Here is a 56,020-nt window from a genome sequence, read left to right as displayed (position 1 = left end):
CAATGGCGCAGGCGCGGGCCAAGGCGGATGTCGCCTTCGAGCTGTTCCGCCTGCTCGATGTGCCCTACTTCACCTTCCACGACGTCGACGCGGCGCCGGAAGGAGCGTCGCTCGCCGAGTCCGTCGCCAATCTCAACGCCATCGCTGATCTGTTCGAAGCGAAGATGGCATCAGCCAAGGTCCGCCTGCTGTGGGGCACCGCGAACCTGTTCACGCATCGCCGCTACATGGCGGGCGCTGCGACCAACCCGGACCCAGAGATCTTCACCTATGCCGCCGGCCAGGTCCGCGCCGCGCTGGAGGTGACGCACCGGCTCGGCGGCCAGAACTATGTGCTGTGGGGTGGGCGCGAGGGCTACGAGACGCTGCTCAACACCGATCTCAAGCGCGAGCTCGACCAGCTCGGCCGCTTCGTCGCGCTCGTCGTCGAGCACAAGCACAGAATCGGTTTCAAGGGCCCGATCCTGATCGAGCCGAAGCCGAAGGAGCCGACCAAGCATCAGTACGACTTCGACGTCGCCACCTGCTACGGCTTCCTCGAACGCTACGACCTGCTCAAGGACGTCAAGCTCAACATCGAGCAGAACCACGCCATCCTCGCCGGCCATTCCTTCCATCACGAGGTCGCGCTCGCCGAGGCGCTCGGCGTGTTCGGCTCGCTCGATATCAACCGTGGCGACGACCTGCTCGGCTGGGATACCGATCAGTTCGCGATGAACGTGCCGGAGCTGGCGCTGGTGTTTCACGAGATCCTGAACCGCGGCGGCTTTACTTCGGGCGGGCTGAATTTCGACGCAAAAATCCGGCGGCAGTCGATCGATCCCGATGACCTCATCCACGCCCATGTCGGCTCGATGGATGCGTGCGCGCGGGCCTTCCTCGCCGCCGCCGACATGCTCGATGCCGGCGCTCTCACCGCGCCGCTCGCGAAGCGCTACGAAGGCTGGTCCGGTCCCGAGGGCCGGGCGATTCTCGGCGGCCAGCGCTCGCTCGCCGACCTCGCTGACCGCGCGCTCCAGCCCGGCTTCGATCCGCAGCCGCGCTCGGGTCGGCAGGAATATCTGGAATCCCTGGTCAATCGTCATGTCTGAGGGAGCGCTGATGGCACAGGTTGATGCGACACCGGTCCTCGAGCTCACCGGCATCGGCAAGGAATTCGGCGCCATCCGTGCGCTGCACGGTGTCGATCTGCAGGTCCAGCCCGGCGAGGTCGTCGGCCTGATGGGCGACAACGGTGCGGGCAAGTCGACGCTGGTCAAGATCATCGCCGGCAATTTCCGTCCCAGCCATGGCGAGATCCGTTTCGCCGGCAGCGCGGTCCATTTCAGCCGGCCCGTCGACGCCCGCGCCGTCGGCATCGAGGTCGTCTATCAGGACCTCGCGCTCGCCGACAATCTGACGGCTGCCGCCAACGTGTTCCTCGGCCGCGAGCTGAAGCGCAAGTTCGGACCCATCGCTCTGCTCGACCACAAGGCGATGGCGGCGAGAGCGCTGGAGCTGTTCGGTGAGTTGCGCTCGGAGACGCGCCCCGACGATCTCGTCAAGCAGATGTCCGGCGGCCAGCGCCAGGCGGTCGCGATCGCGCGTGCCAGGCTCTCCAATGCGCGGCTCGTCATGATGGACGAGCCGACCGCAGCGATCTCGGTGCGTCAGGTCGAGCAGGTGCTCGGGCTGATCCACCGGCTAAAGGAGCAGGGGGTTGCCGTGATGCTGATCTCGCACCGCATGCCCGATGTGTTCGCGGTGTGCGATCGCGTCATCGTCATGCGCCGCGGCGAGAAGCGCGCCGACAAGCCGATCCACGAGACCTCGCCGGAGGAAGTCACCGCTCTCATCACCGGCGCGAAGGAGGCGGCGTGATGGCCATGCCCATGGAATCTCCCATCAGCTTCACCAATGTGGGCCGGATCAAATGGTGGCAGCGCGGCATCTTCGCCTCCCAGACCGGCTATGTGCTGCTCGCACTCGCGGTGCTGCTGGTGATCATGCATTTCGCCAGCCCGTACTTCTTCACCCAGGGCAACATGCAGAACGTGGCGAAGAACTTTTCGTTCATCGCCGTCGCGACGCTCGGCGTCACCTTCGTGATCATCACCGGCGGCATCGACCTCTCGGTGGGATCGATGATGTGCTTCTCCGCCATGATCACCTCGATGGTGATGACCGAGCTGTCGGCGCCCGGCTCGCCGCTGGTGCACATGGCGGCTGACGGCAAGACGGTGCTGGCCAACGTGCCCGGGCTGATCCTGCTTGTCTCGGTCCTTGCCGGGCTCGGCGTCGCGCTGATCGCCGGACTCGTCAACGGCTTCTGCATCGCCGTGCTCTGCCTGTCGCCCTTCGTCACCACGCTCGGCATGCTCTCGATCGTGCGCGGCCTCGGCTATGTCGTCTCCAACGGCCGCGGTAGTTTTCCGGGCGGGCCGGATGCCGATTACTTCTACGCCGCGACCTCGGGCGACGTGTTCGGCGTCCCCGTGCCTTTCATCTATCTCGTCATCCTTGCGCTGACGATGGCGGTGGTGCTGCATCATAGCGCGTTCGGCCGCCACGTCTTCGCGCTTGGCGGCAACGAGAAGGCGGCGGAGCTGACCGGCATCCCGGTCGTGCGGGTGAAGATCGAGGTCTATGTGATCTGCGCGCTCGCAGCTGGCCTGCAGGGAATCATCGTCTCCGGCTGGCTCGGGTCGGCGCCGGCCAACATGGCGACCTCCTACGAGCTCAACGTGATCGCGGCGGCCGTCATCGGCGGCGCAAACCTTGCGGGCGGCATCGGTGGCCCGCTCGGGGCGATCGTCGGCTGCGTGCTGCTGGAAGTGATCCGCAACGGCCTCGTGCTGGCGCAGGTCTCCTCCTATTGGCAGCAGACGCTGGTCGGCGTGATCATCATTCTGGCCGTGCTGGTCGACCGTATCCGTTCGCGGATGAGCTGAAATGACGTCATCTCGGGAAGGCAAACAAAACGCCGCCTGTCCGCTTCCCGGACGATCTTCGAAAAGGACGGGCACCAAACAAGGGTGGAGGAGACAATGAGGAAACTGCTTCTGGCCGGCATCGCCGTTGCGATGATGGCGACGCCGGCATTCGCCGCGAACTACCGCTTCGTCATCGTGCCCAAGGCGATGAACAATCCGTTCTTCGATTTCGCGCGCGACGGCTGCCTGAAGCGCGCCAAGGAGCTCGGCAATATCGAGTGCATCTACAAGGGACCGGTCGAGCACGAGCCGGCGACGCAGGCGCAGATCATCCAGGACTTCGTCACCCAGAAGGTCGACGGCCTCGCCATCTCGGTCGCCGACGTCGCGGCCATGACCAAGTCGATCGAGGCGGCGACCGCCGCCGGCATCCCCGTCATCACCTTCGATGCCGATGCGCCCGGCTCCAAGCGCATCGCCTATATCGGCACCAACAACAAGGAGTTCGGCGTCGCGCTCGGCAAGGAGCTCGTGAAGATGCGACCGGACGGCGGCAAGTACGCCATGGTCTCGGGCGGCCCCGGCGCGAAAAACCTCGCCGAGCGTGTCGACGGCGTTCGCGAGGCGCTGAAAGGCTCGAAATGGACCGAGGTCGCGGGTTCCCCGACCTTCTGCAACGACGATCCCGCGCTGGCGGTGCAGCAGATGACGGACATGCGCACCGCAACGCCCGATCTCGCCGCCATCGTTCCCATCGGCGGCTGGCCGATGTTCGCTCCCGAGGGCTTCAAGGCGTTCGCGAGCCGGAACAAGAAGGACATCGATTCCGGCAAGTTCACGCTGGTCGTCGCCGATACGCTGAAGATGCAGCTCGAACTGCTGCGCGACGGCTATGCCAATGCGCTGGTCGGCCAGCGTCCGTTCGAGATGGGCGAGAAGGCGATGGACACGCTGCTCGCCATCAAGAAGGGCGAGAAGGTTCCGGAGATCGTCTACACCGGCCTCGATCTCGTGACCAAGGACAACGTCGCGCAAATGTTGAAGTAGGAGCGTCCGCCAGCCCCGCGCTCCTGTGTGCCTCCCCCGCTTGCGATTTCCGCAAGCGGGGGAGATGATCTGGATTGTTGGAATGAAGACTGGCGGAAGACAATGGGAATGAAACATTCGCGGCTGGGCCCGCTCGACGTCACCTCACTCGGGCTCGGTTCCGCGCCGCTCGGCGGATTGTTTAGCCCCGTCAGCGACGCCGATGCGGAAGCGACGATTGCGCGCGCCTGGTCGGCCGGGGTGCGCTTCTTCGATACCGCTCCGCTCTATGGCTTTGGCCTCGCCGAGCGGCGGCTAGGGGCCTTCCTGCGGCAGCAGCAACGCGACTCCTACGTCATCTCGACCAAGGTCGGTCGCCTGCTGCGCGCGCCGGATGGCCGCACCGCCGAGGACGAGCACTACAAGGGTACGTCGCGCGAGCGGCCGGTATTCGATTTCAGTTATGACGGCGTGATGCGGTCGGTGGAGGAAAGCCTTGGCCGCCTCGGGCTCGACCGCGTCGACGTCCTCCTGGTGCACGATCCCGACGATCACTATGACGAGGCCGTTAGCGGAGCTTTCCGCGCGCTGCAGCGGCTGCGCGCTGACGGCACGGTGAAGGCGATCGGTGCGGGCATGAACCAGTCGGAGATGTTGACGCGTTTCGCCGAGGCCGTGCCGGTCGACTGCTTCCTGGTCGCCGGGCGCTACACGCTGCTCGACCAGGGCGCGCTGGATGCGCTGTTTCCAGTCTGCACCGCGAAGCGCATCGGCATCCTGCTCGGCGGTATCTACAACAGCGGCATTTTGGCCAATCCGCATACCGGCGCGAAGTTCAATTATCAGGACGCCGATGCCTCGCTGGTGGCGCGGGCGCTGGAGCTCGATGCGCTCTGCCGCAAGCACGGCACCGAGCTGAAGGCGGCCGCACTGCAGTTCTGCATGGCGCATCCGGCGGTCACCGTCGCCGTGATGGGCGCGCGCAATGCCGCCGAAGTCGCCGACAACATCGCGATGTCCGAGAAAACGGTGCCGCCGGCCCTCTGGCGGGAGCTGCGCGCGCGAAACCTCGTCGATGCCCGCGCGCCGCTGCCGGGCGCTGCGTAAGCCATGATCATCGACGCACATCAGCATTTCTGGAATCCGGCACGTGCCGACTATCCCTGGATGGCGGCGGACGAGCTTACGCCGATCCGCCGCGCGTTCGGTCCCGCTGATCTCGCGCCGCTGTTGAAGGCGAATGGCATCGATGCCAGCATCGTGGTGCAATGCCGCTCAGCGCTGGAGGAGACCGAGGAATTCCTGCGGATTGCGCATGAAACACCGTCGGTGATCGGCGTCGTCGGCTGGGCCGACCTGACGGACGGCGCGCTCGGCGACACGCTGCAACGGCTGCGCGGCTTGCCGGGCGGGGACAAGCTCGTCGGCATCCGCCACCAGGTGCATGACGAAGCCGATCCCGATTGGCTGTTGCGCGAGGATGTCCAGCGCGGGCTCACGGCGGTGTTCGCGCATGATCTCACCTATGATCTCCTCGTCCGCAGCCGCGAGCTGCCCGCCGCGATCGCAACCGCGCAGGCCTTCCCGCAAGCGCGCTTCGTGCTCGACCACGCGGCCAAGCCGCCGATCGCTGACGGCGGCAGTGCCGAATGGTCCGATCGCATCAAGGGGCTCGGGGCCTGCGGCAATGTCTGGTGCAAGATCTCGGGCCTCGCGACTGAAGCGGTCTGGAATGACTGGGATGCGGAGCGCTTGTTTCCATTCGTCGCGCACGCCGCGAGCTGTTTCGGCGAGGGCAGGCTGATTTTCGGCTCGGACTGGCCGGTGTGCCTGCTTGCGGGCAGCTACGGCGAGATCAAGGGCGCGTTGGAGGCCTGCCTGGTGAAGCTTGGCCCGGAGGTGCGGGACAAGGCTTTTGGCGTGAACGCCGCGCAGGCGTACCAATTGGCGATCGCGCGTTAGCTGTGCTCGCCTTTTTTATTAGAGAGTGGGCAATCGCATTTGAACATTCAGCCGAGGCCGTCATGGCCGGGACGAGCCCGGCCATGACGAGTGAGTGCTATTCCGACATCGGCTTGTCGGAAATATCCCAATCCTTGCCGGTGAAGGAGGAGATGAACAGCGTCTTCATCGGCGTGTAGTCCTCGGGCGTGTAGTCGTAGGTGACGCCGTCGAGGAAGTAGGGCGAGTGGAAGCCCTTGAGGTTGGACGCCTGCTTCAGCACGTTGGCGCGGGTGAGGTCGTCGCCGCAGCGGCGCAGGATCTCGCCCATGGTGACGGCCTGGCCGTAGCCGGCGAAGGCGATGGTGTTGTCGGGGTCGATCGCCGGCGTGTATTTCTTGCGCAATTCCTCGAACGCCATCACGTTGGGATCCTTCTCCCATTTCGGTAGGCCGACCTCCTTGTTGTAGCGGATGGCAACGATGCCGGTGGCGTTCTCGAGGCCCGCGGCATTGAGGATCGAGCGACCGGTCGAGCCGGCGGACAGCAGCTGCAGCGGCTTCCAGCCGAGCTCGGCGACTTTCCGGATCGACTGCGACGACGCTTTGCCGGTGGAGATGTTGTAGAAGACGTCGGCGCCGGACTTCGAGAGATTGATGAGCTGGGAATCGACGGTCGGATCGGTCAGATCGTAGGTCTGCTCCATGATGACCTGCGCGGTGCCGCCGGCATCGGCCAGCACCTTCTTGAACGGACCGAGGAAGTCGCGGCCGAAATCATCGTTCTGGTAGAGAATGCCGACCTTTGCGTTCGGCTTCACGGCGACGACGTGCCGCGCCAGGATGCGCGCCTCGGTCGGATAGAGCGGCAAGCCCGCCATCGTCCATTTGAACTCTTTCGGATTGTTCCACTTCGACGCGCCGGTGTTGAGCAGCAGCTGCGGTACGCCCTTGGAGTTCAAATATTTGTGCACGGAGGTCTGCGGCGCGGTGCCGAGCGAGCCGTAGAGCGCGAGCACCTCTTCCTGCTCGACCAGGCGCCGCGTCGCCTCGACGCATTTCGGCGCGCTGTAGGCATCGTCCATGGTCAGGAACTTGACCTTGCGCCCGTTGATGCCGCCCTTCTCGTTCAGCATCTGGAAATAGGCCTCGCCGATGCGCCCGAGCACGCCGTAGAGCGAGCCGGGACCGGAATGCGGCACGGTCTGGCCGATCTTGATCTCGGTGTCGCTGGCGCCCGCGTCGTATTTCTTCTCCGCGGCCCAGACATAAGGCGCGGGCAAGGTGGATGCGGCGATGGTGGCGAGCGCGGCGGCGCTGAAATCGCGCCGCGATGGATTTTTCGTCATTATTGTTTTCTCCCTGGTGCGCGCATTGTGCTGGGAACGCAGCATGGCTCGCAAGTGGGAAGTCGCAGCTTTGCGACGCAATGACGCTTAAATCGCCGGGCTTAGCGTCTAGACTCAAGTTTTCTCGGCGACGACGACAAGGCCGCGCACCGGCTCGTTGTTCTCGATGCGCGGCGAGGCCGGCTCCAGCGTCAGCAGCTTCAGGCCCGCCTTGGTGATGGCGCCGCGCACATATTCCGCCGAATGGGCATAACGCAGGCCTTCGCCGAGCACGATGCCGCTGCCGTCATGCGTCTCCAGCGTGAAGGCGAGCACGCCGCCCGAGACGAGTACGCGCCTGGCTTCGGTCAGCACCGGTGCGAGATCGGAGAGATAGACGAAGGCGTCCGCGGCGACGATGAGGTTCGCGCATCCGTCATTCTTGGTGCGCAGTCCCTCGATCATGTCGGCGACTTCGAGCTCGGCGTAGAGGCCCGTGGCGCGCGCCTCCTTGATCATGCCGGGCGACAGATCGATGCCGATGAAATGGTCGACCTGTTTGGCAAAGGCGGCGGCCGCGAGGCCGGTGCCGCAGCCGAGATCGATGGTGCGCTTGAAGAAGGCCGGCTTCTTGGCGGCGACGCGCGCGGCCAGCACCGCCTTGAAGATGATGCTGGGGGCGCGGTAGCCGAGATCGTTGATCAGCGCGTGCTCGAAGCGCGGCGCGTATTGGTCGAACAGTGCCTGCACATAGGCTTTGGGCATCTCCGCCATCTCGGCGTCGCCGAGCCGCATCAGGTGCAGGCCGGCGCCGTGCTGGTCCCCCGGGTCGCACCTCCGCGCTTCGCGAAACGCCGCGATGGCCTTGTCGCGCTCACCCAGCTGCTGGCGGATCTCGCCGAGCGTGAACCAGGCCGAGGTGAAGTTCGGCGCGAGCTCGATCGCCTGCTCGATCAGGTCGGCGGCCGCGGGCAGATCGCCCTTGAGCTGGAGGTCGCGCGCGAACTCGAAGCGGCGGTCGGCCATGAGATCGCCGGAGGTCAGGAACAGGCGGAGCGGCATTAGGAACCAGGGCAGGCGGTGATGAGTAGAAGATGTGTCGTGGCAACCTATATAGCAGGCATGCGTCCCCAAGACATCCTGTTGCCAGCTGCTGCCGGCCTGTGCTGCAAGCCCGGCGGCTTCCATATCGACCCTGTCCGCCCTGTCGAGCGGGCCGTGATCACCCACGGCCATTCCGACCATGCCCGCGCCGGCCATGGCGCGGTGCTGGCCACGCAGGAAACGCTGGACATGATGCGGCTGCGCTATGGCGAGAATTTCGCCGGATCGACGCAGGCGATCCGCTATGGCGAGGAGATCCGGCTCGGCGACGTCAAAGTGAAGTTTCACCCGGCCGGCCATGTGCTGGGCTCGGCGCAGATCGCCGTCACCTGCAAGGAGACCTGCATCGTCGCCTCCGGCGATTATAAGGACGCGCCTGATCCGACCTGCACGCCGTTCGAGCTGGTGCCGTGCGACGTCTTCATCACCGAAGCGACGTTCGGCCTGCCGGTGTTTCGCCATGGCGATGCGGCGGACGAGGTGAAGAAGCTGCTCGCTTCCGTCGCGCTGTTTCCGGAGCGTGCGCATCTTGTCGGGGCTTACTCGCTCGGTAAGGCGCAGCGCGTCATCAAGCTGCTGCGGCAGGCCGGCTACGACGCGCCGATCTATCTGCATGGCGCCATGGAGACGATCACGCATTACTACCAGAGCCGCGGCATCGATCTCGGCGAGCTCAGGCCGGCGAAAGGCGTCAAGAAAGCCGCGCTGGCCGGCACCATCACGCTGGCGCCGCCCTCGGCGACATCAGACCTCTGGACGCGGCGCTTTCCCGATCCCGTCACCGCGTTCGCCTCGGGCTGGATGCGGGTGCGCGCCCGGGCGCGGCAGCGCGGCATCGAGCTGCCGCTGGTGATCTCCGACCATGCCGATTGGGATGGCCTCACCGCCACAATCGGTGCCACCGGCGCCGGCGAGATCTGGGTCACCCACGGCCAGGAAGATGCGCTGGTGCATTGGTGCCGAAGCAAGGGCTTGAAAGCGCAGCCGCTCGATCTCGTCGGCTATGGCGACGAGGAGGAGAGCGAGGCGCCGGCCGCAGGCGAGGCCGACGCATGAATCGCTTCGCCGAACTGCTCGACCGTCTCGCCTACGAGCCCGGCCGCAACAACAAGCTGCGGCTGCTCACCGGCTATTTCCGCGAGGTCGGCGACCCCGACCGCGGTTACGCGCTCGCCGCGCTGACCGGCGCGCTCAGCTTCAAGCACGCGAAACCGGCGCTGATCCGCGACCTCATAGCGTCGCGGACGGATGAGGTGCTGTTCGGGCTGAGTTACGACTATGTCGGTGATCTCTCGGAGACGGTGGCGCTGATGTGGCCGAAGGCCGAGCTCGCCGCCCACAACAATCCACCGCCGCCAACCCTCACCGAAGTCGTCACCACGCTGCGCACGCTCGGCAAGACCGAGTTGCCGAAGCAGCTCGAGCGCTGGCTCGACGAGCTCGATGAGACCGGGCGCTGGGCGCTGTTGAAGCTCGTCACCGGCGCGCTTCGCATCGGCATCTCCGCGCGCCTCGCCAAGACAGCGGCGGCCGCGCTCGGCGACAAGGATCCGCATGAGGTCGAGCTGATCTGGCCCGGCCTCGCACCACCCTATCTCGATCTGTTCGCCTGGTTGGAAGGCCGCGGCGACAAACCGGTCAACCGCGATCCCGCGCCGTTCCGGCCGGTGATGCTGGCGCATGCGATCGAGGGCAGCGATTTCGCCGCGCTCGATCCCGCTGACTACATCGCCGAATGGAAATGGGACGGCATCCGCGTGCAGGCGGTTGCGGGGCGCGACGAGCATGGCCACATCACCGCGCGGCTCTATTCGCGCACCGGCGAGGACATCACGGGCAGCTTTCCCGATCTCGTGCCGTCGCTGCGGCTGCCGGGCGCGATCGACGGCGAGCTTTTGATCTTGCGCGAGGGCCGCGTACAGAGTTTCAACGTCCTGCAGCAGCGGCTCAACCGCAAGATCGTCTCGCCCAAGCTGATCAAGGAATTTCCGATCCATCTGCGCGCCTACGATCTGCTCGGCGACGACGAGAACGATCTGCGCGAGCTGCCGTTCGCAGAACGGCGCGAGCGGCTGGAGGCCTTCATCACAAAACTCGATGATCCCCGCATCGATCTGTCGCCGACCGTTCCCTTCGCAAGCTGGGAAGCATTGACCGCCGCGCGCGCCGATCCCGCGAGTGCCGGCGCCGGTGAGGATGCTGATGCCGTCGAAGGCGTGATGCTGAAGCGGCGCGATGCGCCCTATCTGCCGGGACGGCCGAAGGGCCAATGGTGGAAGTGGAAGCGCGATCCTCACATCATCGACGCCGTGCTGATGTATGCGCAGCGCGGTCATGGCAAGCGCTCGTCCTATTATTCCGACTACACCTTCGGCGTCTGGACGGCAGGCGAGGGCGGTGACGAACTGGTGCCGGTCGGCAAGGCCTATTTCGGCTTCACCGACGAGGAGCTGCTGCAGATCGACCGCTTCGTTCGCCGCAACACCACGGAGAAATTCGGTCCCGTCCGCCATGTCGTGCACGAGGGCGACAAGGGGCTGGTGCTGGAGGTCGCGTTCGAAGGCCTGCAGCGCTCGCCGCGCCACAAATCCGGCGTCGCCATGCGCTTCCCCCGCATCAGCCGCCTGCGCTGGGACAAGCCGCCAAAGGAGGCGGACCGGCTGGAGACGCTGGAGCGGATGCTGAAGGCGGAGGCGGCGGAGATTGAGGTGTGAGGCGCGTGATGAGCCGGCTCGACTGTCGCCAAGGCGGAGGTGCGCTCCCTCTCCCGCTTGCGGGAGAGGCTAAAGAGCCCGCGGCGAGCAGCGTATCACCATCGAATTCGCCCGCTCGCCCGAATTAAACTCCCGTAACCCGATTGACGCGCCCTTGCGGGTTCCCCATCTGCCTCGCCGTGCCCTATAATGGGGTCGAATCCGCTTGAGGAGTTTGCGATGGTCCAAGACGTCAGAGATTTGCCGGCCGGCCGCAGCGATGGCCTGAACCGCTTTCTCGGCGGCTCGCCGCTGGCCGTCGCGTTCCGCCTGGTCCTGCTCTCGATCCTGGTCGGCGTCGTGCTCGCCGCGATCGGATTCGATCCTTGGAACATCATTTATAGCATCCGCCTCTTGTTCCAGCGGCTGTGGGATCTCGGCTTCGACACCATCAACTGGCTGTGGCGCTACTTCCTGCTCGGCGCGGTCATCGTGATCCCGATCTGGCTGCTCTCGCGCGTGTTCGGCGCGCCGCGCAGCCGGTAAGGAATTGGGAGTCCGCAGCCGATGCAACTCCGTTTCGTCGGCTGCGGCGACGCCTTCGGCTCCGGCGGCAGGCTCAATACCTGCTTCCATATATCGGGGCGCGAGGCCAACTTCCTGATCGATTGCGGCGCGTCGGCTCTGCCGGCGCTGAAGCGGCTCGAGATTGATCGCGCCGACATCGACCTCATTCTCATCACGCATTTCCACGGCGACCATTTTGCCGGGCTGCCGTTCCTGCTGCTCGACGCCCAATTCTCCCGGCGGACGAGGCCCCTGACGATCGCGGGCCCGCAAGGCATCGAGCGGCGGCTGCGTGACGTCATGGAGGCGCTGTTCGAGCACTCATCGAAGACAAAACAGCGCTTCGAGCTCGATGTCGTCGAGCTCGCGCCCGGGCAAAGCCGGACATTCGGCACCGTGACGGTGACGCCGTACCCCGTGGTGCACGGCGAGTCCGGCGGCCCCTTCCTCGCCTACCGCGTCGAGGCCGAGGGCCGCACGCTCGCCTACAGCGCCGATACGGAATGGACGGAGACGCTCATTCCGCTGGCGCATGGCGCGGACCTTTTCATTGCCGAAGCCTATATGTACGAGAAGGTGGTCAAGAACCATCTCAGCCTGAAAACCCTGGAACAGCATCTGCCCGCCATCGGCGCAAAACGCCTCGTCCTCACCCATATGAGCGACGACATGCTCTCGCGCCTGGACGATATTGCGCATCTCGCCGCTGAAGACGGCATGGTCCTCGTATTCTGAGATGCACGCGCCCGTTCCCCTCAAGATCGGCTCCCGCCAGGTGTTCGCCATCGCCGGTCCCGCGATGGTGGCGAACCTCACCACGCCGCTGATCGGCATTGTCTCGACCACTGCGATCGGACGGCTCGACGATGCCGCGCTGCTCGGCGGCGTCGCCATCGCGTCGGTGATCTTCGACTGCCTGTTCTGGCTGTTCGGTTTCCTGCGCATGAGCACGCTCGCCTTCACCGCGCAATCGCTGGGCGCGGGCGACACGCGCGAGCCCGCCGCGATCCTGGCGCGCGGCTTCATCGTCGCCGGCGTGATCGGCGGCGCGCTGATCGTGCTGCAATGGCCGCTGGCCGCGGTGCTGTTCGACCTCATGGGCGGCAGCGAGGGGGTGACGCGGGCCGCACAGACCTACTTCAAGATCCGGATCTGGTCGTCGCCGTTCGCGCTCGCCAATTACGTCATCCTCGGCTGGCTGATCGGCCAGGCCCGCGCCAACTCGGCCTTGCTGCTTCAGGTCATCATCAACCTCGTCAACATGGCGGCGACGATCCTGCTGGTGCTGGTTTACGATGCCGGCATCGCCGGTGCCGCGATCGCCGCGCTGGTGTCGGAAGCGATCGGGTTCGTGCTCGGCGTGCTCGTCTGCCGCCATTATGCCGCGGGCGGCTTCGCCGTGCCCATCGCGACCCTGCTCGACCGCGACAAGCTGTTGCGGATGCTGGCGGTGAACTCCGACATCATGATCCGCACCGGGGCGCTGATCACCGTGTTCTTGTTCTTCACCGCCAAGGGCGCGCAGGCCGGCGACGTCACGCTGGCGGCCAATTCCGTGCTCAACAATTTCCTGTTCATCAGCGCCTTCTTCCTGGACGGCCTGGCCAATGCCGCCCAGCAGCTCTGCGGCCGCACCCTCGGCGCACGCGATGCAAAAGGCTTTGCCGCCTCGACCCGGCTGGTGCTGCTCTGGGGGCTCGGCTTCGCCATCGTCGTCGCGGTGCTGTTCGCGCTGTTCGGGCCGGCTCTGATCGATGTCATGACCGCGAGCGAAGACGTGCGCCGGGCCGCGCGCGAATTCCTGCCCTTCGTCGTGCTCGCGCCGATCCCCGGCGTGTTCGCCTTCGGCTTCGACGGCATCTATATCGGTGCGACCTGGGCGCGCGAGATGCGCAATTTGATGCTGGCTTCGCTCGCGATCTTCCTCGCCACCTGGTGGGCGCTGCAATCGTTCGGCAATGCCGGCCTGTGGTGGGCGCTGATGGCCTCCTACCTCTCGCGCGGCGGCTTGCAGGCCGCGCGCTATCCGGCGCAGTTCCGGGCGACGTTCGCGAAATCGTAGCTTGGGTGTCCCGGAGGCGTTGCAGGTGAAACGCTGCTGCGCAGAGCCGGGGCACGAGAGTGGCTTACATCCCCGGCCAGTCTTCCGCCGTCAGCGTCGCGGCATCCGCGCCGACGATCTCGGACAGCGAATCCCGCCCGGTGCGGAGCAGCGTCGAGGTGAGGTCGCGCTTGATCTCGTCGACGAGGCCGAGGCCCTTGTAGACCAGCGACGAATAGAGCTGGATTAGGCTCGCGCCCGCGCGGATCTTGGTCAGCGCGGCGCCGCCCGAATCCACGCCGCCGACGCCGATCAGCGGGAAGGCGCCCTCGACGCGCACATAGGTCTCCGCGACCATCCGCGTCGACAGGCGGAACAGCGGCCGGCCGGACAGGCCGCCTTGCTCCTTGGCGCGCATCTGCTCCCGCAGCGTACTCGGCCGCGCGATCGTCGTGTTCGACACGATCATACCGTCGACCCGGCGCGAGCGCGCGACCTGCACGACGTCGTCGAGCTGGGCGAGGCTGAGATCCGGTGCGATCTTGAGCAGCACCGGCGTGTCGCCGGCCTTCTGCCTGACCCGCTCGCGCGCGTCGATCACGCGCGCGAGGAGATCGTCGAGCAGCGCGCCTTCCTGAAGGTTGCGCAGGCCCGGCGTGTTCGGCGAGGACACGTTGACAGTGAAGTAGCTCGCGACCGGCGCGAAGGTCTCGATCAGCGTGACGTAATCGGCGACGCGATCGGGCGAATCCTTGTTGGCGCCGACATTGACGCCGACGATGCCGCCGTGCTGTGCGCGCGCGGCCAGGCGGCGCAGCGCGGCGTCCGCGCCGTCATTGTTGAAGCCCATGCGGTTGATGATGGCCTCGTCGCGCTCCAGCCGGAACAGCCGCGGCCGCGGATTGCCGGCTTGCGGCTTCGGCGTCACGGAGCCGATCTCGACAAAGCCGAAGCCGAGCCGAAGCAGCGCGTCCGGCACCTCCGCGCTCTTGTCGAAGCCGGCGGCCATGCCGATCGGGTTGGGGAAGTTGAGCCCGAAGGCGCGCATCGCGAGCTTGGGATCGTCCGCGCGCGGCTTGATCGGCGGCAGGAAGCGCAGGCCCTGGATCGCGAGCCGGTGCGCGTCTTCCGGATCGAGCCAGCGCAGCACCGGCAGGGAAAAGGCGTCGAAAGCGCGGATCACGGGGTAAGCTCCGGAACGTCGTGGCCGCCGTCGGAGCGGATGTTGAGGTTCATCACCGCGATGACGGCGCCGAGATCGAGCTCGCCATAGAGATGCGGAAACAGCTCCTCATTGCGCGAGCGCTCCCAGCGCAGTTCGCTGCCGAGCGCGTCGCCATCGACCTCGACTAGGAACAGCGCGCGCTGCCCGAAATAGTGCTTGCGCAGGGTCTCGGGAACCTGGGCGGCGGTCGAGAAATGGATGAAGCCGTCGCGCATATCGTCCGCGCTGCCGAGGTAGACACCCTGCCGCTCTGCCTCACGCCAGGCCGAGGCCAGACAGATTTTGTAGATCTTGACCACCGCTTGCGCAGCCCTATTTGCTCTTTGAGTCTTTTGGGTTTTTTCGTCTATTGCGGGTCCTCAAAAACCCCGGCGCGACCGTAAAGGCCGCCCCTGCCGAACTCAAGACCTCAGGCCATATCCGTTCCGAGGAAATCGGAACAGGGCTGCAGATTCTTGTTTTGGCGCGTTTTCTCGTCGCGAGCCGGTACCGGCCTCGCTTGCCTCTTGCGCGAAAAACGGAAAACCGGTTGATTTGAGGACAGTTTTCCTGAGTTGCGACGGGCTGGACCTTCCATGGTCAGACAGGCCAAAGCGCAGAGGATGCTGACTCACGACCAGATCTGGGTCGCGCTGGATCGGCTGGCGGCCCGCGCCGGTCTGTCGCCGTCCGGCCTTGCCAAGCGCGCCGGGCTCGATCCCACCACCTTCAACAGGTCCAAGCGCGTCACCTCTGACGGCCGCGAGCGCTGGCCCTCGACCGAGTCGATCGCAAAAGCGCTGGCGGCGACCGACTCCTCGATCGACAGCTTCGCCCGGCTGATCGACGATGATGCAGGCGACGGCCGCTCGGTCCCGATGCTCGGCTTCGCGCAGGCCAGCACGAGCGGCGCCTTCGACGAATCCGGCCTTCCCGCGGGAAAGGGCTGGACCGAAACCGCGCTTCCCACCACCGAGAACAGCGACACGTTTGCGCTGGAGATTTCCGGCGATGCGTTCGCCCCCGTTTACCGCGACGGCGACATCGTCCTGGTGTCGCCGGGCGCACCGATCCGCAAGGGCGATCGCGTGGTGGTGAAAAGCAAGGCGGGTGAGGTGACCATCGCGACGCTGAGGCGCCGTACCGCGAAGGCCCTGGAGCTGCAGTCGCTCGATGCGTCACCGGCCGGACGCACGATGGCCGTCGGGGAGGTGGCGTGGGTCGCGCGGATCGTGTGGACGAGCCAGTGACGGTGCTCGTCGTCAGCGCAAGCTCGGCACGAGCCAGCGAAACAACGCCACGGCCGCCACAGCGCCCAGCATTTCCGCGATGAGGAAGCCGGGGACGTCGATCGGACGAATTCCGGAGAAAGTGTCGGTGAATGCGCGCGCCAGAGCGACTGCTGGATTGGCAAAATCCGTCGCAGTGAACCAGAAGCCGGCCCCAATATAGGCGGCGACCGCTCCCGCAAGAGCGGAGGGCCGCACGCGCGAGCAGGTCCACACCATTCCGATCAGGCCAAACGTGATCAGGAATTCGCTCAGCCATTGCGAATGACCGCTGCGCAGATGGGATGACAGCGCGTAGAGCGGCACGTCGAACATCGCGTCAGCGATGGCGACGCCGGCGATGGCGCCGGCCAGCTGGGCTGGCACATATAATCCGGCGACGCGCGGCGCGATGTCGCCGCGAAATGCCAGTACCAGCGAGATCAGTGGATTGAAATGAGCGCCTGACAACGGCGCGAGCCAGACGATCAGGGCGTAGAGCGCTGCCCCCGTCGAGAGCGCATTTGCGAGCAAGGCCAGAGCGATATTGCCTGCGGCCAGCCTCTCGCCAAGGATACCGGAGCCCACGATCGCGATGAGGAGGTAGGCGGTGCCGAGTCCCTCTGCCACCAGTGACCGCGCGAGGGAAGGTCTGTCATTGCGACCACCGGCATGACGCAACTCGCTCACTGCATCCACGAAGCGTCTCACAGCACTTCGAAGATCTTGTAGGCGACCGCGCCCTCGACGAGATAGCCCTTGCCGACACAGACGATGTCGTTGAGCCAGGCGTAGCTCTGCGAGCCAGTTTCGAACAGCGGATTGGTGCGGAAGTAATATCCGGCGGGATCGACCTTGGTGCGCCGCGCGGGATGCGCCATCTCGGCGCGCAGAGCCTGCGGCGTCACCCAGCGGCCGCCATACGTCATGTAGATCAACTCGCCATCATGCGTCCGCAGCGACAGGCGGACATCGAGCGTCATGGTGCCATCGGCGCGAAACAAGGCCCAGTCACCGCCGCCCTGCAGCACCTCGCCGCGCAGGCGCGGGCCTTCGAACGATCCCTTGGCTGCACGGAACAGCACGCGCTGCCCGACGGGACCGGCACCGAAATTGAGGCGCGGATCGAGATCGACGACGATGTCCAGGAGATGCCGGGTCTCGAGATCGCCGACGGATTTGAGGCGGGGATCGGCCATGGTCCGGCACTCCTTGAATGTCTCGGATGGACGTCTTGAATGGAATGTGCCGGCTAAGCGGCCTGCGTCGCATCGCCAAACAGCTTGCGCCTGACCATGTCGGTCGAGAGGCCGGATTGGGCGCACAGTTCGGAGAGATCGAAGACGAAGCGTTCATGCGCGATTTTGTCGTCGCGAAAGGCGAAGGCGATGAACACGGGCAGCTCGGCGCGGCGTCCGTTGGGCTCGCCCCCGAAGCGATCGCCTGTCATCGTCATCCGGGCGGTGCCCCAGCAGATCAGCGTATCGGCGGAATTGGCGTGGCCGTCGAGCGTGACGTGATAGTCGGGGAAGGACTTGAAGAAGCGCGTCAGGATGCGCTCGTTTTCGGCGAGACCTTGCACCTTGGTGCCGAAGGCCGGCGTCTCCAGCACCATGTCCGGATGCAGCACCTCCAGCGCCGCAGGGACGTCCTGCCGGCTCTTCGCGATCGCCAGCCGTTCCGCCAGCTCGAACATCCGCCTGCCGTTCATGGGGCACCTCATGACATTCTATATGTCTAATACATACATCGTGTATGTTATATGCGGTTTGATACCGACGCGTCAAGCATTAGGTTGCGCGCGATGCGGGCGAAGGATCCTCCAAAGAGCCGTCGGGAAGAGTATAGCGAGGCCACCAGGCAGGCGCTGCTCGATGCCGGACGCGAAGCGTTCGCCGCCAATGGATTTCAGGCGGCGGGCATGGAGGCGATCTCGCGGGCGGCGCGGGTCACGCGCGGTGCGTTCTACCATCACTTCGAGGACAAGAAGGCGCTGTTCGACGCCGTGGTGGTTGCCATGCAGCGCGAGGCGGCCGCCAGGATCGAGGCCGCGGCAAGGGGCGAGCGCAAGATCTGGGACCGTCTCAGCGCCGGCATCGACGCCTATCTCGACGCCTGCGAAGAGCCGGCCTATGCGCGCATCGTCATCCAGGAAGCGCAGGCCGTGCTCGGCGAACCGCGCTATCGCGAGATCGAGGAGACCTATCCGACTGCGCTCCTGATCGCGACGCTGCGGGCGCTGAAGCGCGATGGCGAATTGAATGCGGAGGATGTCGATCTGCTCAGCCGGATGATCGACGCGATGATCTGCAAGATCGGGCTATTGCTCCCCTACGCGGACGATTCCAGGAAGCTGCGCAGAAACGGACAGAAGATCGTCGCGGAGGTATTGGAGACCTTCCGCAACAAGACGTGAGCTTTCCTGATCCCCGTGATCGCCATTGCGACTCACCGACCCTCTCGCATAGGTTGCGGCCGATATTGCCGGCCCAGGTTTATCTTAGGGGAATACGATGAATCGCCGTCATGCCTTGAAGGCCCTTGCGGGTCTCGCGCTCTGTCCGCTGTGCAAGCCGGCCTTTGCCGCCGAAGGCGTGCATTGGAGCTATGAGGGCGTCGGCGGCCCGGCCAAATGGGGCGATCTCGACGCGGCCAACAAGGCCTGCGCGGTCGGCCTGCAGCAATCGCCGATCGACATCGAGGGGACGATCAAGTCGCAATTGCCGGTTCTGAAACTGAATTGGGGCAAGAGCGCCGACACCATCGTCAACAACGGCCACACGATCCAGCTCAATTTCGCCGAGGGCAGCACGTTGATGCTCGGCGACGTCAAGTACAAGCTGCTTCAAGTGCACTTCCACCGGCCGAGCGAGCACATGATCGGCGGCAAGAATTTTCCGATGGAGGCGCATTTCGTCCATCGCAACGAGGCCGGCGGGCTCGCCGTGGTCGGCGTGCTGATGGCCGAGGGCAGGCCGAACGCGGCCTTCGGCAAGATCGTCAAGACCATGCCGGCGGCGGAAGGCCCGGCGGTGAAGGCCGATGCCGGCATCGATCCGCACGCCATGCTGCCGCAAAAGCTCAGCTATTTCCGCTATCCCGGCTCGCTGACGACGCCGCCGTGCTCGGAGGTGGTCGAATGGCTGCTGCTGACCACCCCGATCCAGGTGTCGGCCACCGACGTCGCCGCATTCGCAAAGCTCTATCCGATGAATGCGCGCCCGGTGCAGAAGGACAACAGGCGCTACGTGCTGAGGTCGATCTGAGCGGGAGTCCGTAGCCCGGATGGAGCGAAGCGCAATCCGGGACGGCTCGTGCTCTGGTGAGAACCCCGGATTTCGCTTCGCTCCATCCGGGCTACACCTGCCTCACGCGCTCCTTGCCAGCGCCCCGTCGATCATGTTGACCGCGTTCTGCACGCCGTACACCGCGACGAAGGAGCCGAAGCGCGGGCCCTTCTCCTGGCCGAGCAGCACCTGGTAGAGCATGTTGAACCAGTCCAGCGTGACGCCGGGGCGGCCGTCCTTGCCCTTCTTGACCTGGTCGAGGAACGGCTCGCGGCGGCCGATCTCGTAGACGACGTTCTGGATGTCCTCGGCCGAGGCGTCGGGCGCAAGCTGCGACAGCGCATCGCGCAGATCCTGCAGCGCCGCGCGCTCGGTGTCGGTGGGCACGCGGAACGTCTTCGTCGGCGCAACGAAATCGCGATAATAGTTGATGGCATAGCCGACCATCGCATCCAGCTTCGGATGCGTCTGCGGGCTGACGCCCGGGCGGTAGCGGCCGATGAAACCCCACAGCGTCTCGGCATTCTCCGCGTTCGACGACGACACCAGCGTCAACAGCAGCTGGAAGGTGACGGGCATGTCGCTCGTCGGCGGCTTGCCGTTGTGGATGTGCCAGACCGGATTGCCGAGCTGTTGCTTGCCGTCCTGCTTGGCAAAGCCGTCGCTGAACTGCTGATAGTCGTCGACGTTGCGCGGGATGACGTCGAAATACAGCCGCTTGGCCGCCTTGGGCTCGCGGTACATGAACAGCGACAGCGATTCCGGCGAGGCATAGCGCAGCCATTCGTCGATGGTCAGGCCGTTGCCCTTCGACTTCGAGATCTTCTGGCCCTTCTCGTCGAGGAAGAGCTCGTAATTGAAGCCTTCGGGCGGCGTGGCGCCGAGCGCCCGCGCGATGGCGCCGGAGAGCTTCACGGAATCGATCAGGTCCTTGCCGGCCATCTCATAGTCGACACCGAGCGCGACCCAGCGCATCGCCCAATCGGCCTTCCACTGACACTTGACGTTGCCGCCCGTCACCGGCGTCTCGACTTCCTGGTTGGTGTCGGGGTCGACATAGGTCACCGTGCCGGCCGCGACGTCGCGGCGGATCATCGGCACCTGCAGCACGACACCACTGGTCTTGCTGATCGGCAGGAACGGCGAATAGGTGGCGCGGCGATCGGGGCCGAGCGTCGGCAGGATGATGTCCATCACCTTGTCGTAGGCGGCGAGCATCTTGAGCAGCGTCGCGTCGAAGCGGCCCGACGTGTAATAGTCGGTCGAGCTCGCGAATTCGTAGTCGAAGCCGAAATGATCCAGAAACGCGCGCAGGCGCGCGTTATTGTGCGCGCCAAACGATGGGTATTCGTTGGAGAACGGATCCGGCACCCGCGTCAGCGGCTTGCCGATGTGCGCGGCCAGCATCTCCTTGTTGGGGACGTTGTCGGGCACCTTGCGGAAGCCGTCCATGTCGTCGGAGAAGGCGAGCAGGCGCGTCTTGATCTTGTCCTCGGTCAGCACGCGGAAGGCGTGCCGCACCATCGAGGTGCGCGCGACCTCGCCGAACGTGCCGATATGCGGCAGGCCGGACGGTCCGTAGCCGGTCTCGAACAGCACCTCGTCCTTCGGGCTCTTCTTCAGCCGCGCGACGATGGCCTTGGCCTGCTCGAACGGCCAGGCGTTGGATTGTTCGGCGAGCGCACGCAAATCGCTCGGGCTCATGCTGGGATCGATAACGGACATCAAGAAGGGCCTCCGGGCCGCGGAAAATAGCGATTTCCGGGCAGAATGCAAAAGAACGGTTGTTGTCATTCCGGGTCTGGTCCTTCGGACCATCCTGGAGCGACAGTTCAACAATCTCGGGATTCCGGGTTCGCGCTTCGCGCGCCCCGGAATGACGATTGATGGTCAGAACGGGCTCACCGAAAAATACCGCAGCCACAGATCGGTGTAGCGGCCTTTTTCCCAGACGCGGAACAGCGCCCAGTTCAGGGCCTGGCGCAGCACGTCGTTGCCCTTGCGCACGGCGATGCCGATGCCTTCGCCGAAGAAGCGGCTCTCGACGAAGGGGCCGCCGGAGAAGGCGCAGCAATCGCCGGAATCGGTGCCGTTGATCCAGAACGCGAGCGAGATGGCGTCGCCGAAGATGAAATCGACCTCGCCCTTGCGCAAAGCTGCGCGCATCGCATCGTCACTGGGATAGGGATGCAACTCGGCATCGGTGAACATGGCCTTGAGGTAGGCTTCGTGCGCCGAGCCGGCGATGACGCCGACCTTCTTGCCCTCGAGATATTCGGGGCGGATCTCCGGCATCACCGCGTCCTTGCGCGAGGCGAAGCGCGCCGGCACGCGGTAATAGGGATCGGTGAAATCGACCCGGGCGCGCAGCTGCGGGCTCACCGCCATCGAGGCGATGATGGCATCGCCCCGGTTGGAGGAGAGCGCGTCGACCAGCGTCTCGAAGCGGCGCATCTGCACGGTGCAGGTGACCTTGATCTCCTCGCACAGGCTGCGGGCGAGATCGACGTTGAAGCCGGCCGGGTTGCCGTCGGCGCCGGTGTAGTTGAATGGCGGATAATCGGTCTCGGTCAGGAAGCGGATCACGGTCAGGCGCGACAGGTCGGGCCGCTCGGGGCGCCGCCGCGGGTCCCAGAACCCGGGCACGGCCTGCGGGGCCGCCTGGGGCGCGACCTGCGGCGTGGCCTGGGGGACCGCCGGGGCTTGCTTGGCAGGAGCCTGGGCGTTCGCGACGGGCGGGGCCGCGAGCAGGCAGGCGCCCACGACGAGCCCGGGCAGCAAGCTACGGGCAGATTTGGACGATTTCGCCTGTTGCGATGGAGCCATCGGCCGGAAATGAACGAATTTCGTTGGGATCGGAGGGCCTTATAGACCATCCCGGCGGGAACGCGAGCCGAAATGCGGATAGGTAAAAATCCCTCCGCCGTCATGCCCGGGCTTGTCCCGGGCATCCACGAACTTTCCGGCCGCCCCAAGAACATGGATGGCCGGGACGAGCCCGGCCATGATGACGTGGAATGCCTCGTTCGGCCCTCAGAGATACTTCTTCAAATCCGCCGCGGCCTCTTCCGGTGTCCGCTTCAGATTGAACGGGGAGACGAAGCGGCCGTCGCGATCCATCAGGTAGATCAGCGCGGTGTGGTCCATGGTGTAGTCGCCGTCCTTGGTCGGGACCTTCTTGGCGTAGACCCGGTACGAGGTGACGACCTTGGCGGTCTCGGCGGGATCGCCGGACAGGCCTTCGAGGTGCGGATCGAAGCTCGACAGATATTCCTTCATGGTCGCCGGCGTATCGCGCTCGGGATCGACCGAGATGAAGACGGCGTTGACCTTGTCGGCATCCTTGCCCAGCGCGCGCAGCACTTCCGAGATCTCGAACAGCGAGGTCGGGCAGACGTCGGGGCAATGGGTGTAGCCGAAGAAGATCAAGGTCGGCTTGCCCTTCAGGTTCTTGTCGGTGACGGCCTTGCCGTTCTGGTCGGTGAGCTGGAACGGGCCGCCGATCGCGGCCGGCTGCGCCACCTTGCTGACCCCGCCCATGGCCCAGAACATGATCAGCAGCCCGACGACGAGGCTTGCGGCGAAGGCGGTCGCGATCACCAGCGGACGGGTGGCGGAGCTCATGAGCGGAAAACTTCCTGTCGCGGATCAGAAGCAGGCGGCGAAACCGGTCCTGATCATTTCGAAGAACATCTGCGTGCCGTAGTGGAACCACAGCGCCAGGGCGCCGAGCACGAGCAATCCAGAGGTCGCCGCGCCCGCCCACAGCAGCACGGAAGGCGTCCGGCCGGCAGTGGGCGAATTGTCCTGTAGCGGATGCGTCGGGTGCACTGGTTGAGCCATGACAACGATCGGGGGGGCGAAGGCCCGGTTCCAAGCTCTCAGATAAGCTTTGGCCCGCCAGCGGGCAAGCCACGGGCGGGCCGGAACGGTTTCGTCAGGCTGAGAGGGTCAGTGCAGGAGCTGGCCCCGGGCAGATTCGATCTGGTCCGTTTGCGGGAGAGGACGCCGCGCCGGCTTGATGGTCGAGGCCTGCGCGTCCAGGTAGCAGGGCTTGTACATGGCCTGGAGCTGCCTGCCCTTCAGGAAGAGCATGTGCGGGGTGAGGCCGCCGCGCTGGCTGATCCAGCGCTTCACCTGCGAGGGGTACATCGCATAGAGCATCTGGGTCGCCTCGGCATTGGTGACGGCCCGGCCATTGCTGCCGAAATCCCAGGCTGCGTGGAAGCCGAGCGTCGCGCTCGAGGTCACGCAGATGCGGTCATGTGGGATGGCGCCGAGGACGATGGTGCAGGCGGATGCGCAGAGGCCGTCGATGATGACGGTCTCGCCTGATTGCCTGAGGTCCTGGTACTTGTCGACGTAGGTTCCAATTCGCCCACCGCGGTCATCCGCGATCCGAACCACCGCGTGAGAAGCCCCCATGCCAGCGATCAGCAGAACCGCCGCAAGCAACCCCGTCAGAAACTTCATTGGCCCCCGCCCCAGTCGAATTCGAATCTGCGTGTCAGGTGGTGATGCACGGCTAGCGTCCGTCGTAACCGAGGTTTTGTCTAGGCAGGCCGGCTGGCTCAAAACAAATTCAAATCCAGTGTTGCGTCCGCGCTGCACTCGAAGGGTCTCTATCCCAAAGTGGAACAAGTTAACGATGTCTTGCGCGCCACGCCCTTGATCTCAGTTACAACCGCTGGCTTCAATCCGGGCGATTACAGGGGGGAACTCATGGGGACGAACTTGGAGGGGGACATGCATGGCTGAGGAAACGGACGTCATCGTCGTCGGCGCGGGACTGTCGGGCCTCGTGGCCGCCACCGAGATTGCCGACGCCGGCAAGCGCGTGATCGTGGTCGATCAGGAAGGCGAGCAGTCGATCGGCGGCCAGGCATTCTGGTCGTTCGGCGGATTATTCCTGGTCGATTCGCCCGAGCAGCGCCGGCTCGGCATCAAGGATTCCTTCGACCTCGCCATGCAGGACTGGATCGGCGCCGCCGGCTTCGACCGCGACGAGGATTTCTGGCCGCGGCAATGGGCCGAGGCCTATGTCGCCTTCGCGGCCGGTGAGAAGCGCGCCTGGCTGCGGGCGATGGGCCATCGCATCTTTCCCGTGGTCGGCTGGGCCGAGCGGGGCGGCTATGACGCGATGGGGCACGGCAATTCCGTGCCGCGCTTTCACGTCACCTGGGGCACCGGGCCCGGCATCGTCGAGCCGTTCGAGCGCCGCGCGCGCGAGGCGATGAAGAGCGGCCGGCTGAGCTTCAGGTTCCGCCACCGCGTCGACGCGCTTTCGATCAGCAACGGCACGGTGGATGGCGTCAGCGGCGCCGTGCTCGCCCCTGATAACGTCGAGCGCGGCAAGAGCTCGTCGCGCAACGTCGTCGGCGAGTTCGCGCTGAAGGCGCAGGCCGTGATCGTGGCGTCCGGCGGCATCGGCGGCAATCACGAGCTGGTCCGGCAGAACTGGCCGAAGCGGCTCGGCGATCCCCCGAAATTCATGATCTCCGGCGTGCCCGAGCATGTCGACGGCCGCATGATCGGCATCACGGAGACAGCGGGTGCGCGGCTGATCAACCGCGACCGCATGTGGCATTATGTCGAGGGCATCCAGAACTGGAATCCCATCTGGCCGCGCCACGGCATCCGCATCCTGCCCGGCCCCTCCTCGATGTGGTTCGACGCGACGGGCACGCGACTGCCGGCACCGCTGTTCCCCGGCTCCGATACGCTCGGCCAGCTCAAATACATCATGTCGACCGGCTATGATTATTCCTGGTTCATCCTGACCCAGAGCATCATCAAGAAGGAGTTTGCGCTGTCGGGCTCCGAGCAGAACCCCGATTTGACCGGCAAGAGCTGGCGCATGACGATCAAGCGCGCCACCAACAAGGGTGCGCCGGCGCCGGTGGAGGCGTTCAAAAGCCATGGTGTCGACTTCATCGTGCGCGACAAGATCGAGGACCTCGTTGCGGAGATGAACAAGCTTGCCGGCAGCGACCTCCTCAAGCTCGAGCATATCAGGATGCAGATCGAGGCGCGCGACCGCGAGATCGCCAATCCCTACGTCAAGGACGCGCAGGTGATGAACATCCACAATGCGCGCCGCTATATCGGCGACAAGTTGATCCGCACCGCCTCACCCCACCGGATCCTGGATCCCGCGCAGGGGCCGCTGATCGCGGTCAAGCTCAACATCCTCACCCGCAAGACGCTCGGCGGCTTCGAGACAGATCTCGACTCGCGCGTGTTCGGCGGCGAGGGCAGTGTCATTCCCGGCCTCTATGCCGTCGGCGAGGCCGCCGGCTTCGGCGGCGGCGGCGTGCATGGTTATCGCTCGCTCGAAGGCACCTTCCTCGGCGGCTGTCTGTTCTCGGGCCGCAATGCGGGCCGCGCGGCGGCAAAGGCGGTCGGGTAGATCATGCGGCATTGGATGCTGCGCATCGGCGCGCTGGTTGCGGCATTGGCCGCCGCATCGCCGGCATCCGCCGAGACGATCGACGTTAACGGTACGAAGCGTTCCTATACCGCGCAGCTGCCGGCCAGGAAGCCCGCACCGCTCGTCATCGTGCTGCATGGCAAGACCCAGCGCGGCGCCGACATGATCTCGCGGACGGCTTGGCCGCAGGTCGCAAAGCGCGAGGGCCTGGCCGTGGTCTTTCCCGACGGGCTCAATCATGCATGGGCGGATGCACGAACGAAGGCGGGGCCCGCGCTCAGCGGGCCGCCTCCGGGCACCGACGACGTCGCCTTCATCGCAAAGCTCGTCGAGAAGCTGGTGGCTGACGGGACGGCCGATGCAAAGCGCGTCTTCGTCGCGGGCATCTCCAATGGCGGCGCCATGGCGATGACGCTGGCTTGCGCCCGCGCCGATTTGTTCGCGGCCGGCGCCAGCGCGATCATGAACCTCACCGACGAGGCCGCCGTCACCTGCCATCCGTCACGACCGCTGCCGATGCTGCTCATGAACGGCACGGCCGATCCGCTAGTGCCTTACGAGGGCGGACGCGGATCGAGCTATTATGCCGCAGACGGATTCTGGTCGACCGAGGAGACATTGGCGTTCTGGCGCAAGCTCAATGGCTGCGAGACGGGGGACGCGGCGGCGGCCGATCTGCCTGACAAGACTCCTGCGGATCAATCCACGGTCACCCGGATCACCTCGCGCTGTCCTGCAGGCCACGACGTCGTGCTCTACCGCGTCAATCATGGCGGCCATCGCATGCCCGGGTCTTCTTCGGATGCCCGCTTCCCCAGGGTCGCGACGAAGATGCTCGGGCCGCAGAACAGCGACATCGACGGCGCCGAGACGATCTGGGCTTTTTTCAGTCAGTTTCCGTAAGTGCCGCATGTGCGGCGGTGACGCATGCACCGCAGATAACGCATGCGTGCCGGGGGTGGCACCGCGAAGGGCTCTGGGCTAGACAGGGCCGCCATTCCAGTGAGGAGATCCGCAAATGAGCATCGAGCGTTTCGAAACCGGCCCGCGCATGAGCCAGGTCGTCGTGCACGGCAACACCGTCTATCTCGCCGGTGTCGTCGCCAACAAGGCCGCCGGCGAAAGCGTGACGAAACAGACCCAGGACATCCTGGCGACCATCGACGGCCATCTCGCCAAGGCCGGCACCGACAAGTCGAAGCTGCTCTCGGCCACGATCTACATCACCGATATGAAGACCTTCGGCGAGATGAACGCGGTGTGGGACGCCTGGGTCTCGCCCGGCAACACCCCCGCGCGCGCCACCGTCGAAGCCAAGCTGGCGGCGCCGCAATACACCGTCGAGATCATGGTGGTTGCCGCGAAGTAGTCTTCACGAGCAATTCGCATGCGATGGGGAGCGCGATGACGAGATCATCGCGCTCCTTTTTTGCGCAAAGATGACCCGCGAGGTAATCGATCCGCGCGCGCGAACCTTCGATAGTCAGGGACAGCCGATCACGGCCCCATCGAAGGAGAGCACCATGACCGACCCCGTCACCATCGCCCGCCGCTACATCGAGCTCTGGAACGAGCGCACGGCCGGCCGACGCCGCGAGCTGCTCAGCGAGAACTGGACCAATGATGCGAGCTATGTCGATCCCCTGATGAAGGGCGACGGCCGCGACGGCATCGAGGCGCTGATATCAGGCGTGCAGCAGCGCTTTCCCGATTTCAAGTTCAAGCTGATCGGCGAGCCCAACGGCTACGGCGACCACATCCGCTTTTCCTGGGGACTTGGTCCCGACGGCACCGACAGCCCGATCAAGGGCACGGATTTCGCCGTGCTGAAGGACGGCCGGATCAGGAGCGTGACCGGATTTCTCGATCAGGTGCCGGCCGGGGCGTGAGGCTGCTGCCCTCTCCTTGTACGGGGAGGAACCACTCCGGCTTCACAAGAGGTCGTCATGCCCGGGCAAAAGCGCGAAGCGCGTCTCGCGCTAGATGTCCCGGGCATCCACGTTCTCGGTGCGCCGTCAGCAGGCGTGGATGGCCGGGTCAAGCCCGGCCATGACGATCTAAAGACCTGCTCGCCTCGAATCGGCAGCGCGTACACGAAGGCCCGCCCCCCTCGACGAAGCCATTGCCACGGCCTACCTGTCATGGTGTGACCCGCCGTATCCCTAGAATTCAGGCCGAGCCGGCCGTGCTGCTGCCTGGCCGCTTCCAGCAATGGTTTGCAGGCCGGGGCTGGTCGCCGCGCGCGCATCAATTGGCGCTGCTGGAGAAGGCGCACGAGGACGCCAGCGCCCTGTTGATCGCTCCGACCGGCGCCGGCAAGACGCTGGCGGGATTTCTGCCGTCGCTGGTGGAGCTTTCGACGGAGGCGGCTGAGCGGAAGGCGGCTGAGAAGCAAAGCCTCGTCTCCACCGGCCGCGGCGTGCAACGTTCCGGCGGCCTGCACACGCTCTACATCTCGCCGCTGAAGGCGCTCGCCGTCGACATCGCGCGCAATCTGGAGCGGCCGATCGCGGAGATGGCGCTGCCGATCAAGGTCGAGACCCGCACCGGCGACACGCCGGTGTCGCGGCGCCAGCGGCAGCGGCGCTATCCGCCCGATGTGTTGCTGACGACGCCCGAGCAGCTTGCGCTGCTGTTGTCCTCCGACGACGCGCCGTTCCTGTTCTCGTCCCTCAAGCGCATCGTGCTCGACGAGCTTCACGCGCTGGTGACGTCCAAGCGCGGCGATCTGCTCTCGCTCGGGCTTGCACGGCTGTGGCGGCTGGCGCCGCAGATGCGCGCGATCGGCCTGTCGGCAACGGTGGCGGAGCCGGAGCAACTGGCGCGCTTCCTGGTGCCGCAACCCGATGGCCAGGAACGGGCAGCCGACATCGTCGTCGCCGGCGGTGCCGCGCCGCCCGAGGTGGAGATGCTGGACACGCGCGAGCGCCTGCCGTGGGCAGGTCACAGTGCGCGCCATGCGCTGCCTGAGATCTACGAGCTGATCAAGGCGAACAAGACCACGCTGGTTTTCGTCAACACCCGCAGCCAAGCCGAGATGCTGTTCCAGAATCTCTGGAGCATGAATGACGACGGCCTTGCCATTGCGCTGCATCACGGCTCGCTCGACGTCGCCCAGCGCCGCAAGGTCGAGGACGCGATGTCGGCAGGACGCTTGCGCGGCGTGGTCTGCACCTCCTCGCTCGACCTCGGCGTCGACTGGGGCGATGTCGATCTCGTGGTCAATATCGGCGCGCCCAAGGGATCCTCGCGCCTGATGCAGCGGATCGGCCGCGCCAACCACCGCCTCGACGAGGCCTCGCGCGCGGTGCTGGTGCCCGCCAATCGTTTCGAGGTGCTGGAGTGCCGCGTCGCGATCGACGCCATCGCCGAGAACGCGCAGGATACACCGCCGTTGCGCACGGGCGCGCTCGACGTGCTGGCCCAGCATGTGCTCGGCTGTGCCTGCGGCGAGCCGTTCCTCTCCGATGAGCTCTATGCCGAGGTACGCACCGCAGCGCCCTACGCCGAGCTGTCACGGCAGGATTTCGACGACGTCGTCGATTTCGTCGCCTCCGGCGGCTACGCGCTGAAGACCTATGAACGCTTCGCCCGCATCAAGCAGGACAAGGAGGGCCGCTGGCGCGTCGCCAATCCCAAGGTGCGGCAGAGCTACCGGATGAATGTCGGCACCATCGTCGAAGACGACATGCTGAAGGTGCGGCTGGTGCGTTCGCGCGGCGGCGGTGCGGGAAAGGCAGGCGGATCGACCGGCGTGATCGCGCGTGGCGGCCGGTTGCTCGGCGAGATCGAGGAAGCCTTCATCGAGGGCCTCAGCCCCGGCGACACGTTCGTGTTCTCCGGCGAGGTGGTGCGCTACGAAACAATGGTCGAGGACCAGGTCTACGTCTCGCGCGCGCATGACAAGGACCCGAAGGTGCCGTCCTATATGGGCGGCAAGTTTCCGCTCTCGACCTATCTTGCCGAACGCGTGCGCCGGCTGCTCGACGACGGCCGCGCATGGGGCGGCTTGCCGGAGCAGGTGCGCGACTGGCTGTCGCTGCAGAAGGATGTCAGCAAAGTGCCTGCGGTGCGTGAGCTGCTGGTCGAGAGCTTTCCCCGCGCCAACAAGCATTATCTGGTCTGCTATCCCTTCGAAGGCCGCCTCGCGCATCAGACCCTCGGCATGCTGCTGACGCGGCGGCTGGAGCGCGCCCGCGCGCGGCCGCTCGGCTTCGTCGCCAATGAATATGCGGTGGCGATCTGGGCGCTCGGCGATCTCTCCTTCATGATCCGCGACGGCCGGATCGATCTCGACGCGCTGTTCGACCCCGACATGCTCGGCGACGATCTCGAGGCCTGGCTTGCCGAATCCGCGCTGATGAAGCGCACCTTCCGCAACTGCGCGATCATCTCCGGCCTGATCACGCGCCGGCACACCGGCGAAGAGAAGAGCCGCCGCCAGGTGCTGTTCTCGACCGATCTCGTCTATGACGTGCTGCGTAAGCACCAGGCCGATCACGTCCTGTTGCGCGCCGCGCGCGCCGATGCTGCCACCGGCCTGCTCGATTTGCGCCGCCTCAGCGACATGCTGATGCGCATCCAGGGTCGCATCACGCTGCGGGAACTCGACCGCGTTTCTCCGCTGGCTGTCCCCGTGATGCTGGAAATCGGCCGCGAGTCAGTTTATGGCGAGGCTGCAGACGAGCTTTTGGCCGAAGCCGCCGACGAGCTCGTCAAAGAGGCGATGGATAGAAGCGGGTAAGACGTGACGACAGGCGCGCAGGTTTCAGGGGATGTCGACGACATGCGCGTGTCCACAGTCACCGTCAGCGATGTGACCTTCGCCGCCGATCTCTCCGGCGCGCTGTTCTGGGAGGAGCAGCGCCTGCTCGTCGTCTCCGACCTGCATCTGGAAAAAGGCTCCAGCTTCGCCATGCGCGGCGTGCTGCTGCCGCCTTACGACACGCTGGCGACGCTGAGCCGTCTCGCTGCTGTCATCTCCCGCCATGATCCGCGCACCGTGATCGCGCTCGGCGACAGCTTTCACGACCGCACGGCGCACGAGCGATTGTCGCCAGATGATCGCGAGGCCGTCGCCGCGCTGCAGGCCGGGCGCGACTGGATCTGGATCTCCGGCAACCACGATCCGATGCTGCCGCGCGATCTCGGCGGCACCGTCGCCGAAGAGGTCGCGATCGGCCCGATCACGTTTCGCCACGAGCCGACCGGCGCACACGGCGAGATCGCCGGCCATCTCCATCCCAAGGCGCGCGTCTCCGCGCGCGGCCGCTCCATGGAGCGCCGCTGCTTCGCCTCCGACGGGATGCGCGCGGTGATGCCGGCGTTCGGCGCTTATGCCGGCGGCCTCAGCATTCGCGACGCCGCCTTCGCCAAGATCTTTCCGGCCAATGGCTTCGTCGCTCATCTGCTCGGCGACCGCCGCGTCCATGCCATTGCGGCCTCACGCTGCTATTGAGCCGGTCGAATAGGACAGCACTACGGTCGGTAGTTTTCCGGAATCGCCCAAGCGCGTTGCCGGCTCTAACGTCACGCTTGCCGGGGCTGGCATTTCTGATCCCGAACAAGATTGTAACCGGCAAGGGGCCGCTGCGAGGCGGCCCCTTTCGATTCCGGCGCCCAGGCAGGCCAGCGGGGATCATGATCGATTCCAGAACAAATTAAGAACACTTTAGCAAGTCTTTGATATATCATTGTGATTCGGCGCATTGCCGACACTATATCTAGCGTCTGTCAGACTTTGCGAGGACTAGATGTCCACCATCGCCTTCGATCAATTTGCCCTCACCCGGATCGCCGATTTCGCGCGCTCGCTGTCGCGGCTGCATCAGGCAGCGCGGCGCCAGCGCATCGACGACGACCAGTTCGACCGCGAGTTCAACGCGGTGTGCCAGTCGATCTGGGGCTACACCATCGACGACGTCAGCGACGATCTGTTTTCGACCGAGGATCATCTGTTTCTCGACACGCTGGACGAAGCGCAGGCGCGCATCTTCGCGGCCGAGCAGGGCTACGACCTTGTCGGCGACCAGGGCATGCTGACCGATTGGTGGGGTTTCTGCTGGATGATCCTGGCCGAGAAGCGCGGCCTCCTGACGCCGGACAACCGCGCCGCCGCGCGCGCAGCGATCGAGGAGAAATATCTGGCCGCGCCGAACGTGATCGGGGTGATCATCGGGAGGTGATCGCCGTGCCCCGGACAAAGCGCATCGCTTTGCGCTGCGCCGCCGTCCGGGACACGAGAGCTACTCCAACCCCGCCCGCTTCGCCGGCTTCTGCGCCGTCGTCTTCGGCACTGTCACGCTGGGCAGCGGCTCGCGCACGATCTCCGCGGCGGGCGTATCCGCCGACACCGTTTCCGCGCGCACTGGCGCCACTTTCATTTCGCCGAGCCGCGCGCGGACCTGGGCGGTGAGGCCGGGATAGGAGGCGACCGGGGTGAAATCCGCAGCCTGGTCGTTGCCGACGCGGATGCCGGTATAGGCGACGAGCCCGTCGGTGGTGGCAATCACGTCACCGGCTTTCAGCGAGGAATCCAGCGCGAGATCGACCGGGGCAAGGCCGACCGGCTCGCGGCCGTTGCAGGTGCAATCGGCGCGCAGCGCCTTGCGATAGGCGAAGGCGTTCTCGCTGTCGGCGTAGCGCTCCCCGGTCTGCGAGGCGGCACCGTCGATCGAGGAGCCGAAATAGACCTTGGTCGCGCTGGCGGGACAGAACGCCTGGCACATCTGCGCCGGCGAGGCGAGGCCGCGCATCAGCGGAAAATATTTGCCGTCGCAGCTGCGCACGCAGAAGGCGGGGCCCGAGCCGCCCGCCGCCGCCGCGCGGGTCGGTGGCACATATTGCGGGTTTGCGGCGTTCTGTTGCCCGGTGAAGGGATCGGCGTAGGAGCTCGCCTGCTGCGGCACCTCGCGCTGCGGACGCTGCTGCTGCATGCCGCCGAAAAAGAAGTCGAACAGGCCTTCGGCCGAGACCGGGGCGGGAGCCGCGAGCAGCGGTGCTGCGAGGGTGGCGGCCACAAGCATCGCGCGACGCCGCCCGCGCGCATGGGACAGGACTGTACGCAACGCTCACTCCACCCGACGCTACTGAACCGGCTGGGACCTCAGGGATCTCAGCACATGATTCACCATAAGGCGGGATGGTAAATGAGCGGTTGAGGGGGGAGTGGTTCGGAACAGGGCGAGGTTTCGTCATGCCCGGGGCAAGCCCGGGCACGACGGCGGAGAAAGCTCTGCCGCCTTACGCCTTCAAGAACTCTGAGGCCTTGTACAGCGAGCGGAACGGCAGGCCGGCCGCGCCGAACGTGTCGGTGGCGCCTTCCTCGCGATCGACCATGGTCAGCACCAGCACCACTTCGGCGCCGGTCTCGCGTACGGATTCCACGGCCTTCATTGCCGAGCCGCCGGTCGTGGTGACGTCCTCGACGATCACGACGCGTTTGCCTGCGAGCGTCTCGCCCTTGGGCAGGCCCTCGATCGCGAGCTTGGCGCCGTGCTCCTTCGGCTTCTTGCGCACGAAGAACGCCGCGATCGGATGGCCCTTGATCCAGGAGATCTGCGCCAGCGCGCCGGCCAGCGGCACCGCGCCCATCTCGAGGCCGCCGATGAAATCGAGATTGTCGTCTTTCAGCGCCTCGTAGGTCAGCTCGGCGAGCAGGGTCGCTCCCTCCGGGTCGAGCATGGTCGGCTTGAGGTTGAAGTAGAAATCGCTCTTGCGGCCCGACGCGAGCGTCACCTCGCCGCGGCCGAAGGAGCGCCGGCGGATGATTTCGAACAGGCGGGCGCGGGAGGCAGATTTCGACACGGCGGTCCCTCGAACAGCTTTTTGGAGGAGGCGGAATTTATCCGCGACGGCTGCGACATTCCAGAGGGGGCGTCCCTCGTCAACAGGGATCGGCCATCCAGGCCTGCCGGTTGTGGGGCTGCGACCTTCTGGAGTAGTTGAGAGCCCGGATCGGGCACGACACCTGCCTGGGGAAGGAAACGGGAATGACCATCGAGCTGCACACCTGGAACACGCCGAACGGCCGCAAGATCTCGGTCGCGCTGGAGGAGATGGGCCTGCCCTACAGGGTGATCCCGGTGAACATCACCAAGGGCGAGCAGATGGCGCCCGAGTTCCTCAAGCTGTCCCCGAACAACAAGATTCCCGCGATCGTCGACCCCGAGGGCCCGGACGGCAAGCCTGTCAGCATCTTCGAGTCCGGCGCGATCTTGCTCTATCTCGGTGAAAAGACCGGCAAATTCCTGCCGAAATCGCTCCCCGGCCGCGTCCCCGTCTACGAATGGCTGATGTGGCAGATGGGCGGCTTCGGCCCGATGCCCGGGCAGGTGCATCATTTCATCGCACTCGAGAACGAGCAGGACCGCGCTTACGGCCTGAAGCGCTACATGGCGGAGACGCGCCGGCTCTACGGCGTGCTCGACCGACGCCTGGCGGACCACGACTTCGTCGCCGGCGACCTCTCGATTGCCGATTTTGCCATCCTGGGCTGGGCCTGGCGTCACCCTCGCCACAAGGTTGACCTGGCCGACTTCCCCAACGTCAAGCGCTGGTATGAGGCCCTGATGGCCCGTCCGGCCGTGAAGCGGGGGATGGACGCGAAGCTGGATTGAGGTTTCTCCTGCCTCGCCCCGCTTGCGGGGGGAGGCAACAACCGCCTCACACCTTTTTCGCTTCCACCGCCATCCGCAGCGCGAGCCCGGCCAGCACCGTGCCCATCAGCCAGCGCTGCACCAGCATCCAGCTCGGCCGGCTCGCCAGGAACAACGCGATCGATCCGGCGGCCAGCGCGATCATCGCGTTGACACTGACGCTGATCGCGATCTGGATCGCGCCCAGCACCACCGACTGCGTCAGCACGCTGCCGGCGGCGGGATCGATGAATTGCGGCAGCAGCGCCAGATAGAGCATCGCGATCTTCGGGTTGAGCAGGTTGGTGACGAAGCCCATCGCGAACAATTTGCGCGGGCTGTCGATGGCGAGCTTCCGGACCTGGAACGGCGAGCGGCCGCCCGGCTTCACCGCCTGCCAGGCGAGCCAGAGCAGATAACCCGCGCCGGCAAAGCGCAACGCGTCATAGGCAAAGGGAATGGCGAGCAGCAGCGCGGTGATGCCGAACGCCGCGCACAACATGTAGAACACGAAGCCGAGCGCCACGCCGCCGAGCGAGACGATGCCCGCCGCGGGCCCTTGCGTGATCGAGCGCGAGATCAAATAGATCATGTTCGGTCCGGGCGTGAGCACGAGACCGAGGCAGACGAGGGCGAAGCCGAGCAGGGCGGAGGTGTGGGGCATGGGGCGAACCGGTGCGGGAGATGCCGCGGTTCTAATATGCAAGGTGCGGCGGAGCCATCGCGCAATTGCTCGGAGGACAATTGTGGGCGTGTCCCGGACGCGGCGCAGCGTGAAACGGGGCGCCGCAGAGCCGGGACCCAGCGGCGCGACGTGGGCCCTGGATCAGCAGCGCATCACGCCGCGAAAGGCGGCGCGCTGCGCAGCATCCGGGGAAAGCCGCCCCTAATGCGCCTCGTCCCAGTTGTTCGCCGCGCGCGCATCCACATGCAGCGGCACCGACAGCAGCACGGCCGGGAACGGCGCGTCCTGCATCACGTGCTGCACGACGGGCAGCGTCGCCTCGACCTCGGCGTCCGGCACCTCGAAGATCAGTTCGTCGTGCACCTGCAGCAGCATCTGCGCCGACAGCTTCTTGGCGGCGAGCGCGTCCTCGACCCGCGTCATGGCGCGGCGGATGATGTCGGCGGCGGTGCCTTGCAGGCGCGCGTTGATCGCGGCGCGCTCGTTGAAGGCACGCACCGAGGCGTTGGACGCCTTGATGTCCGGATAGTGGCATTTGCGGCCGAACAGCGTGGTGACATAGCCGTGGCTGCGGCAGAAGTCCCGCGTCTCGTCCATGTAGGCGCGGATGCCGGGGAAGCGCTCGAAATACTTCTTGATGTAGGCGGAGGCTTCCTCGCGCGCGATGCCGAGCTGGTTGGCGAGGCCGAAGGCCGAGATGCCGTAGATGATGCCGAAATTGATCGCCTTGGCGCGGCGGCGGATCTCGCTCGGCATGCCCTTGATCGGCACGCCGAACATTTCGGACGCCGTCATCGCGTGGATGTCGAGCCCATCGCGAAAGGCCTGCTTCAGCACGGGAATGTCGGCGATCTCCGCGAGCAACCGCAGCTCGATCTGCGAATAGTCGGCAGAGACCAGCTTGTGCCCGGGTGTGGCGATGAAGGCGCGGCGGATTTTCCGGCCGTCCTCGGTACGCACGGGGATGTTCTGCAGGTTCGGCTCGTTCGACGACAGCCGGCCCGTCGTGGTCGCGGCCAGCGCGTAGGTCGTGTGCACGCGATGGGTCTGCGGGTTGACATAGGTTGGCAGCGCGTCGGTGTAGGTCGATTTCAGTTTCGAGACCTGGCGCCACTCCAGGATCTTCTTCGGGAAGTCGTGGCCCTGCTCGGCGAGCTCGTCCAGCACTTGCGCGGTGGTCGACCATGCGCCGGTCTTGGTCTTGGTGCCGCCTGACAGTCCCATCTTGCCGAACAGGATGTCGCCGATCTGCTTGGGGCTGCCGACATTGACCGGCTCGCCCGCGATCTCCTGGATCTCGGCCTCGACCCGCGCTGCGGTCTGGGCGAAATCGCCTGACAGACGCGACAGCACCTGGCGGTCGATCGAGATGCCGCGCCGCTCCATGCGCGCAAGCACCGCGACCAGCGGCCGCTCCAGGGTCTCGTAGACCGCGGTCATGTGCTCGGCGACGAGGCGCGGCTTCAGCACGCGCCAGAGCCGCAAGGCGACGTCGGCGCCCTCGGCCGACAGCGCCGCGGCCTTGTCGATCGGCACCTGGTCGAAGGTGATCTTGCCCTTGCCGCTGCCGAGCAGCTCGTTTTCCTTCAGCATGGCGTGGCCGAACCAGCGCTCGGACAGCGAGTCCAGTTCCTGCGAGCCCCGGCCGGCATCGAGCACGTAAGAGATCAGCTTGGCGTCGTCGGTGTTGCGCAAAATGATGCCGTGCTGCGCCAGCATCACAGCGGCGAATTTGACGTCGAAGCCGATCTTGAGAATGCCTGCCGATTCCAACACCGGCCGCAGCGCTTGAACCGCTTCTTCGTGCTTGACCTGGTCGGGCGCGAGACCGGCGTCGAACAGGCCGGCACCGCCGCCGGACTGCTTGTGCGCCAGCGGTACGTAGCAGGCATCGTTCGGCGCCAGCGCCAGCGCGATGCCGCAGAGATCGGCCTGCATCGGATCGATGGAGTTGGCCTTGATCTCGATCGCGACATGGCCGGCTTCATGAATGCGCGCGATGAAGGCGCTGAGCTCCTTCGGCGACTTGATCGTCTGATATTTGCTGCGGTCGACCGGCAGCTTGCGCATGGCCTCTTCACGCGCGGCAGCCAGCGAGACCGGCGCGCCCTTCAGGCTCGCCGATTTGTCGCCCTTGTCGCCGCCCGTCGGGCCCGCCGCAGGGGCCGAGAAGAGATCGCCGGAATCCCCTGATGGCTTTGCTTTCGCCGCGCCATCGCCGCCCCGGGCGCTGCTGCTGTTGCTCGCATCGGCGTCGACATTGGCGGGATCGATCTGCGAATAGTCGGCGACGCGGCGCGTCAGCGTGGTGAACTCCATCGCCTTGAGGAAGGCGATCAGCTTGCGCGCGTCGGGCTCGTGGACGGCGAGGTCGTCGAGCGGCACGTCCAGCTTCACCTTGTCGTCGAGCAGCACGAGCTTGCGCGAGATCCGCGCCTTCTCGGCGTTCTCGAGCAGCGCCTCGCGCCGCTTGGGCTGCTTGATCTCGCCGGCACGGAACAGCAATTGGTCGAGGTCGCCATATTCGGTGATCAGTTGCGCCGCGGTCTTGATGCCGATGCCGGGCACGCCGGGCACGTTGTCGGTGGAATCGCCGGCCAGGGCCTGCACCTCGACGACCTTGTTCGGCGGCACGCCGAACTTCTCGATCACCTCGGGGATGCCGATGCGGCGGTCCTTCATGGTGTCGTACATCGTGACGCAATCGGTCACGAGCTGCATCAAATCCTTGTCGGAGGACACGATGGTCGCGCTGGCGCCGCGCTCGCAGGCCTCGCGCACATAGGTCGCGATGAGGTCGTCGGCCTCGAAGCCGCCTTGCTCCAGGCAGGGCAGGTCGAAGGCGCGCACCGCTTCGCGGATCAGCGCGAATTGCGGGATCAGATCGTCGGGCGCCGGCGGCCGGTGTGCCTTGTATTCGGGGTAGATCGCGTTGCGGAAAGTGACCTCGGACTTGTCGAAAACGATGGCGAGGTGCGTCGGCCGGTTGTCGGCGGGCATGTCACGCAGCAGCTTCCACAGCATGTTGCAGAAGCCGAGCACGGCGTTGACCTGCAGCCCGTCGGACTTGCGGTTCAGCGGCGGCAGCGCGTGGTAGGCGCGGAAGATGTAGGAGGAACCGTCGACCAGGAACACGTGGTCGCCCTTGCCGGCGGCCTTCGCCGCAACCGGTTTGGCAGCAGCTGGCGCAGTGGCCGCCTTGGCAGCAGGCTTATCGGCGGCTTTCGGCGTGGCTGACTTGGTGTCAGCCTTGGCGGGGGTCTTCGGGGAGGTTTTTGGCATGGCCGCAATGTATGAATTTTTGCGGGCTTTGACAGCCTTGAGTGGGGGATTTTTGGGCGGATTCACACCTCTCGTCGTCCCCGCCTCCTGCGCAATTGCGCACTAGGCAGGGACGACGGCGAGAGTGTGGCTACTCCGCCGCCTGCAACCGCACGCCGGCCTTCTTCGGCGCGATCCAGAACGCGTCCGGCCGCTCGAACAGGAAGTGCGCGTTGAGGCGCAGCGCGATCTGCCAGATCGCGAGCGCGCCGAGCACGCCGGCGACGGTGACGATCAGCGACACCGTGCCGATGTCGGGGATGATTCCGCTGCGCAGCAGCAGCGTTCGTGTTGTCGCCATCGGCAGGAAGAAGGCGAGATAGATCACGATCGAATGCTCGCCGCAGAAGCGCAAGGCGTTCATCCAATTTGCCCGCGCGAGCAACGTGCCCATCGTAATGATCGCGCAGGCGCCGGCAAAGCCGAGCAACAGCGAGACGATCGCCCATTCGCTGGCGCCCCACGCGACGAGGCCGGCATTCACCAGCGCCCAGGTCGCGAGCGCCGCGAGCGCAAGCGCTGGATGCTTCCGTGCGCGATCCGACAGCGCGAACACGTAAGGCGCGAACAGATAGCCCGAATAGAAATAGACGAAGCGCGCGGAAAATTCGTCGATTGTGGTCCAGCCGGTCGTGATGCGGGCCGTCTCCAGCGCGGCGGCAATGAGCCAGATCGCGAGGGGCGGCATCTTGCGTGTCAGTTTTGTGACGACGAAGAAGATCGGCAGCAGATAGATGAACCACAGCGTGCCGAACGGCTCGATGAAGGATTCCAGATACAACAGGCCGGCGTGGTGCCAGCTCGTCTCGGCGGCGAAAGCGGGCGCCTTGAATCCGAATTGGATTGTCACCCAGACGACATAGAAATAGGCGAAATGCACCACTTTGCGGTCGAGATAGGTGCGCCAGTCGCGGTCGATCACCAGCGCCAGGAACAGGCCCGAGATCAGGAAGAAATCCGGCATCCGGAATGGCTTTGCGAAGGCCACGGCGACATGCATGAAACCGGTCTCGCCGGCGGCGAGCTCGACCCCCAGCACCGAATGCATCATCACGACCATGATGATGCAGATGCCCTTGGCGTAGTCGACCCAGTCGACACGTGCGGCAGCCGTGGCCTCAACGCCTCCGCCGCCTGCGATTGTGCCTGTTGGTGCCATGGTGTCTCTTTTCGAGGCGTGTTCCGCCCCGTCCTGTTCGGGGGTGGGTCAGTGTGGGGCCGCTACGGTTTCCCACTTCTTTACCGATTCACTTCCCGTGCCGGTTTTTTCGCTGCGGACTGTTCCTTCCCCGCGAGAAAATGCTAAACCGCCCCGCGCCGGGGTTTCATTTTCGTTAACCAATCTAAAAACAGGGATTTTCATGCGTATCGCGATGATCGGCACGGGCTATGTGGGACTGGTGTCCGGAGCTTGCTTTGCCGATTTCGGTCACGACGTCACCTGCGTCGACAAGGACGAGAAGAAGATCGCGGCGCTCCATCGCGGCGAGATCCCGATCTATGAGCCCGGCCTCGACGAGCTGGTTGCGACCAACGTGAAAGCCAAGCGGCTCGACTTCACCACCGACCTGAAGAAGCCGGTCGCAGAAGCCGATGCCGTCTTCATCGCGGTCGGCACGCCGTCGCGCCGCGGCGACGGCCATGCGGACCTGTCCTACGTATACGCCGCCGCGAAAGAGATCGCGCAGTCGCTTTCCGGCTTCACTGTCGTGGTGACGAAGTCGACCGTGCCTGTCGGCACCGGCGACGAGGTCGAGCGCATCATCCGCGAGGCCAATCCCAACGCCGACGTCGTGGTCGCCTCCAATCCAGAGTTCCTGCGCGAGGGCGCGGCGATCCGCGACTTCAAGTTTCCCGATCGCGTCGTGGTCGGCACCTCCGACGAGCGCGGCCGCAAGGTGATGGGCGATATCTACCGCCCGCTGTCGCTGAACCAGGCGCCGCTGATGTTCACCGCGCGCCGCACCGCCGAGATGATCAAATACGCCGCCAACGCGTTCCTGGCGACCAAGATCACCTTCATCAACGAGATCGCAGACCTGTCCGAAAAGGCCGGCGCCAACGTGCAGGAGGTCGCGCGCGGCATTGGCCTCGACAACCGCATCGGCACCAAGTTTCTGCATGCCGGTCCCGGCTTCGGCGGCTCGTGCTTCCCGAAGGACACCAAGGCGCTGATCAAGATCGCGCAGGACTACGACGTGTCCCTGCGCATCGTCGAATCCGTGCTGGCCGTGAACGAGAACCGCAAGCGCGCGATGGCGCGCAAGGTGAGCCAGGCGCTCGGCGGCAATCTGCGCGGCAAGACGGTTGCCGTGCTCGGCCTCACCTTCAAGCCCGACACCGACGACATGCGCGATGCGCCGTCGATCCCGCTGGTCACAGGCCTCATCGACATGGGCGCGACGGTCAAGGCGTACGATCCCGTCGGCATGGAGCAGGCCAAGGGCGAGCTGCCTGACATCACCTATTGCGAGGACGCCTATTCCTGCGCGCAAGGCGCCGACGCGCTCGTCATCGTCACCGAATGGGTGCAGTTCCGTGCGCTCGATCTCGACCGGCTGAAGAGCGTCATGGCGCAGCCCGTCGTCGTCGATCTGCGCAACATCTACCGCCCCGAAGAGATGGAAGCCGCCGGTTTCACCTACGACAGCGTCGGCCGTCCGCCGGTACAGGGCTGATGATTCTCGATCGCGGATGATTCCGTCATGGCCGGGCTTGCCCCGGCCATCCGCGTCTGTTTCTAGTCCAGGACGTGGATGCCCGGCACAAGGCCGGGCATGACGACCGGATAGATATTTGCCCCGCAATTTCGACACGCCCCTCCCGATCGATGCCGTGCTCGACGATTTGTCGCGCACGCTGGAGGCGCATAATGCCGCCGTGCTGGTGGCGCCGCCCGGCGCCGGCAAGACCACGCGCGTGCCGCTCGCCCTGCTCGATGCCCCCTGGGCTAAGGGCAAGAAAATCATCGTGCTGGAGCCGCGCCGTATCGCGGCGCGTGCCAGCGCCGACCGCATGGCCAAATCGCTGGGCGAGCGCGCTGGTGAGACCGTCGGCTACCGTGTCCGCTTCGGCTCCAAGATCTCGCGCGCGACGCGCATCGAGGTGGTGACCGAGGGCATCTTCACCCGCCAGATCCTCGACGATCCCGAACTGTCAGGCATTGCCGCCGTCCTGTTCGACGAATTTCACGAGCGCTCGCTCGATGCCGATTTGGGCCTCGCGCTGGCCCGTGATGCGCAGACCGGCCTGCGCGAGGATCTGCGCATCCTCGTGATGTCGGCGACGCTCGACGGCGCGCGCGTCGCAAAGCTGCTCGGCGAGGCACCCGTCGTCGAAAGCGAGGGCCGCGCCTTCCCGGTCGACACCCGCTATCTCGGCCGCAAGGCGGATGCACCGATCGAGCGGCAGATGGCCGATGCGATTGCATCCGCGCTGCGCGCCGACAGCGGCTCCGTGCTGGCCTTCCTGCCGGGCGCCGCTGAAATCCGCCGCACCCAGAATTTTCTCGGCGAGCGCGTACAGGATGCATCGATCGAGATCGTGCCGCTGTTCGGCGCGCTCGATGCCGCCGTGCAGGACCGCGCCATCGCGCCGGCACCCAAGGGCACGCGAAAAGTGGTGCTGGCGACCTCGATCGCGGAGACCTCGCTGACGATCGAAGGCGTGCGCATCGTGGTCGATTCCGGGCTGGCCCGCGTGCCGCGCTACGAGCCCGACATCGGCCTGACGCGGCTCGAGACCGTGCGTGCCTCCCGTGCGGCGGTGGACCAGCGCCGCGGCCGCGCCGGCCGCACCGAGCCCGGTGTCTGCTACCGGCTCTGGGACGAGCCGCAGACCGCGTCGCTCGCGCCCTACACCCAGCCGGAAATTTTGAGCGCCGACCTGTCCTCGCTGGTGCTCGATCTCGCGCAATGGGGCGTCGCCGATCCCGCCGCGCTGTCGTTCCTCGATCCGCCGCCGGCCCCGGCCTGGAAGGAAGCCAAGAGCCTGCTCTCCGAGCTCAACGCGCTCGATGGCGACGGCCGCATCACCGCGGAGGGAAAAAGCCTGCGCGCGCTGGCGCTGCCGCCGCGGCTGGCGCGCATGATCGTGGATTCGCATCGCGCCGGCGAGGGCGAAGCCGCCGCGGAGATCGCCGCCATCATCACCGAGCGCGGGCTTGGCGGCGACAGCGTCGACCTCGAGCATCGGCGCGACCAGTTCCGCCGCGATCGCTCACAGCGCGCATCAAGCGCGCGCGACCTGGCGCGGCGCTGGGCCTCGCAAGTGGCGGCGTCGGAGAAAGCGGGGCCGCAGGAGGATCTTTCGACCGGCCTGATGCTCGCTTATGCGTTCCCGGACCGCGTCGCACGCAATCGCGGCAATGGCAGCTTCGTGCTCGCCAATGGCCGTGGCGCGGCCGTCGAGCAGACCTCCTCGCTCGCCCGCGCGCCCTATATCGCGATCGGCGAAATGACGGGCACGGCGGCCAGCGGCCGCATCCTGCTCGCCGCGCAAATCACGGAGGGCGAGATCGAGCGGCATTTCGCCGAGCACATCGAGAGCGCCGACGAGATTTCCTTCGATCGCGGCGCGATGGCGTTGCGCGCGCGGCGCAAGCGCGTGTTGCATGCGATCACGCTGTCGGAAGCCACGCTCGCGGTCTCGCCATCGGAGGACACCGCGCGCATCCTCGCCGATGGATTGATCGCCGCTGGTCTCGACCGGCTGCCCTGGTCGAAGGCCGCCAAGCAATGGCGCGACCGCGTGATGTTCTTGCGCAAGGCCGAGGGCGACAACTGGCCCGATCTGTCGGACGAAGGGCTGATCGCGCGGCGTGACGACTGGCTGGTGCCCGCGCTCTACGACAAGATCGCGCTGAAGGACATTTCCCCCGGCGATCTCTCCGACGCGCTGATGGCGCTCTTGCCCTGGGAGATGCGCACGCGGCTCGAACGCGAGGCGCCGACGCATTTCGAGGCGCCCACCGGAAGCGTGCTCGCGATCGACTACGAGGCGGAGCAGGGGCCAACGATCGCGGTGCGGCTGCAGGAATTGTTCGGCCTCAACACCCACCCCTCGATCGCGGCCGGCAAGGTGCCGCTGGTGCTGGAACTGCTGTCGCCGGCCCAGCGCCCGGTGCAGGTGACGCGTGATCTCCCGGGGTTCTGGCGTGGCAGCTACAGTGCCGTGCGCTCCGACCTGCGCGGCCGCTACCCGCGCCATCCCTGGCCGGACGATCCGGCCAGCGCAGTGCCGACCCGCCGGGCGAAGCCGCGCGGGACGTGAGAAACACGCCGGCCCATTAACCCTCCGCTCATCCTTTTCGTCAAAATAGCAGCGCTCCGGTCGCGGCTCCGCTCGCGGACGGACGCCTCGCGTGGTGAAATCGGGCTTTCGGCTCGGAAGTGGTGTAATGCGTAACATTATGATCTTCGCGGCCGTCATGATCGGCCTCGGCACCTTCATGGCGCAGATGGCGGACAAGATGAGCTCGGCGTCCGCCACGTCAGCGCCGCGCACCACGATTGCCGTTGCGGCGACCGCGCCGGCCGGAGGCCGCAGCCTCGCCATTTCCCGCGACGGCCGCGGTCATTTCCAGACCGAGGGCCGGATCGAGGGGCAGCGCATCGGATTCATGGTCGACACCGGCGCCTCCGTGGTTGCGCTGAATGAGACCTCGGCGGCCCGCTTTGGTCTTCGTCCCTCGCGCAGCGAGTACAACGCCACCGTCTCCACGGCCAACGGCACCATCAAGGCCGCGCGCACCCGCATCGCCATGCTCGATGTCGGCGGCCTCATCGTGCGCGACGTCGATGCCATGGTGCTGCCCGACGCGGCGCTGTCGGAGAACCTGCTCGGCCTCTCCTTTCTGTCCCGCCTGAAGCGCTTCGAGTATGCCAACGGCCAGATGGTGCTGGAGCAATAGATTGGCTCTGGGCCGGGGAGGCCTCCCTTAAGGCCAGTTTGGGTGCTATATTCCGCCCATGGACAGGCCCGACCCGATTGCCATCCTGCGACAGTCCGAGCACGCCCTTCGCGAGCGGGGCGTTTTGCATGCCGCGTTGTTCGGTTCGGTCGCGAGGGGTGACAATCATCCCGGCAGCGATATCGACATCATGGTCGAGATCGATCCAGACGCGCGGATCACTGTCTTCGACTACGTCGAGCTCAAGGAATACATCTCCAATCTGTTTGATGGCCCGGTTGACGTCGTCAATCGCGACGGTCTGAAATCATACGTTGCTCCTGCCGCGACGGCCGATGCTGTCTATGCCTTCTAATCGCATCGACGGGACCCTGCGGGACATCTTGCATCACATCGATTTGGCAGCCGAGTTCGCCGGCACGGCAGATCGCCAGGCATTCGCGGCGGACCTGCGGGCGGTCTATGCTGTAACGCGCTGTCTGGAGATCATTTCAGAAGCCTCTCGCCGTCTGCCGGAGAAGCTGAAAGAAAGGCACCCAGCGATCGCATGGAGACAGATGGCGGCGGCAGGCAATGTCTATCGCCACAACTATGAAGATCTTGCAGCACATCTTGTGTGGGAGACTGTTCAGCAGGCTCTGCCAGCTCTTAAGGCAGTCGTCGAAGAGGAGATAGCACGGCTGCAGAGTTAGCCCATTCCGGTCATACATTTGGTGTCGCCTTCGCGGTAACGTTTCTTCGTTACCAAACTGCCGCAATTATCGGCCATAAGCCTGCATTCCCGCCTTCCGCCGCGGCCCGGCATTCGCTAAGGCTGCCTCAATTCCTGCCCCCATTCACGAGACCGTCTCAATGTTCCCGAAGCCGAAATCCGTATTGTTGCCCAACACCTACGCCTTCGAATCCGAACCGATGGTGAAGCCGACGGGCTTTCGTGAATACGACGCGCGCTGGTTGTTCCAGAAGGAAATCAACCTGATGGGTGTGCAGGCGCTCGGCATGGGGCTCGGCGCGCTGATCGCCGAACTCGGCGTCAAACAGGAGATCGTCACCGGCCACGATTTCCGCGGCTATTCGGCCTCGATCAAATACGCGATGATCTCCGGCCTGATGGCCGCGGGCTGCAAGGTGCACGACATCGGGCTCGCGGTGACGCCGATGGCCTATTTCGCGCAGTTCGATCTCGATGTGCCCGCCGTTGCCATGGTCACGGCCTCGCACAACGACAACGGCTGGACCGGCGTGAAGATGGGCGCCAACCGTCCACTGACCTTCGGCCCCGACGAGATGACGCGGCTGAAGGAAATCGTGCTCAATGCCGAATTCAAGAACAAGGCGGGCGGCTCCTACCAATTCCACGAGAATTATCCGGCGCGCTACATCGCCGATCTCACCTCCCGTCCGAAGCTGAAGCGCAAGCTCAAGGTCGTCGCGGCCTGCGGCAACGGCACAGCGGGCGCGTTCGCGCCGCAGGTGCTGGAGGCGATCGGCTGCGAGGTGATCCCGCTCGACACCGAGCTCGATCACACCTTCCCGAAATACAACCCGAATCCGGAAGACATGGAGATGCTGCACGCGATCCGCGACGCGGTGCTGCATCACAAGGCCGATGTCGGCCTCGGCTTCGACGGTGACGGTGACCGCTGCGGCGTCGTCGACAACACCGGCGAGGAGATCTTCGCCGACAAGGTCGGCGTGATGCTGGCGCGCGACATGTCGGCGATCCACAAGGACGCGCATTTCATCGTCGACGTGAAGTCGACCGGCCTGTTCGTCACCGACCCCGTGCTGCAGAAGCAGGGCGCCAAGACCGACTATTGGAAGACCGGCCATTCCTACATGAAGCGCCGCACCAACGAGACCGGCGCGCTCGCGGGCTTCGAGAAGTCCGGCCATTTCTTCTTCAACAAGCCCTATGGCCGCGGCTATGACGACGGCCTCGTGTCGGCGATCGCGATCTGCGACATGCTCGACCGCGCCCCCGGCAAGTCGATGGCGGATCTGAAGGATGCGCTGCCAAAGACCTGGTCGTCGCCGACCATGTCGCCGCATTGCGCCGACGAGACCAAATACGGCGTCATCGACCAGGTGGTGAAGCACTTCGAAGGCCTCCAGGCCAAGAATGCCAAGATCGGCGGACAGTCGATCCGCGATCTCGTCACCGTCAACGGCGTACGCGTCACGGTCGAGGATGGCAGCTGGGGCCTGGTCCGCGCCTCCTCCAACAAGCCCGAGCTCGTCGTGGTGGTCGAGAGCCCGGTCTCCGAACAGCGCATGCACGACATGTTCGAGATGGTGAACAGCGTGCTGCGCACCCATCCCGAAGTCGGCGAGTACAATCAGACGATCTGATCGTTCGCGCTCAGCCTCCCGGCGGCCCGAACAGGGCGCGCAGCTTCGCGCTTGCGCCGCGCGCTTTCCAGGCGTCGCCCAGCATTGCGATCCATTCGCCCAGCGCGATCCGGATCGGGTTGAAGGACGGGGTGCCGCCGACCAGGCCGAAACGGAGCGGTTGATCCGTGGGACGCTCGGCAAAGGTGCCGAACAGGCGGTCGAACACGATCAGGATGCCGCCGTAGTTCCTGTCGAGACACGGCTCGTTGCAGGCATGATGTACGCGATGATGGCTCGGCGTGTTGAGCACCCATTCGAGCACGCCGAGCTTCGGCGCGAAGCCGCTGTGGATGAAGAACTGATAGAGCAGGTTGATCCCGAGCATCGCCACGATCGCGAGCGGGTGAAAGCCGATCAGCGCCAGCGGCAGGAAGAACAGGAAATTGCCCGAGATGTTGCCGGTCCAGCCGAGCCGGATCGCCGCCGTCAGGTTCAGTCGCGTCGTCGAGTGATGCACCGCATGGGTCGCCCACATCCAGCGAATCCGATGCGAGGCGCGGTGCTGCCAATAGTACAGAAACTCGCTGCCCATGAATAATCCTGCGAGCGCAAGCGGAGCGGTCTGCTCGAAGTCGAACAGCCGGTGTTCGTACAGGAAAGCGAACGGCACGGTGAGAATACCGGCCTCGATCGCACGGAGCAGGTTCTGTCCCAGCGCGACGCCGAACGAGGCGACGCTCTCGCGCCAGTCGTGGGTGTCGTGGTGTGCGAGCCGGCCGATGCCATATTCGAGCAGCATCAGGCCGATCGCGGTTGCCAGGATCGCGCGCCGAATCGTCGGATCGAGCAGGAGAGAAGCATAGGCCACGACGTCCTCCTATTTCGGGGCGACGCCGGCGCTGACGGCGCCGTCCCGCAGCGCTTGCGCGCGAGGCAGCGCCTGTGCGCAGGACGAGGTGAGCTGGCCGGCATGGGATTGCAGACAGGCCAGGATGCGTCCGCCACCCGGCGCGACGTTGCTGCAAAGGCCCTCATAATCGGTACGGCAGGCCTGCATGACGGTACGCGCTTCGTTGCGCATCTGCGGCGTGATCTGCGTTTGCAGCTGGCTCTGGGCCCATACGGAGGTCGAGGCGCCGAGGACGACGATGGCCGCAGCTTGCGGCAGGGCACGGACGATTGATGTCATGGTGCTGATCCTTTCTGGTCTGTTTCGATGGACCGTCGCCGCCCCGGGGTAGATGCGGCGACGGTCCGCCCGCTCAGCGCGAGACCGTGCCGGTGCGGGTGTAGGTGTTCCCGGCAGGACCGGTGCGTGTGGCGCTACGCGTGCAGCTGCCATTGGCGCAGCTGCCGCTCACGGTGACGCTCGAGGTGCCGCGCGGCCCGCTCGCCGTCGCCGACCGCGTCCAGGCATTGGCATCGGCTGCCGCGGCAACCGAGAGGGTGCCGATGACGAGTGAGGTCAGGAAGAATTTGGTCATGGTCGTCGTCTCCTTGTGGGGGCTGCCGTAAGCGGAGCCATGGGAAGAGACTGGTCGGGCCGCGTCTGCGGCGCATTGCCGGCACGAAACGATTGTTATGGCTTTGTCGGCCTCGTGTAACACTATGTAACAAGAGGGCCCGCGCCCTTGCTTGATGCCGGCCGTTGCCCACAATGCGGTCATGAACACGCAAGCAGCCACGATTCTCATGGTGGAGGACGACCCGGAGATCAGCCGCCTCGTCGCCGACTTCATGCGGCGCGAGGGGTTCGAGATCGCCTGCGTCGCCGACGGCAAGGCGATGGACTCGATGCTCCAGCGCCTGCGGCCCGACCTCGTCATCCTCGATCTGATGCTGCCGGGCGAGGACGGGCTTTCGATCTGTCGTCGCTTGCGGGCGGACGATTCGCTTCCGATCCTGATGCTCACCGCCAAGAGCGACGAGATCGATCGTGTCGTCGGTCTCGAAATGGGCGCCGATGATTATCTGACGAAACCGTTCGGGCCGCGCGAGCTGCTGGCGCGCGTCCGTGCCATCCTCCGTCGTGCCGGCGGGGCACCGATAAAGCCTCTGCTTCGGCGCTTTGCGTTCGACCGCTTCGTCATCGATCTTGATTCGCGCAGCGTCGAGACCGTCGAGGACCCGATCGCGGCGCTGCAATTGACCAGTGCGGAGTTCGATCTGCTCGGCTGCTTCGTGCAGCGCCCGCGCCGCGTGCTGACCCGCGACCAGATACTCGACTGGACGCGTGGACGTTCGGCCGAACCGTTCGACCGCACCGTGGACATGCTGATCTCGCGGCTGCGCAAGAAGCTCGACGGCGCCAGTCCCGGCTCCAACCTGATCACAACGGTGCGCAATGGCGGCTATCTCTTCACCGCGAACGTGAAGCAGGTGTCGTGATGCTGCGCGTGACGCTCGCCGCCCGGCTGGCTCTGATCGGACTGGTCGGATTCACGGTGGTGGTCACCGTCGTCCTGGCGATCTTCTATCGAACCACGGTGCACGAAAACGAGCTGACGCGGCCTTCACCGGCGCGGCTCGATGCGCTGGCAACGCTGCTCGAGCGCATGTCCGGCGACGCGCGGCAGGCCGTTCTCGATGCGGTGTCGTCGCCGCAATTCATGGCGCGGATCGTGCCGTCGGGCGCGCCGGTTGCCGGCGAGACGCCGCCGCAGCAGGCACAGTTGCGCGAGACCTATGCGGCCGGCCTTGCGGGCCGCGCGGTGGAGATCGTATCTCCGCCCGATCATCGCGCCAGCCGTCTGTTTCCCCGTCTCGCACGGCTGATGGCCAATGCCGTCGAATTCCGCATCGGACTGCGCGGCGGCGATCTTCTCATCATCGATGCCTATACCCGCCTGCCGGTGACCCCGTTCGGCCTGCCCGTCGGCTTTGGCGCCGGCCTGTTCGGCTCGATCGTGGCGCTGCTGGCGCTGATCGTCATGCAGCGCGAGACGCGACCGCTGGCGCAGCTCGCCGCGGCGGTCGATCGGGTCGATCTGTCGGCCGATCCTCCGACGCTGCCGGACGCCCGCCGCAGCGCGCCGGAAATCCGCGCCGTCATCGCCGCGTTCAACCGCCTGCAAGGCCGCCTCGCCGAGATGTTGCGTGCACGCATGACGCTGGTCGGGGGCATCGCCCATGACGTCAGGACGTTCGCGACCCGGCTGCGGCTACGGGTCGAGCACATCGCCGACGATGCCGAGCGACAACGGGCGGTCGCCGACATCGACGACATGATCCGGCTGCTGGACGATGCGCTGCTGTCGACGCGGGCCGGCGCCGGCGGTCTGTCACAGGAAATGGTCGAGCTCGCTGCGCTGATCGGCGTCGAGGTGCACGACCGGCGCGTTCAGGGCAAACCGGTCGACCTGGTGACGGACGAGCGCGCCCGGAATGCCGTCGTGCTCGGCGACCGGCTGGCGCTGCGGCGGATCTTCGCCAACATCATCGACAATGCGCTCGCCTATGGCCACGCTGCGCATGTGCGAGCCGCGACGGAGGACGGTGCCTTCCTCGTGTCGATCGACGATGAAGGGCCCGGCATTCCCGCCGATCAACGCCAGACCGTGCTGGAGCCGTTCCATCGGCTGGAGAAGTCGCGCAATCGCGCGACCGGGGGCGCGGGCCTCGGCCTCGCGGTGGTGCGCAGCCTGGTCGAGGCCCATGGCGGAACGATCGAGATCGCCGCGACCCCGGGCGGAGGCACCCGCGTCAACGTCGCGCTGCCGGTATTTCGGCCGGCGTGAGACTCAGGCCGCCACCACCGCCGGGATCGGCAGCGCCGTCACCGACTTGATCTTCTCCATCGCGAAGCGCGAGGTGACGTTCTTCAGCGGCACGGCGCTGATCAGCTTCTTGTAGAACACGTCATAGGCCTGCATGTCCGCGACCACGACGCGCAGCATGTAATCGACGTCGCCGGCCATGCGATAGAACTCCATCACCTCGGGCATGGCGCTGACGGCTTCGGCGAACCTTTTCAGCCAGGCGTCGGAATGGTCGGAGCTCTCGACCGACACGAACACGGAGATGCCGAGCCCGATCTTGTTCTGGTCAACCAGGGCAACGCGCTTGATGATCACGCCGTCGGCCTCCAGCCGCTGGATACGCTTCCAGCAGGGGGTCGAGGACAGGCCGACGCGGTCGCCGATCTCGGCGACGGACAGCGAGGCATCCTCCTGGAGTACCATCAGGATTTTGCGGTCGATGGCATCGAGGCGGCGGCTGGTCTCGGGGATCTGGACGGCGACATCAGTCATTTGAAGAACGTTGTTCCATTTCAGGGGCTGATTTCCCTGATATAGAGAAAATCTTTCCACAGCAAGCCCATAATCTCGGCGCGATAGTGGAATCGCTCCAGGGTCAGCTGCGCAAAAGCTCTTCAACTTCAACACGTTGTGGGGCGGCCTGGCCACCGCCATGGCGGGTGCATTTCAGCGCTGCGGCGGCCGCGGCGAATCGCAGCGCCTCCCGGACCTCCGCGCCCTCGGCGAGGCGAAGCGCGAAGGCGCCATGGAAGACGTCGCCCGCGCCGAGCGTATCGACCGCCTCGACCGGGAAGGCCGGGGTCTCCTCCAGTTCGCCTGTCTCGTTCAGCCAGATCGTTCCGCGCGGGCCGCGGGTTGAGGCGAGGAAGGCCGGCGTCAGCTGCGCGAGGCGCCTCAAGGCCTCGCCGTCATCAGTGATACCGGCCGTCTCCTGCACCTGTTCGCTGGCGAACAGCAGGTGCGAGGCGGAGATCAGCAGGCCGTCCTGCAACGACATCGCGCGGTCGACGCCGACGATGACGGGAATGCCGCGCCGGCGTGCTTCGGTGCAGAGGGAGATCGCGAACTCCGCACAGCGGCTCTCGACCAGGACAGCCCGGCAGTCCTCGAGCAGCGTGTCGTCATCGGGCAGCTTGACCGTCCACAGCGCGGGATCGCGATAAATCGTCAGCGTCCGCTCACCTGTCGCGTCGATGATGATCGCAGATACGGGCGTGCTCACATCGGGCATGCGCACGATATGGCTGGTCTCGATGCCTTCGGCGGTCATGCGATCGAGGATAAAGCCGCTCGACATCTCGCGCGCATCGCCCATCGGTCCGGTGAACGCGGCGCGGCCGCCAAGTCGCGCGATCGCGATGGCGGCATTGAGCGCATTGCCGCCGCAGATCTCGGCGAGATGCGTGGCGTTGGCCTTGCTGCCGCGCGCGGGAACGGCCTCGACCCGAAAGGTGAGGTCGCGCACGGGAATGCCGATGCAAAGGATGCGCGGCGCGGCCTTCGGTAGCGCCATCGGCGGTCAGCTCTTGTCGTGGACCCAACGGCCGAGCAGGTGGTGGGCGATGGCGAAGGGATGCGGGCCGGCGAGCCCGTCCGGATGCGTCCGCGTGAGCATCAGGGCGGCCTCCTCGCGCGTGAACCAGCGCGCGTCCTCCAGCTCCATGCGGTCCACGACGATGTCCTCGCTCACGGCCCGTGCGCTGCAGCCGATCATCAGCGACGACGGATAGGGCCAGGGCTGCGTCATGTAATACTGCACGTCGGTGCAGCGAATGCCGGATTCCTCCAGGATCTCGCGGCGCACCGCGTCCTCGATGGTCTCGGCGGCCTCGACGAAGCCGGCGAGGCAGGAATACATGCCGGGGGGAAACTGCTTCTGGCGGCCGAGCAGGCACTTGTCGCCGGAGGCAACGTGCATGATCACGACCGGATCGGTGCGCGGAAAATGCTCGGCCTTGCACGCCGGACAGTCGCGCTTCCAGCCGCCTTCCTTCATCGCGCTGCGCGCGCCGCAATTGGCGCAATAGCCGTGGCGCTGGTGCCAGCTCACCATCGATTTCGCCATCGCGATCGCCGAGAGCTCCTCGGGCGGGATCGCGCCCTGCATCGCCATGCCGCGCAGCTCGGTCACGGTGTAGTCCTCGGGCCCCACCAGCTTCTCGGCGGCGGCCTGCGCCAGGCCCATGCCGAACACCGCGGCGCCGTCACGCAGGCCGAGAAAGATGGTGCCGGGATTGGCGCCGCACTTCAGGGCCTCGTCGATCGAGAGCAGCGCGCGAATCCTGTCGCCCTCGCGCTTGACCAGCAGCGAGTCGCGATAAACGACATAGGCGCGCGAAGTCGGCTTCTGCTCCATCGCGAACAGCTTCTCGTCGTCGCGGCGGAGATGCGCGGCGCGATCGAGGATGTTGGTGACGAAGGCGGGCTGTCCCAGCGGAAAGGCGTCGAATGCTGACATTATATTCTTTCAACCCAACCAGATCTTGCGGCGAAGCGCGCTGATGAAATTCTGAACTTCTGCCGCGTCGTGCGCCAAGGGCGGCATCACGCCCCAGACCGGCCGCGGCCAGGCGGCATCGCTGGTGCGGCGCGCGATGATGTGAACGTGAAGCTGCGGCACGAGGTTGCCGAGCGCGGCGACATTGAGCTTGTCGCATTTGGTGATCTCCTTCAGGGCGCGCGAGACGCGGGAGATCTCGGTCATCAACTGCGCCTGCTGCACCTCGTCGAGATCGATGATCTCGACCGCATCGGGGCGCCGCGGCACCAGCAGCAACCAGGGATAATGCGCGTCCTTGATGACGAGCACCTTCGACAGCGGCAAATCGCCGATGTCGATGGTGTCCTCTTTCAGGCGGGAGTGCAGCGACCAGGCGGGATCAGACATAGGTGTTTCCGAATGCCCGATGGGATCGGGCTTGTTGGGCACGAGCATACGATAGGCAGTTGGCAAGGGGAAGGTTGGCGGCTCCGCTGCTTACGCATACACGATCGTCGTCCCGGACAAGCGTCAGCGCAGACCCGGGACGACAGCTGAGTTCGTCGCGCGACCGGCGGCTCACGCCTCCGCCACCACCCTTGCGTTAGAACGAACCGAGGCTTCGCTGACGCGGATGCCGAGGCCGGGCCCGTCGGGCACCACGACATGGCCGCCGCGATTGGCGATGCGCTCTTCCAGCACGTCCTCGGTCAGCACATGATGCGGCATGTAGAACTCGCAGCCGAGCGAGATGCCCGGCGTTGCCGCGATCAGCTGCGTGCCGGCGGCCAGCCCAATGCCGCCCTCCCACAGCGTGCCGCCATAGCCGGGCAGGCCGGCGATGTCGGCGATGGCCATGATCGCCTGCGCCTCGAACAGGCCGCCGGCCTTCATCAGCTTGATCGAGACGGCGTCGGCCGCCTCGCGGCGTACCACCTCCATCATGTCGCGGCGATCGAAACAGCTTTCGTCGGCGAGAACGGGCGTCTCCAGCGCGGCGGTGAGCTGCGCCATCACGTCGAGATATTTGCGCGGCACCGGCTGCTCGATGAAGGTCGGAACGAACGCCTCGACATCGCGCAGGATTTTTATCGCGCCGAACGGTGCCAGCGCCTGGTTGTAGTCGACGCGCAAGTCCACCTTGTCACCGAATTCCTTGCGGATCGTCTCGAGATGATCGAGGTCCTCGCGATGCGATTTCACGCCGGTCTTGACCTTGTAGATGAAATTGCCGTCCGGAACCATTTTCCGCATGCGCTCGAGGTCCGCAGCGAAATCCGGATCGGCGATCGAGAAGGAGAGGGGAATGGTGTCGCGCACGCGGCCGCCGAGCAAATCGGCGACCGACAGCCCCGACGATTTGCCGACGATGTCGAGCAGCGCCATCTCGACCGCGACTTTTGCTTCCGCGTGTCCGACCAGCGCGCGGTCGAGCTCCGCCATCAGCGCGCGGATGCGGCGAACCGGTTTGCCCAGAACAATGGGCCGCAAATAGATGTCGAGCGCGGAGAACGCGGCCTCAGGTGTTCCCGTGAAGACCTCCCACGGCGCCGCCTCGCCCCAGCCGACCACGCCGTCGCTCGAGGTCAGCTCGATCAGCACGCGTTTCACGGTGCCCTTGACGTTGCCGACGCCCTGCAGGCGCGCCATCTTGATCGGGCTCTCGATCAGGAACAGCCTGATGCGCTCGACGGTTGCTTCGCTCATGTCAGGCCTCCATTGACGTGCCAGACCTGGCCGGTGACGTAGGACGCCTTCGGTGATGCCAGGAAGGCGATGATTTCTGCGACTTCCTCCGGACGGCCGCGGCGGCGCATCGGGATCAGCGCTTCGGTTGCGGCGATCTGCTCGGGCGAAAGCCGGCTCTCGCTCGGTCTGTCCTTGACGATGAGGCCCGGCGCCACCGCGTTGACGGTGATGCCGTCGCCCGCGAGCTCGATCGCGGTGAGGCGCACCAGCGCTTCCAACGCGGCGCGGCTCGCGGCGGTTGCTGCGAAGGGTGCGAACTCCGGACGGATCGCATGCGCCACGAAGGACGATACGGCGACGATGCGCGAATCCTGCCCCGTACGCAGTAGCGGCAGCGCGGCCTCGACCATGCGCGTGAACGCCAGCGCAGATTCATCCATGGCCTGGCGGAATTGATCCGCCGGCGTGCCGATCGCGCTGCCGCGGCGGGCGTGGCCGCCGACCAGAATCAGTCCGTCGAGCCGGCCGAAGGCGGCTTTCGTTGCAGCGATGGCTTCAGTGACGGCTGCTTCCTCGGCGAGATCGCCGAGGCATTTTGCAACAAGGGCGCCCTTCGCTTCGGCTGCCGCAGCGGTGGCGTCGAGACCTTCGGCGTTGGAGCGTGTGTGCAGCAGAAGCGCCGTGCCGGGGACGGCAAGCAGCTTTGCCGTCGCACGGCCGATGCCGCTGGCGGCGCCGGTGATGAGATAAACTCGGTTGATATCGGACATTACGATGCCGGTGTGGTCGGCGGCAATGCGCCGGTGCGGTGGAAATGGCTGAGGAAGGCGCGCGTTGCGGCTTCCATTGGGTTGTCGATCACCTGCCGCGCGGGGCCTTCCTCGACGACGATTCCGTCGCGCATGAAGATCAGGCGGTCGGCAACCTCGCGGGCAAAGGCGATCTCGTGGGTGACGATCACCATGGTCATGCCTTCGGACGCCAGTTGCTGGATCACGTTCAGCACCTCGCCGACCAGTTCGGGGTCGAGCGCCGAGGTCGCCTCATCAAACAGCATGACGTCAGGCTCCATGGCGAGCGCGCGTGCGATCGCGACGCGCTGCTTCTGGCCGCCCGAGAGCGTCGCCGGATATTGGTCCGCCTTCTCCGCAAGGCCGACCTTGGCGAGCTGCGCCCGCGCAAGCTTCTCGGCATCGGCCTTGGCCATGCGCCGCACCGTGACCGGCCCTTCCATCACGTTCTGCAGCGTCGTCATGTGCGGAAACAGGTTGAAGTGCTGGAACACCATGCCGGTGGTGGCGCGGAATTTTGCCAGCGTCTTCACGTCCGGGAGTTTTGCGCCGTCGCCGAAGGCAAAGCGCGTGTCGCCGACGCGCACGCTGCCGCCGTCGGGTACGACCAGCAGAT

At 65.7% G+C, this 56,020-nt stretch carries 57 protein-coding genes (2 of these 57 cut by a window edge); 30 read left to right on the top strand and 27 right to left on the bottom strand.

Annotated elements, in window-relative coordinates; translation table 11 throughout:
* From xylA to RPS27_RS11530, 6 genes are all read left to right on the top strand, one after another.
* Positions 1–1,091: the 3' portion of a xylose isomerase gene (gene xylA / locus RPS27_RS11555; protein ID WP_212065089.1), read on the top strand. The gene continues 232 nt to the left of window position 1, outside the view; the window shows 1,091 of its 1,323 coding nt (coding positions 233–1,323); its start codon lies beyond the left edge, outside the window; it ends in the stop codon at positions 1,089–1,091.
* 10 nt (positions 1,092–1,101) lie between these two features.
* Positions 1,102–1,860: an ATP-binding cassette domain-containing protein gene (locus RPS27_RS11550; protein ID WP_212065090.1), complete on the top strand. Its 759-nt coding sequence runs from the start codon at positions 1,102–1,104 to the stop codon at positions 1,858–1,860.
* Positions 1,860–2,930, top strand: coding sequence for an ABC transporter permease (locus RPS27_RS11545; protein WP_212065091.1), 1,071 nt, complete (start codon positions 1,860–1,862; stop codon positions 2,928–2,930). The genes RPS27_RS11550 and RPS27_RS11545 overlap by 1 nt, the downstream gene beginning before the upstream one ends.
* A 96-nt stretch (positions 2,931–3,026) precedes the next feature.
* A complete protein-coding gene (locus tag RPS27_RS11540) occupies positions 3,027–3,959 on the top strand; it encodes a sugar-binding protein (RefSeq protein WP_211415570.1) in 933 nt (310 codons plus the stop codon).
* 108 nt (positions 3,960–4,067) lie between these two features.
* Positions 4,068–5,045, top strand: a complete 978-nt coding sequence (locus RPS27_RS11535) for an aldo/keto reductase (protein WP_313754008.1) — start codon at positions 4,068–4,070, stop codon at positions 5,043–5,045.
* A 3-nt stretch (positions 5,046–5,048) separates the two neighbouring features.
* A complete protein-coding gene (locus tag RPS27_RS11530; RefSeq protein ID WP_212065093.1) occupies positions 5,049–5,900 on the top strand; it encodes an amidohydrolase in 852 nt (283 codons plus the stop codon).
* A 97-nt stretch (positions 5,901–5,997) separates the two neighbouring features.
* On the opposite strand, the gene RPS27_RS11525 is transcribed toward RPS27_RS11530, so the two are convergent.
* Together RPS27_RS11525 and RPS27_RS11520 are read right to left on the bottom strand one after the other, a co-directional pair.
* Entirely contained in the window at positions 5,998–7,227 is a 1,230-nt protein-coding gene (locus RPS27_RS11525) for an ABC transporter substrate-binding protein (RefSeq protein ID WP_212065094.1), read from the bottom strand.
* A gap of 114 nt (positions 7,228–7,341) precedes the next feature.
* Positions 7,342–8,268 (bottom strand): class I SAM-dependent DNA methyltransferase, encoded by a 927-nt coding sequence (locus RPS27_RS11520; RefSeq protein ID WP_212065095.1) that lies wholly within the window; start codon positions 8,266–8,268, stop codon positions 7,342–7,344.
* A gap of 60 nt (positions 8,269–8,328) precedes the next feature.
* Here RPS27_RS11520 and RPS27_RS11515 point away from each other — a divergent pair, with 60 nt between their 5' ends.
* The 5 genes from RPS27_RS11515 (at position 8,329) to RPS27_RS11495 (ending at position 13,632) form a co-directional block, all read left to right on the top strand.
* Entirely contained in the window at positions 8,329–9,366 is a 1,038-nt protein-coding gene (locus RPS27_RS11515) for a ligase-associated DNA damage response exonuclease (RefSeq protein ID WP_211416578.1), read from the top strand.
* Positions 9,363–11,024 (top strand): ATP-dependent DNA ligase, encoded by a 1,662-nt coding sequence (locus RPS27_RS11510; RefSeq protein ID WP_212065096.1) that lies wholly within the window; start codon positions 9,363–9,365, stop codon positions 11,022–11,024. The genes RPS27_RS11515 and RPS27_RS11510 overlap by 4 nt, the downstream gene beginning before the upstream one ends.
* Before the next feature lie 219 nt (positions 11,025–11,243).
* Entirely contained in the window at positions 11,244–11,549 is a 306-nt protein-coding gene (locus tag RPS27_RS11505) for a DUF6460 domain-containing protein (protein ID WP_194404819.1), read from the top strand.
* A gap of 21 nt (positions 11,550–11,570) precedes the next feature.
* Entirely contained in the window at positions 11,571–12,305 is a 735-nt protein-coding gene (locus RPS27_RS11500; protein WP_212065097.1) for an MBL fold metallo-hydrolase, read from the top strand.
* A 1-nt stretch (position 12,306) separates the two neighbouring features.
* Positions 12,307–13,632, top strand: a complete 1,326-nt coding sequence (locus RPS27_RS11495; protein ID WP_211415577.1) for an MATE family efflux transporter — start codon at positions 12,307–12,309, stop codon at positions 13,630–13,632.
* A 64-nt stretch (positions 13,633–13,696) separates the two neighbouring features.
* On the opposite strand, the gene RPS27_RS11490 is transcribed toward RPS27_RS11495, so the two are convergent.
* Together RPS27_RS11490 and RPS27_RS11485 are read right to left on the bottom strand one after the other, a co-directional pair.
* Positions 13,697–14,794 (bottom strand): quinone-dependent dihydroorotate dehydrogenase, encoded by a 1,098-nt coding sequence (locus RPS27_RS11490; protein WP_211415578.1) that lies wholly within the window; start codon positions 14,792–14,794, stop codon positions 13,697–13,699.
* Positions 14,791–15,135, bottom strand: coding sequence for a DUF952 domain-containing protein (locus RPS27_RS11485; protein WP_212065098.1), 345 nt, complete (start codon positions 15,133–15,135; stop codon positions 14,791–14,793). The genes RPS27_RS11490 and RPS27_RS11485 overlap by 4 nt, the downstream gene beginning before the upstream one ends.
* Positions 15,136–15,411: 276 nt before the next feature.
* On the opposite strand from RPS27_RS11485, the gene RPS27_RS11480 reads away from it, so the two are divergent.
* A complete protein-coding gene (locus RPS27_RS11480; RefSeq protein ID WP_212065099.1) occupies positions 15,412–16,065 on the top strand; it encodes a helix-turn-helix transcriptional regulator in 654 nt (217 codons plus the stop codon).
* 12 nt (positions 16,066–16,077) lie between these two features.
* Here RPS27_RS11480 and RPS27_RS11475 read toward each other — a convergent pair whose 3' ends face one another.
* From RPS27_RS11475 to RPS27_RS11465, 3 genes are read right to left on the bottom strand one after another with little or no spacing between them, the layout of a single operon-like run.
* Positions 16,078–16,764, bottom strand: coding sequence for an aquaporin (locus RPS27_RS11475; protein WP_283818336.1), 687 nt, complete (start codon positions 16,762–16,764; stop codon positions 16,078–16,080).
* 26 nt (positions 16,765–16,790) lie between these two features.
* On the bottom strand, positions 16,791–17,282 hold the full coding sequence (locus RPS27_RS11470) for a DUF3237 domain-containing protein (RefSeq protein ID WP_212065100.1): 492 nt from the start codon (positions 17,280–17,282) through the stop codon (positions 16,791–16,793).
* 53 nt (positions 17,283–17,335) lie between these two features.
* The gene (locus tag RPS27_RS11465; protein WP_212065101.1) at positions 17,336–17,794 is read right to left on the bottom strand and encodes an ester cyclase; all 459 of its coding nucleotides are present in this window, start codon (positions 17,792–17,794) and stop codon (positions 17,336–17,338) included.
* A gap of 93 nt (positions 17,795–17,887) precedes the next feature.
* On the opposite strand from RPS27_RS11465, the gene RPS27_RS11460 reads away from it, so the two are divergent.
* Entirely contained in the window at positions 17,888–18,499 is a 612-nt protein-coding gene (locus tag RPS27_RS11460; RefSeq protein ID WP_212065102.1) for a TetR/AcrR family transcriptional regulator, read from the top strand.
* Positions 18,500–18,596: 97 nt separating this feature from the next.
* On the top strand, positions 18,597–19,349 hold the full coding sequence (locus RPS27_RS11455) for a carbonic anhydrase (protein ID WP_212065103.1): 753 nt from the start codon (positions 18,597–18,599) through the stop codon (positions 19,347–19,349).
* Positions 19,350–19,451: 102 nt separating this feature from the next.
* Here the strand turns inward: RPS27_RS11455 and RPS27_RS11450 are convergent, their stop codons facing one another.
* The 5 genes from RPS27_RS11450 to RPS27_RS11430 form a co-directional block, all read right to left on the bottom strand.
* Positions 19,452–21,095, bottom strand: coding sequence for a lysine--tRNA ligase (locus tag RPS27_RS11450; RefSeq protein ID WP_212065104.1), 1,644 nt, complete (start codon positions 21,093–21,095; stop codon positions 19,452–19,454).
* A gap of 165 nt (positions 21,096–21,260) precedes the next feature.
* On the bottom strand, positions 21,261–22,196 hold the full coding sequence (locus RPS27_RS11445) for a transporter substrate-binding domain-containing protein (protein ID WP_212065105.1): 936 nt from the start codon (positions 22,194–22,196) through the stop codon (positions 21,261–21,263).
* A 207-nt stretch (positions 22,197–22,403) separates the two neighbouring features.
* Positions 22,404–22,994 (bottom strand): SCO family protein, encoded by a 591-nt coding sequence (locus RPS27_RS11440; RefSeq protein WP_194404807.1) that lies wholly within the window; start codon positions 22,992–22,994, stop codon positions 22,404–22,406.
* Between the two features lie 24 nt (positions 22,995–23,018).
* The gene (locus RPS27_RS11435; RefSeq protein ID WP_212065106.1) at positions 23,019–23,213 is read right to left on the bottom strand and encodes a hypothetical protein; all 195 of its coding nucleotides are present in this window, start codon (positions 23,211–23,213) and stop codon (positions 23,019–23,021) included.
* A 108-nt stretch (positions 23,214–23,321) separates the two neighbouring features.
* Positions 23,322–23,843, bottom strand: a complete 522-nt coding sequence (locus tag RPS27_RS11430) for a hypothetical protein (protein ID WP_194404805.1) — start codon at positions 23,841–23,843, stop codon at positions 23,322–23,324.
* Between the two features lie 277 nt (positions 23,844–24,120).
* Here RPS27_RS11430 and RPS27_RS11425 point away from each other — a divergent pair, with 277 nt between their 5' ends.
* The 7 genes from RPS27_RS11425 (at position 24,121) to RPS27_RS11395 (ending at position 31,985) form a co-directional block, all read left to right on the top strand.
* Positions 24,121–25,779, top strand: a complete 1,659-nt coding sequence (locus RPS27_RS11425) for an FAD-binding dehydrogenase (RefSeq protein ID WP_212065107.1) — start codon at positions 24,121–24,123, stop codon at positions 25,777–25,779.
* A 3-nt stretch (positions 25,780–25,782) separates the two neighbouring features.
* Complete coding sequence (locus RPS27_RS11420) at positions 25,783–26,703, top strand: alpha/beta hydrolase family esterase (RefSeq protein ID WP_212065108.1); 921 nt, start codon at positions 25,783–25,785, stop codon at positions 26,701–26,703.
* A 115-nt stretch (positions 26,704–26,818) separates the two neighbouring features.
* Positions 26,819–27,169 (top strand): RidA family protein, encoded by a 351-nt coding sequence (locus RPS27_RS11415; RefSeq protein WP_194404802.1) that lies wholly within the window; start codon positions 26,819–26,821, stop codon positions 27,167–27,169.
* A 154-nt stretch (positions 27,170–27,323) separates the two neighbouring features.
* Entirely contained in the window at positions 27,324–27,689 is a 366-nt protein-coding gene (locus RPS27_RS11410) for a nuclear transport factor 2 family protein (protein WP_194404801.1), read from the top strand.
* A 257-nt stretch (positions 27,690–27,946) separates the two neighbouring features.
* The gene (locus RPS27_RS11405; RefSeq protein ID WP_212065109.1) at positions 27,947–30,544 is read left to right on the top strand and encodes a ligase-associated DNA damage response DEXH box helicase; all 2,598 of its coding nucleotides are present in this window, start codon (positions 27,947–27,949) and stop codon (positions 30,542–30,544) included.
* A gap of 42 nt (positions 30,545–30,586) precedes the next feature.
* Positions 30,587–31,258, top strand: coding sequence for a ligase-associated DNA damage response endonuclease PdeM (gene pdeM, locus RPS27_RS11400; protein ID WP_212065110.1), 672 nt, complete (start codon positions 30,587–30,589; stop codon positions 31,256–31,258).
* 295 nt (positions 31,259–31,553) lie between these two features.
* Positions 31,554–31,985 carry a hypothetical protein gene (locus RPS27_RS11395; protein ID WP_194404798.1) on the top strand — a complete coding sequence of 144 codons (432 nt, stop codon included), beginning with the start codon at positions 31,554–31,556 and terminating at the stop codon, positions 31,983–31,985.
* A gap of 60 nt (positions 31,986–32,045) precedes the next feature.
* Here the strand turns inward: RPS27_RS11395 and RPS27_RS11390 are convergent, their stop codons facing one another.
* Positions 32,046–32,825: a DUF2865 domain-containing protein gene (locus RPS27_RS11390; protein ID WP_212065111.1), complete on the bottom strand. Its 780-nt coding sequence runs from the start codon at positions 32,823–32,825 to the stop codon at positions 32,046–32,048.
* Between the two features lie 217 nt (positions 32,826–33,042).
* On the bottom strand, positions 33,043–33,606 hold the full coding sequence (gene pyrE / locus RPS27_RS11385) for an orotate phosphoribosyltransferase (protein ID WP_018320808.1): 564 nt from the start codon (positions 33,604–33,606) through the stop codon (positions 33,043–33,045).
* 185 nt (positions 33,607–33,791) lie between these two features.
* On the opposite strand from pyrE, the gene RPS27_RS11380 reads away from it, so the two are divergent.
* Positions 33,792–34,418: a glutathione S-transferase family protein gene (locus RPS27_RS11380; RefSeq protein WP_212065112.1), complete on the top strand. Its 627-nt coding sequence runs from the start codon at positions 33,792–33,794 to the stop codon at positions 34,416–34,418.
* A 46-nt stretch (positions 34,419–34,464) separates the two neighbouring features.
* Here the strand turns inward: RPS27_RS11380 and RPS27_RS11375 are convergent, their stop codons facing one another.
* The 3 genes from RPS27_RS11375 to RPS27_RS11365 all read right to left on the bottom strand — a co-directional run bounded on the left by RPS27_RS11375 (position 34,465) and on the right by RPS27_RS11365 (position 39,601).
* Entirely contained in the window at positions 34,465–35,100 is a 636-nt protein-coding gene (locus RPS27_RS11375; protein WP_211415592.1) for a LysE family translocator, read from the bottom strand.
* A 222-nt stretch (positions 35,101–35,322) separates the two neighbouring features.
* The gene (gene polA, locus RPS27_RS11370) at positions 35,323–38,403 is read right to left on the bottom strand and encodes a DNA polymerase I (protein ID WP_211415596.1); all 3,081 of its coding nucleotides are present in this window, start codon (positions 38,401–38,403) and stop codon (positions 35,323–35,325) included.
* 130 nt (positions 38,404–38,533) lie between these two features.
* Entirely contained in the window at positions 38,534–39,601 is a 1,068-nt protein-coding gene (locus tag RPS27_RS11365; protein WP_212065113.1) for an acyltransferase family protein, read from the bottom strand.
* 202 nt (positions 39,602–39,803) lie between these two features.
* On the opposite strand from RPS27_RS11365, the gene RPS27_RS11360 reads away from it, so the two are divergent.
* From RPS27_RS11360 to RPS27_RS11335, 6 genes are all read left to right on the top strand, one after another.
* The gene (locus RPS27_RS11360) at positions 39,804–41,120 is read left to right on the top strand and encodes a UDP-glucose/GDP-mannose dehydrogenase family protein (protein WP_211415598.1); all 1,317 of its coding nucleotides are present in this window, start codon (positions 39,804–39,806) and stop codon (positions 41,118–41,120) included.
* A gap of 118 nt (positions 41,121–41,238) precedes the next feature.
* On the top strand, positions 41,239–43,713 hold the full coding sequence (gene hrpB, locus RPS27_RS11355) for an ATP-dependent helicase HrpB (RefSeq protein ID WP_313754007.1): 2,475 nt from the start codon (positions 41,239–41,241) through the stop codon (positions 43,711–43,713).
* A 127-nt stretch (positions 43,714–43,840) separates the two neighbouring features.
* A complete protein-coding gene (locus tag RPS27_RS11350; RefSeq protein ID WP_211415600.1) occupies positions 43,841–44,353 on the top strand; it encodes a TIGR02281 family clan AA aspartic protease in 513 nt (170 codons plus the stop codon).
* 58 nt (positions 44,354–44,411) lie between these two features.
* Entirely contained in the window at positions 44,412–44,708 is a 297-nt protein-coding gene (locus tag RPS27_RS11345; RefSeq protein ID WP_212065115.1) for a nucleotidyltransferase family protein, read from the top strand.
* The gene (locus RPS27_RS11340) at positions 44,689–45,045 is read left to right on the top strand and encodes a HepT-like ribonuclease domain-containing protein (protein WP_313754006.1); all 357 of its coding nucleotides are present in this window, start codon (positions 44,689–44,691) and stop codon (positions 45,043–45,045) included. The genes RPS27_RS11345 and RPS27_RS11340 overlap by 20 nt, the downstream gene beginning before the upstream one ends.
* Positions 45,046–45,205: 160 nt before the next feature.
* Positions 45,206–46,705 carry a phosphomannomutase/phosphoglucomutase gene (locus RPS27_RS11335; RefSeq protein ID WP_212065116.1) on the top strand — a complete coding sequence of 500 codons (1,500 nt, stop codon included), beginning with the start codon at positions 45,206–45,208 and terminating at the stop codon, positions 46,703–46,705.
* A 10-nt stretch (positions 46,706–46,715) separates the two neighbouring features.
* On the opposite strand, the gene RPS27_RS11330 is transcribed toward RPS27_RS11335, so the two are convergent.
* From RPS27_RS11330 to RPS27_RS11320, 3 genes are all read right to left on the bottom strand, one after another.
* Positions 46,716–47,555, bottom strand: a complete 840-nt coding sequence (locus tag RPS27_RS11330) for a sterol desaturase family protein (protein WP_212065117.1) — start codon at positions 47,553–47,555, stop codon at positions 46,716–46,718.
* 9 nt (positions 47,556–47,564) lie between these two features.
* On the bottom strand, positions 47,565–47,876 hold the full coding sequence (locus RPS27_RS11325) for a cysteine rich repeat-containing protein (protein WP_249131378.1): 312 nt from the start codon (positions 47,874–47,876) through the stop codon (positions 47,565–47,567).
* Positions 47,877–47,949: 73 nt separating this feature from the next.
* A complete protein-coding gene (locus tag RPS27_RS11320; RefSeq protein ID WP_194404783.1) occupies positions 47,950–48,171 on the bottom strand; it encodes a hypothetical protein in 222 nt (73 codons plus the stop codon).
* A 181-nt stretch (positions 48,172–48,352) separates the two neighbouring features.
* On the opposite strand from RPS27_RS11320, the gene RPS27_RS11315 reads away from it, so the two are divergent.
* Positions 48,353–49,075 (top strand): response regulator, encoded by a 723-nt coding sequence (locus RPS27_RS11315; RefSeq protein WP_211415603.1) that lies wholly within the window; start codon positions 48,353–48,355, stop codon positions 49,073–49,075.
* A complete protein-coding gene (locus tag RPS27_RS11310; protein ID WP_212065118.1) occupies positions 49,075–50,424 on the top strand; it encodes a cell wall metabolism sensor histidine kinase WalK in 1,350 nt (449 codons plus the stop codon). The genes RPS27_RS11315 and RPS27_RS11310 overlap by 1 nt, the downstream gene beginning before the upstream one ends.
* A 3-nt stretch (positions 50,425–50,427) precedes the next feature.
* Here RPS27_RS11310 and RPS27_RS11305 read toward each other — a convergent pair whose 3' ends face one another.
* The 7 genes from RPS27_RS11305 to RPS27_RS11275 all read right to left on the bottom strand — a co-directional run.
* On the bottom strand, positions 50,428–50,937 hold the full coding sequence (locus RPS27_RS11305; protein WP_025032510.1) for an Lrp/AsnC family transcriptional regulator: 510 nt from the start codon (positions 50,935–50,937) through the stop codon (positions 50,428–50,430).
* Positions 50,938–51,040: 103 nt separating this feature from the next.
* Complete coding sequence (locus RPS27_RS11300; RefSeq protein WP_212065119.1) at positions 51,041–51,958, bottom strand: sugar kinase; 918 nt, start codon at positions 51,956–51,958, stop codon at positions 51,041–51,043.
* Between the two features lie 6 nt (positions 51,959–51,964).
* Positions 51,965–52,903, bottom strand: coding sequence for an NAD(+) diphosphatase (nudC, locus tag RPS27_RS11295; RefSeq protein ID WP_211415606.1), 939 nt, complete (start codon positions 52,901–52,903; stop codon positions 51,965–51,967).
* 9 nt (positions 52,904–52,912) lie between these two features.
* A complete protein-coding gene (locus RPS27_RS11290) occupies positions 52,913–53,332 on the bottom strand; it encodes an HIT domain-containing protein (RefSeq protein WP_092220890.1) in 420 nt (139 codons plus the stop codon).
* A 171-nt stretch (positions 53,333–53,503) separates the two neighbouring features.
* Entirely contained in the window at positions 53,504–54,631 is a 1,128-nt protein-coding gene (locus RPS27_RS11285; RefSeq protein ID WP_212065120.1) for a muconate cycloisomerase family protein, read from the bottom strand.
* A complete protein-coding gene (locus RPS27_RS11280) occupies positions 54,628–55,383 on the bottom strand; it encodes an SDR family NAD(P)-dependent oxidoreductase (protein ID WP_212065121.1) in 756 nt (251 codons plus the stop codon). Before RPS27_RS11280 ends, RPS27_RS11285 begins: the two co-directional genes overlap by 4 nt.
* Positions 55,383–56,020: the 3' portion of an amino acid ABC transporter ATP-binding protein gene (locus tag RPS27_RS11275; RefSeq protein ID WP_212065122.1), read on the bottom strand. It continues 157 nt past the right edge of the window; only the last 638 of its 795 coding nucleotides appear in the window; the start codon falls outside the window, past its right edge; it ends in the stop codon at positions 55,383–55,385. The genes RPS27_RS11280 and RPS27_RS11275 overlap by 1 nt, the downstream gene beginning before the upstream one ends.

Origin of the sequence: Bradyrhizobium sp. WYCCWR 12699 (assembly GCF_032144035.1) — a bacterium.
GTDB lineage: Bacteria > Pseudomonadota > Alphaproteobacteria > Rhizobiales > Xanthobacteraceae > Bradyrhizobium.
This window is presented reverse-complemented; position numbering and strand designations above follow the sequence as displayed.

Coding starts and splice junctions, on each gene's coding strand:
- RPS27_RS11345 (WP_212065115.1), top strand. CDS start 44,412: ATGGACAGGCCCGACCCGATTGCCATCCTGCGACAGTCCGAGCACGCC.
- RPS27_RS11465 (WP_212065101.1), bottom strand. CDS start 17,794: ATGAACGGCAGGCGGATGTTCGAGCTGGCGGAACGGCTGGCGATCGCG.
- RPS27_RS11500 (WP_212065097.1), top strand. CDS start 11,571: ATGCAACTCCGTTTCGTCGGCTGCGGCGACGCCTTCGGCTCCGGCGGC.
- RPS27_RS11435 (WP_212065106.1), bottom strand. CDS start 23,213: ATGGCTCAACCAGTGCACCCGACGCATCCGCTACAGGACAATTCGCCC.
- RPS27_RS11515 (WP_211416578.1), top strand. CDS start 8,329: ATGCGTCCCCAAGACATCCTGTTGCCAGCTGCTGCCGGCCTGTGCTGC.
- RPS27_RS11365 (WP_212065113.1), bottom strand. CDS start 39,601: ATGGCACCAACAGGCACAATCGCAGGCGGCGGAGGCGTTGAGGCCACG.
- RPS27_RS11430 (WP_194404805.1), bottom strand. CDS start 23,843: ATGAAGTTTCTGACGGGGTTGCTTGCGGCGGTTCTGCTGATCGCTGGC.
- RPS27_RS11440 (WP_194404807.1), bottom strand. CDS start 22,994: ATGAGCTCCGCCACCCGTCCGCTGGTGATCGCGACCGCCTTCGCCGCA.
- RPS27_RS11420 (WP_212065108.1), top strand. CDS start 25,783: ATGCGGCATTGGATGCTGCGCATCGGCGCGCTGGTTGCGGCATTGGCC.
- RPS27_RS11290 (WP_092220890.1), bottom strand. CDS start 53,332: ATGTCTGATCCCGCCTGGTCGCTGCACTCCCGCCTGAAAGAGGACACC.
- RPS27_RS11540 (WP_211415570.1), top strand. CDS start 3,027: ATGAGGAAACTGCTTCTGGCCGGCATCGCCGTTGCGATGATGGCGACG.
- RPS27_RS11455 (WP_212065103.1), top strand. CDS start 18,597: ATGAATCGCCGTCATGCCTTGAAGGCCCTTGCGGGTCTCGCGCTCTGT.
- RPS27_RS11470 (WP_212065100.1), bottom strand. CDS start 17,282: ATGGCCGATCCCCGCCTCAAATCCGTCGGCGATCTCGAGACCCGGCAT.
- RPS27_RS11300 (WP_212065119.1), bottom strand. CDS start 51,958: ATGGCGCTACCGAAGGCCGCGCCGCGCATCCTTTGCATCGGCATTCCC.
- RPS27_RS11320 (WP_194404783.1), bottom strand. CDS start 48,171: ATGACCAAATTCTTCCTGACCTCACTCGTCATCGGCACCCTCTCGGTT.
- RPS27_RS11545 (WP_212065091.1), top strand. CDS start 1,860: ATGGCCATGCCCATGGAATCTCCCATCAGCTTCACCAATGTGGGCCGG.
- RPS27_RS11535 (WP_313754008.1), top strand. CDS start 4,068: ATGAAACATTCGCGGCTGGGCCCGCTCGACGTCACCTCACTCGGGCTC.
- RPS27_RS11530 (WP_212065093.1), top strand. CDS start 5,049: ATGATCATCGACGCACATCAGCATTTCTGGAATCCGGCACGTGCCGAC.
- RPS27_RS11380 (WP_212065112.1), top strand. CDS start 33,792: ATGACCATCGAGCTGCACACCTGGAACACGCCGAACGGCCGCAAGATC.
- RPS27_RS11395 (WP_194404798.1), top strand. CDS start 31,554: ATGTCCACCATCGCCTTCGATCAATTTGCCCTCACCCGGATCGCCGAT.
- RPS27_RS11480 (WP_212065099.1), top strand. CDS start 15,412: ATGGTCAGACAGGCCAAAGCGCAGAGGATGCTGACTCACGACCAGATC.
- polA (WP_211415596.1), bottom strand. CDS start 38,403: ATGCCAAAAACCTCCCCGAAGACCCCCGCCAAGGCTGACACCAAGTCA.
- RPS27_RS11315 (WP_211415603.1), top strand. CDS start 48,353: ATGAACACGCAAGCAGCCACGATTCTCATGGTGGAGGACGACCCGGAG.
- RPS27_RS11510 (WP_212065096.1), top strand. CDS start 9,363: ATGAATCGCTTCGCCGAACTGCTCGACCGTCTCGCCTACGAGCCCGGC.
- RPS27_RS11390 (WP_212065111.1), bottom strand. CDS start 32,825: ATGCTTGTGGCCGCCACCCTCGCAGCACCGCTGCTCGCGGCTCCCGCC.
- RPS27_RS11325 (WP_249131378.1), bottom strand. CDS start 47,876: ATGACATCAATCGTCCGTGCCCTGCCGCAAGCTGCGGCCATCGTCGTC.
- RPS27_RS11460 (WP_212065102.1), top strand. CDS start 17,888: ATGCGGGCGAAGGATCCTCCAAAGAGCCGTCGGGAAGAGTATAGCGAG.
- RPS27_RS11280 (WP_212065121.1), bottom strand. CDS start 55,383: ATGTCCGATATCAACCGAGTTTATCTCATCACCGGCGCCGCCAGCGGC.
- RPS27_RS11305 (WP_025032510.1), bottom strand. CDS start 50,937: ATGACTGATGTCGCCGTCCAGATCCCCGAGACCAGCCGCCGCCTCGAT.
- RPS27_RS11335 (WP_212065116.1), top strand. CDS start 45,206: ATGTTCCCGAAGCCGAAATCCGTATTGTTGCCCAACACCTACGCCTTC.
- RPS27_RS11360 (WP_211415598.1), top strand. CDS start 39,804: ATGCGTATCGCGATGATCGGCACGGGCTATGTGGGACTGGTGTCCGGA.
- nudC (WP_211415606.1), bottom strand. CDS start 52,903: ATGTCAGCATTCGACGCCTTTCCGCTGGGACAGCCCGCCTTCGTCACC.
- RPS27_RS11310 (WP_212065118.1), top strand. CDS start 49,075: ATGCTGCGCGTGACGCTCGCCGCCCGGCTGGCTCTGATCGGACTGGTC.
- RPS27_RS11340 (WP_313754006.1), top strand. CDS start 44,689: ATGCTGTCTATGCCTTCTAATCGCATCGACGGGACCCTGCGGGACATC.
- RPS27_RS11415 (WP_194404802.1), top strand. CDS start 26,819: ATGAGCATCGAGCGTTTCGAAACCGGCCCGCGCATGAGCCAGGTCGTC.
- RPS27_RS11350 (WP_211415600.1), top strand. CDS start 43,841: ATGCGTAACATTATGATCTTCGCGGCCGTCATGATCGGCCTCGGCACC.
- RPS27_RS11525 (WP_212065094.1), bottom strand. CDS start 7,227: ATGACGAAAAATCCATCGCGGCGCGATTTCAGCGCCGCCGCGCTCGCC.
- RPS27_RS11495 (WP_211415577.1), top strand. CDS start 12,307: ATGCACGCGCCCGTTCCCCTCAAGATCGGCTCCCGCCAGGTGTTCGCC.
- pdeM (WP_212065110.1), top strand. CDS start 30,587: ATGCGCGTGTCCACAGTCACCGTCAGCGATGTGACCTTCGCCGCCGAT.
- RPS27_RS11425 (WP_212065107.1), top strand. CDS start 24,121: ATGGCTGAGGAAACGGACGTCATCGTCGTCGGCGCGGGACTGTCGGGC.
- RPS27_RS11505 (WP_194404819.1), top strand. CDS start 11,244: ATGGTCCAAGACGTCAGAGATTTGCCGGCCGGCCGCAGCGATGGCCTG.
- RPS27_RS11550 (WP_212065090.1), top strand. CDS start 1,102: ATGGCACAGGTTGATGCGACACCGGTCCTCGAGCTCACCGGCATCGGC.
- RPS27_RS11450 (WP_212065104.1), bottom strand. CDS start 21,095: ATGTCCGTTATCGATCCCAGCATGAGCCCGAGCGATTTGCGTGCGCTC.
- RPS27_RS11375 (WP_211415592.1), bottom strand. CDS start 35,100: ATGCCCCACACCTCCGCCCTGCTCGGCTTCGCCCTCGTCTGCCTCGGT.
- RPS27_RS11410 (WP_194404801.1), top strand. CDS start 27,324: ATGACCGACCCCGTCACCATCGCCCGCCGCTACATCGAGCTCTGGAAC.
- RPS27_RS11285 (WP_212065120.1), bottom strand. CDS start 54,631: ATGAGCGAAGCAACCGTCGAGCGCATCAGGCTGTTCCTGATCGAGAGC.
- RPS27_RS11445 (WP_212065105.1), bottom strand. CDS start 22,196: ATGGCTCCATCGCAACAGGCGAAATCGTCCAAATCTGCCCGTAGCTTG.
- RPS27_RS11520 (WP_212065095.1), bottom strand. CDS start 8,268: ATGCCGCTCCGCCTGTTCCTGACCTCCGGCGATCTCATGGCCGACCGC.